This window comes from Algoriphagus alkaliphilus, assembly GCF_900103735.1.
In the GTDB taxonomy this organism is placed as follows: domain Bacteria; phylum Bacteroidota; class Bacteroidia; order Cytophagales; family Cyclobacteriaceae; genus Algoriphagus; species Algoriphagus alkaliphilus.
Window position 1 is genome coordinate 1 of the sequence record NZ_FMXE01000023.1, and the last position, 57,671, is coordinate 57,671.

General features: G+C 42.1%; 49 protein-coding genes (1 of these 49 running past the window's edge). 34 read left to right on the forward strand and 15 right to left on the reverse strand.

The features are described 5' to 3' along the window. The first annotated feature begins 58 nt into the window (after positions 1 to 58). The gene (locus tag BLQ81_RS14890; RefSeq protein WP_092728614.1) at positions 59 to 259 is read left to right on the forward strand and encodes a hypothetical protein; all 201 of its coding nucleotides are present in this window, start codon (positions 59 to 61) and stop codon (positions 257 to 259) included. An 83-nt stretch (positions 260 to 342) separates the two neighbouring features. On the opposite strand, the gene BLQ81_RS14895 is transcribed toward BLQ81_RS14890, so the two are convergent. Then, positions 343 to 1,557, reverse strand: coding sequence for a serine hydrolase domain-containing protein (locus BLQ81_RS14895; RefSeq protein WP_092731395.1), 1,215 nt, complete (start codon positions 1,555 to 1,557; stop codon positions 343 to 345). A gap of 188 nt (positions 1,558 to 1,745) precedes the next feature. Between BLQ81_RS14895 and BLQ81_RS14900 the strand changes: the two genes are divergently transcribed. Then, positions 1,746 to 2,993, forward strand: coding sequence for an NAD(P)/FAD-dependent oxidoreductase (locus BLQ81_RS14900; protein ID WP_092731397.1), 1,248 nt, complete (start codon positions 1,746 to 1,748; stop codon positions 2,991 to 2,993). 220 nt (positions 2,994 to 3,213) lie between these two features. On the opposite strand, the gene BLQ81_RS14905 is transcribed toward BLQ81_RS14900, so the two are convergent. Then, positions 3,214 to 4,137 carry a ThuA domain-containing protein gene (locus BLQ81_RS14905; protein ID WP_092731399.1) on the reverse strand — a complete coding sequence of 308 codons (924 nt, stop codon included), beginning with the start codon at positions 4,135 to 4,137 and terminating at the stop codon, positions 3,214 to 3,216. Positions 4,138 to 4,218: 81 nt separating this feature from the next. Between BLQ81_RS14905 and BLQ81_RS14910 the strand changes: the two genes are divergently transcribed. From BLQ81_RS14910 to BLQ81_RS14930, 5 genes are all read left to right on the forward strand, one after another. Beyond that, a complete protein-coding gene (locus BLQ81_RS14910) occupies positions 4,219 to 5,187 on the forward strand; it encodes a DUF6807 domain-containing protein (protein ID WP_092731401.1) in 969 nt (322 codons plus the stop codon). 149 nt (positions 5,188 to 5,336) lie between these two features. Next, positions 5,337 to 6,707, forward strand: coding sequence for a Gfo/Idh/MocA family protein (locus BLQ81_RS14915; protein ID WP_092731403.1), 1,371 nt, complete (start codon positions 5,337 to 5,339; stop codon positions 6,705 to 6,707). A gap of 233 nt (positions 6,708 to 6,940) precedes the next feature. After that, the gene (locus BLQ81_RS14920; protein ID WP_092731405.1) at positions 6,941 to 8,314 is read left to right on the forward strand and encodes a putative oxidoreductase C-terminal domain-containing protein; all 1,374 of its coding nucleotides are present in this window, start codon (positions 6,941 to 6,943) and stop codon (positions 8,312 to 8,314) included. 61 nt (positions 8,315 to 8,375) lie between these two features. Next, the gene (locus BLQ81_RS14925; protein WP_092731407.1) at positions 8,376 to 9,782 is read left to right on the forward strand and encodes an NAD-dependent epimerase/dehydratase family protein; all 1,407 of its coding nucleotides are present in this window, start codon (positions 8,376 to 8,378) and stop codon (positions 9,780 to 9,782) included. Positions 9,783 to 9,843: 61 nt separating this feature from the next. Then, the gene (locus tag BLQ81_RS14930) at positions 9,844 to 10,794 is read left to right on the forward strand and encodes an aldo/keto reductase (RefSeq protein WP_092731409.1); all 951 of its coding nucleotides are present in this window, start codon (positions 9,844 to 9,846) and stop codon (positions 10,792 to 10,794) included. A 37-nt stretch (positions 10,795 to 10,831) separates the two neighbouring features. Here BLQ81_RS14930 and trpF read toward each other — a convergent pair whose 3' ends face one another. After that, on the reverse strand, positions 10,832 to 11,452 hold the full coding sequence (gene trpF, locus BLQ81_RS14935) for a phosphoribosylanthranilate isomerase (RefSeq protein WP_092731411.1): 621 nt from the start codon (positions 11,450 to 11,452) through the stop codon (positions 10,832 to 10,834). Positions 11,453 to 11,801: 349 nt separating this feature from the next. Here trpF and BLQ81_RS14940 point away from each other — a divergent pair, with 349 nt between their 5' ends. The 10 genes from BLQ81_RS14940 (at position 11,802) to BLQ81_RS14985 (ending at position 26,052) form a co-directional block, all read left to right on the forward strand. Further along, positions 11,802 to 12,491 (forward strand): hypothetical protein, encoded by a 690-nt coding sequence (locus BLQ81_RS14940; RefSeq protein WP_092731413.1) that lies wholly within the window; start codon positions 11,802 to 11,804, stop codon positions 12,489 to 12,491. After that, entirely contained in the window at positions 12,478 to 14,142 is a 1,665-nt protein-coding gene (locus BLQ81_RS14945) for a S8 family serine peptidase (protein WP_092731415.1), read from the forward strand. The genes BLQ81_RS14940 and BLQ81_RS14945 overlap by 14 nt, the downstream gene beginning before the upstream one ends. A 47-nt stretch (positions 14,143 to 14,189) precedes the next feature. Next, a complete protein-coding gene (gene rpe / locus BLQ81_RS14950; RefSeq protein ID WP_092731417.1) occupies positions 14,190 to 14,840 on the forward strand; it encodes a ribulose-phosphate 3-epimerase in 651 nt (216 codons plus the stop codon). Between the two features lie 119 nt (positions 14,841 to 14,959). Beyond that, complete coding sequence (locus tag BLQ81_RS14955) at positions 14,960 to 15,445, forward strand: hypothetical protein (RefSeq protein ID WP_175454242.1); 486 nt, start codon at positions 14,960 to 14,962, stop codon at positions 15,443 to 15,445. 111 nt (positions 15,446 to 15,556) lie between these two features. Beyond that, a complete protein-coding gene (locus BLQ81_RS14960) occupies positions 15,557 to 16,576 on the forward strand; it encodes a hypothetical protein (RefSeq protein ID WP_092731421.1) in 1,020 nt (339 codons plus the stop codon). A 96-nt stretch (positions 16,577 to 16,672) separates the two neighbouring features. Beyond that, positions 16,673 to 19,195 carry a DNA gyrase subunit A gene (gene gyrA / locus BLQ81_RS14965; protein ID WP_092731423.1) on the forward strand — a complete coding sequence of 841 codons (2,523 nt, stop codon included), beginning with the start codon at positions 16,673 to 16,675 and terminating at the stop codon, positions 19,193 to 19,195. A gap of 25 nt (positions 19,196 to 19,220) precedes the next feature. Then, a complete protein-coding gene (locus BLQ81_RS14970; RefSeq protein ID WP_092731425.1) occupies positions 19,221 to 20,429 on the forward strand; it encodes a tetratricopeptide repeat protein in 1,209 nt (402 codons plus the stop codon). A 136-nt stretch (positions 20,430 to 20,565) separates the two neighbouring features. Beyond that, positions 20,566 to 21,684: an acyloxyacyl hydrolase gene (locus BLQ81_RS14975; protein WP_092731427.1), complete on the forward strand. Its 1,119-nt coding sequence runs from the start codon at positions 20,566 to 20,568 to the stop codon at positions 21,682 to 21,684. Positions 21,685 to 21,774: 90 nt separating this feature from the next. Further along, positions 21,775 to 24,237: a PIG-L family deacetylase gene (locus tag BLQ81_RS14980; RefSeq protein WP_092731429.1), complete on the forward strand. Its 2,463-nt coding sequence runs from the start codon at positions 21,775 to 21,777 to the stop codon at positions 24,235 to 24,237. Positions 24,238 to 24,339: 102 nt separating this feature from the next. Beyond that, positions 24,340 to 26,052, forward strand: a complete 1,713-nt coding sequence (locus BLQ81_RS14985) for a sodium:solute symporter (RefSeq protein WP_092731431.1) — start codon at positions 24,340 to 24,342, stop codon at positions 26,050 to 26,052. A gap of 125 nt (positions 26,053 to 26,177) precedes the next feature. Here BLQ81_RS14985 and BLQ81_RS14990 read toward each other — a convergent pair whose 3' ends face one another. Then, complete coding sequence (locus BLQ81_RS14990) at positions 26,178 to 27,026, reverse strand: DUF2911 domain-containing protein (protein ID WP_092731433.1); 849 nt, start codon at positions 27,024 to 27,026, stop codon at positions 26,178 to 26,180. A gap of 178 nt (positions 27,027 to 27,204) precedes the next feature. Between BLQ81_RS14990 and BLQ81_RS14995 the strand changes: the two genes are divergently transcribed. Both BLQ81_RS14995 and BLQ81_RS15000 read left to right on the forward strand, forming a co-directional pair. After that, positions 27,205 to 28,125 carry a 2-hydroxyacid dehydrogenase gene (locus tag BLQ81_RS14995; RefSeq protein WP_092731435.1) on the forward strand — a complete coding sequence of 307 codons (921 nt, stop codon included), beginning with the start codon at positions 27,205 to 27,207 and terminating at the stop codon, positions 28,123 to 28,125. A gap of 10 nt (positions 28,126 to 28,135) precedes the next feature. Beyond that, on the forward strand, positions 28,136 to 28,978 hold the full coding sequence (locus BLQ81_RS15000; protein WP_092731437.1) for a universal stress protein: 843 nt from the start codon (positions 28,136 to 28,138) through the stop codon (positions 28,976 to 28,978). Here the strand turns inward: BLQ81_RS15000 and BLQ81_RS15005 are convergent. Then, positions 28,975 to 29,688 carry a tetratricopeptide repeat protein gene (locus BLQ81_RS15005; RefSeq protein ID WP_092731545.1) on the reverse strand — a complete coding sequence of 238 codons (714 nt, stop codon included), beginning with the start codon at positions 29,686 to 29,688 and terminating at the stop codon, positions 28,975 to 28,977. The two genes, BLQ81_RS15000 and BLQ81_RS15005, sit on opposite strands and share 4 nt — an antisense overlap. A 123-nt stretch (positions 29,689 to 29,811) precedes the next feature. Here BLQ81_RS15005 and holA point away from each other — a divergent pair, with 123 nt between their 5' ends. From holA to trmB, 9 genes are all read left to right on the forward strand, one after another. Next, the gene (gene holA / locus BLQ81_RS15010) at positions 29,812 to 30,834 is read left to right on the forward strand and encodes a DNA polymerase III subunit delta (RefSeq protein WP_092731439.1); all 1,023 of its coding nucleotides are present in this window, start codon (positions 29,812 to 29,814) and stop codon (positions 30,832 to 30,834) included. Positions 30,835 to 30,851: 17 nt separating this feature from the next. Continuing rightward, positions 30,852 to 33,839, forward strand: a complete 2,988-nt coding sequence (locus BLQ81_RS15015; protein WP_092731441.1) for a tetratricopeptide repeat protein — start codon at positions 30,852 to 30,854, stop codon at positions 33,837 to 33,839. A 3-nt stretch (positions 33,840 to 33,842) separates the two neighbouring features. Further along, positions 33,843 to 35,534, forward strand: a complete 1,692-nt coding sequence (locus BLQ81_RS15020) for a TonB-dependent receptor (RefSeq protein WP_092731443.1) — start codon at positions 33,843 to 33,845, stop codon at positions 35,532 to 35,534. A 204-nt stretch (positions 35,535 to 35,738) separates the two neighbouring features. Beyond that, positions 35,739 to 36,479 (forward strand): hypothetical protein, encoded by a 741-nt coding sequence (locus BLQ81_RS15025; RefSeq protein ID WP_139183644.1) that lies wholly within the window; start codon positions 35,739 to 35,741, stop codon positions 36,477 to 36,479. A 1-nt stretch (position 36,480) separates the two neighbouring features. Beyond that, the gene (locus BLQ81_RS15030; RefSeq protein WP_092731447.1) at positions 36,481 to 37,167 is read left to right on the forward strand and encodes a MotA/TolQ/ExbB proton channel family protein; all 687 of its coding nucleotides are present in this window, start codon (positions 36,481 to 36,483) and stop codon (positions 37,165 to 37,167) included. Between the two features lie 2 nt (positions 37,168 to 37,169). Next, entirely contained in the window at positions 37,170 to 37,559 is a 390-nt protein-coding gene (locus tag BLQ81_RS15035; protein ID WP_092731449.1) for an ExbD/TolR family protein, read from the forward strand. Positions 37,560 to 37,561: 2 nt separating this feature from the next. Next, complete coding sequence (locus tag BLQ81_RS15040) at positions 37,562 to 38,521, forward strand: energy transducer TonB (RefSeq protein ID WP_092731451.1); 960 nt, start codon at positions 37,562 to 37,564, stop codon at positions 38,519 to 38,521. A 158-nt stretch (positions 38,522 to 38,679) separates the two neighbouring features. Then, positions 38,680 to 39,978, forward strand: coding sequence for a bifunctional folylpolyglutamate synthase/dihydrofolate synthase (locus tag BLQ81_RS15045; RefSeq protein ID WP_092731453.1), 1,299 nt, complete (start codon positions 38,680 to 38,682; stop codon positions 39,976 to 39,978). Continuing rightward, entirely contained in the window at positions 39,979 to 40,644 is a 666-nt protein-coding gene (gene trmB, locus BLQ81_RS15050; RefSeq protein ID WP_092731455.1) for a tRNA (guanosine(46)-N7)-methyltransferase TrmB, read from the forward strand. Here trmB and BLQ81_RS15055 read toward each other — a convergent pair. From BLQ81_RS15055 to BLQ81_RS15075, 5 genes are read right to left on the reverse strand one after another with little or no spacing between them, the layout of a single operon-like run. Then, entirely contained in the window at positions 40,631 to 43,018 is a 2,388-nt protein-coding gene (locus BLQ81_RS15055; RefSeq protein WP_245693276.1) for a hybrid sensor histidine kinase/response regulator, read from the reverse strand. The two genes, trmB and BLQ81_RS15055, sit on opposite strands and share 14 nt — an antisense overlap. A gap of 50 nt (positions 43,019 to 43,068) precedes the next feature. Further along, positions 43,069 to 43,947, reverse strand: coding sequence for a 3-hydroxyacyl-CoA dehydrogenase (locus tag BLQ81_RS15060; RefSeq protein WP_092731457.1), 879 nt, complete (start codon positions 43,945 to 43,947; stop codon positions 43,069 to 43,071). Positions 43,948 to 43,952: 5 nt separating this feature from the next. Further along, positions 43,953 to 44,981 carry a phosphotransferase family protein gene (locus BLQ81_RS15065; protein ID WP_092731460.1) on the reverse strand — a complete coding sequence of 343 codons (1,029 nt, stop codon included), beginning with the start codon at positions 44,979 to 44,981 and terminating at the stop codon, positions 43,953 to 43,955. After that, positions 44,974 to 46,185, reverse strand: coding sequence for an acyl-CoA dehydrogenase family protein (locus BLQ81_RS15070; protein ID WP_092731463.1), 1,212 nt, complete (start codon positions 46,183 to 46,185; stop codon positions 44,974 to 44,976). The genes BLQ81_RS15065 and BLQ81_RS15070 overlap by 8 nt, the downstream gene beginning before the upstream one ends. 9 nt (positions 46,186 to 46,194) lie before the next feature. Continuing rightward, positions 46,195 to 46,962, reverse strand: coding sequence for an SDR family NAD(P)-dependent oxidoreductase (locus BLQ81_RS15075; RefSeq protein ID WP_092731466.1), 768 nt, complete (start codon positions 46,960 to 46,962; stop codon positions 46,195 to 46,197). 109 nt (positions 46,963 to 47,071) lie between these two features. On the opposite strand from BLQ81_RS15075, the gene BLQ81_RS15080 reads away from it, so the two are divergent. Both BLQ81_RS15080 and BLQ81_RS15085 read left to right on the forward strand, forming a co-directional pair. Continuing rightward, the gene (locus BLQ81_RS15080) at positions 47,072 to 48,040 is read left to right on the forward strand and encodes a zinc-dependent alcohol dehydrogenase family protein (RefSeq protein WP_092731469.1); all 969 of its coding nucleotides are present in this window, start codon (positions 47,072 to 47,074) and stop codon (positions 48,038 to 48,040) included. Positions 48,041 to 48,111: 71 nt separating this feature from the next. Further along, complete coding sequence (locus BLQ81_RS15085; RefSeq protein ID WP_092731472.1) at positions 48,112 to 48,534, forward strand: hypothetical protein; 423 nt, start codon at positions 48,112 to 48,114, stop codon at positions 48,532 to 48,534. A 269-nt stretch (positions 48,535 to 48,803) separates the two neighbouring features. Here BLQ81_RS15085 and BLQ81_RS15090 read toward each other — a convergent pair whose 3' ends face one another. Then, positions 48,804 to 49,499 carry a TetR/AcrR family transcriptional regulator gene (locus BLQ81_RS15090; protein ID WP_092731474.1) on the reverse strand — a complete coding sequence of 232 codons (696 nt, stop codon included), beginning with the start codon at positions 49,497 to 49,499 and terminating at the stop codon, positions 48,804 to 48,806. Between the two features lie 137 nt (positions 49,500 to 49,636). Further along, positions 49,637 to 50,929, reverse strand: coding sequence for a tyrosine--tRNA ligase (gene tyrS, locus BLQ81_RS15095; RefSeq protein WP_092731477.1), 1,293 nt, complete (start codon positions 50,927 to 50,929; stop codon positions 49,637 to 49,639). 236 nt (positions 50,930 to 51,165) lie between these two features. Between tyrS and BLQ81_RS15100 the strand changes: the two genes are divergently transcribed. Then, on the forward strand, positions 51,166 to 54,393 hold the full coding sequence (locus BLQ81_RS15100) for a S41 family peptidase (protein ID WP_092731480.1): 3,228 nt from the start codon (positions 51,166 to 51,168) through the stop codon (positions 54,391 to 54,393). Between the two features lie 66 nt (positions 54,394 to 54,459). Here BLQ81_RS15100 and BLQ81_RS15105 read toward each other — a convergent pair whose 3' ends face one another. Further along, positions 54,460 to 54,789 carry a BlaI/MecI/CopY family transcriptional regulator gene (locus tag BLQ81_RS15105; RefSeq protein ID WP_092731483.1) on the reverse strand — a complete coding sequence of 110 codons (330 nt, stop codon included), beginning with the start codon at positions 54,787 to 54,789 and terminating at the stop codon, positions 54,460 to 54,462. A 172-nt stretch (positions 54,790 to 54,961) separates the two neighbouring features. Continuing rightward, a complete protein-coding gene (locus BLQ81_RS15110) occupies positions 54,962 to 55,711 on the reverse strand; it encodes an acyl-CoA desaturase (protein ID WP_092731486.1) in 750 nt (249 codons plus the stop codon). A 242-nt stretch (positions 55,712 to 55,953) separates the two neighbouring features. On the opposite strand from BLQ81_RS15110, the gene BLQ81_RS15115 reads away from it, so the two are divergent. Continuing rightward, positions 55,954 to 56,310: a phage holin family protein gene (locus BLQ81_RS15115; protein WP_092731489.1), complete on the forward strand. Its 357-nt coding sequence runs from the start codon at positions 55,954 to 55,956 to the stop codon at positions 56,308 to 56,310. Here the strand turns inward: BLQ81_RS15115 and BLQ81_RS15120 are convergent. Continuing rightward, positions 56,302 to 56,751: an AlbA family DNA-binding domain-containing protein gene (locus BLQ81_RS15120; protein ID WP_092731492.1), complete on the reverse strand. Its 450-nt coding sequence runs from the start codon at positions 56,749 to 56,751 to the stop codon at positions 56,302 to 56,304. The genes BLQ81_RS15115 and BLQ81_RS15120 overlap by 9 nt on opposite strands. An 87-nt stretch (positions 56,752 to 56,838) precedes the next feature. Between BLQ81_RS15120 and BLQ81_RS15125 the strand changes: the two genes are divergently transcribed. Further along, positions 56,839 to 57,396 carry a hypothetical protein gene (locus BLQ81_RS15125; protein ID WP_092731495.1) on the forward strand — a complete coding sequence of 186 codons (558 nt, stop codon included), beginning with the start codon at positions 56,839 to 56,841 and terminating at the stop codon, positions 57,394 to 57,396. A 61-nt stretch (positions 57,397 to 57,457) separates the two neighbouring features. Continuing rightward, a protein-coding gene (locus BLQ81_RS15130; protein ID WP_092731498.1) for a histone deacetylase family protein crosses the window boundary here: on the forward strand, positions 57,458 to 57,671 show its beginning. The gene runs 689 nt beyond the window's last position; 214 of the gene's 903 nt are visible here — the first part of the coding sequence; its start codon is at positions 57,458 to 57,460; its stop codon lies off the right edge, out of view.

The window sequence follows — 57,671 nt, forward strand, 5'->3', positions numbered from 1 at the left end:
AAGGTATTTTGTTTTACATTTATAACAGTAAATATACTATTATAAAATCATAAAAAATATGGGCTATAAAGTTAAAATTCAAAGAGTTGAAAGAGGAAAAACCAGTTCCTATTATATCAATTTTCCTGCGGCTCTGGCAGAGTCTTGTGATATAGAAAAAGCAGAAGAATTGGAATGGGAGATAGAGGACAGGAATACCTTTGTTTTGAAAAGGGTAATTAAAAAAGAATCATTTCTGAAGAAGAAGGCTAAAAAATAAGAGAGGAACTATCTCTCTAATAGGGGTATAAGCCTTAAGTTAACGCCAATGCCCGGAGGTGTCGAACTTTTTTAAGTTCCTGCTTACCTCTTCAGACTCTCCAAAACCAACCTCACCAATTCCGCTTTATCCCCATTTGGAATCCATCTCGCCACGATCACCAAGTCATTTTCCTGATCGACATAGATCATGTTGGTGCCGGCACCGATATGGAGGAATGCCGTTTTCGGTGCAGCAGGCACTTCCTTCAAATCATTGTTCAGAAAGTAATTCATAAATCCATACCCGGGTTGGGCAGGGGTAGGTGTGCGGGACTTCTCAATCCAAGAGGCTTGGATCAATTGCTTACCGTTCCAGTTGCCGTTTCTCAAAGTCAAATAACCAAACCTTGCCTGATCCCAAGCAGACAGCATCATACCGCCTCCCCAGTGTGAACCGCCGCTGACGGACTGCATGATTTGTCCGTCAATGATGACGAAGGAGTTTTCATAGCCTGTCCATCTCCAGGTATCTGATGCGCCAATCGGATCCATGATGCGCTCTTTGAGTATCACAGGAAGTGGCTTTCTCCAAATATTCATCAAAGCCAAAGCCAGAACATTCACCCTCGTGTCATTGTATTCATAGACCGAACCCGGTGTGTTTCTAGCGCGAGTCCTCCACTGATTGGCTTCCCCACTTGGTCGATCTGCCCAGTCCGGCTTGCCCCAAAGGCTACCTTCCCAATCTGAAGTTTGCCGAAGTAAGTCATCCCATCGGATTTTGCGGTTGTGCTCGGTGCCAAAAAGCTCAAAAACATCATCCTCATAGAGATGATCAGCCTTATTCATCATGGACCGCACCGGGTCAAAGGGATAGATCGGTGCCATGTATGGATAGACCAAGTCTTTTTCATCTTTGATTAATCCATCTGCCACTGCCAAACCTGCGGTGGTGGAAAGGAGGCTTTTCGCTACACTAAATGTCAAATCTACCCGCTCCGGTTCACCCCATTGCCCGACCACATAGCCTTTGTAAATAATTAAGCCCGAAGCTGGGCCTCGGGTTTTCATCGGGCCGATGGGATATCCTACAGGTTCGCGCCCAAAGGCACTTTCGTAGTGAGCGATTTTCAGGTTTTTGTTTTGGTCACTTTCATGAGCTACGGCAAATTCGATTGCCGCCGCAATTTTGGCCTGATCGAGACCGAGGTCTGCCGGCCTCTTGCTTTCCCAATTATTTTTTCCCGGAAAATAAGTTTGAGCAAAAAGCGATGTCGAACACAAAAAGAAAACCAGAAGTAAAGAGAAATTTTTCATGGTAGGGGATTTGTTGCGATTTTAAAGAAATTCTAATAGTGGTTTAAACCGCCTGTAAAACTTTCCAAAAGGAGTTCAGGATAAAAACTCTTTTCCATCCTAGCGGTTCATTAACTAAATGAAGCAAACTGTTTGTTTTATTTTGTCAGGCATCCGAGCCTTTTTATTTTAGCCCAATTGGGAAAATTATGGAAAAAGAAAAAATATACATCATCGGTGCAGGTTTGTCCGGTTTGATAGCAGCTCTGGAACTTGAAAAATCCGGTTTTTCACCTATTATACTGGAATCATCTGATCGGATCGGGGGCCGTATGAAAACCGATGAAGTAGACGGTTTTTTACTTGACCATGGTTTTCAGGTATTGAATACGGCATATCCCGAAGCAAAAAAATACCTGGATTTTCAGGCCTTGAATCTGAAGACTTTTGATCCAGGAGCAGTAATTTTTGAGGGGAAAGATTCCTACATCATCACCGATCCGATGCGAAATCCCCTAAAAATAGTTGGAATGGCTTTTTCGAAAGTGGGGACTTTTCTCGATAAAGTGAAAATGTTCACTTTGACACAGGAACTGAAAAAGAAAAGCAATGAGGCTATTTTCAAAGAACCCTCGCTTCCTACGCATCAATATTTAAAGGACTATGGGTTTTCGGATCAGATCATCAACAATTTTTTTAAACCCTTTTTCCGTGGCATATTTCTCGAAAAGCACCTGAATACCCCCTCAAGAATGTTTGAGTTTATTTTTAAGATGTTTGCCTTAGGACAGGCGGCAGTCCCTGAAAAAGGGATGGGAGAAATTCCAGCCATGATTCGTCGTCAATTGAGTACCACCCAGATTTACTTTAATTCGCCTGTGGAAAAGGTAGAAGGAAAAACCATTCATTTGAGGAATGGGGAAACCTTGGAAGCTGATCGGATCATCATTGCGGTACAGCCTGACAAAGTGATGAAGCAGCTTCAAGGGCAATTTGCACCGGCACACCAGGTGACCAACCTCTACTTTTCATTACATAAATCCTTCTTTGCCCGTCCGATGATCGGACTGCTTCCCGGAGATCAGCTGGTGAATAATATTGTCTTCATGGATGATGTTTCCAAAGCCTATTCAACTAATGGCAGAGCTTTGCTATCTGTTTCTGTTTTGGAGTCAGATATGGGTGAAAAGGATCTGATTAAGGCGGTGCAGGCAGAACTGGAAGCGATTTCGGGAATTAAAGGGGAGTATTTCAAATTTGTAAAAGCTTATACAATACCCTATGCCTTGCCAAGTTTGGAGGATTTGAGGTATTCTATTCCGATGACTGAGTGCAAGATCACGGATCATGTTTACCTGGCGGGAGATTATTTGCTGAATGGCTCGATCAATGCCGCAATGACTTCGGGCAGAACGGCAGCTGAGGCGGTGGTGCATAGCTATATGCCTACGTATTGATTTTTAACCGCGGAGGACGCGGAGGTTAATTAAGAGATCGCAAAGGGATTGATCTCAAAATCTCCCGCAGATTTCCGCAAAATAGGTTGCAGATTACCGCGGATTTTTGAGAAATAGCCAACCTTGATTTTATCCATTTCTAGCCCCTTTTAGCCTTCTTGCTTCATACTTCTGCCTTTCCACATCGGACATCGGTCACCCGACATCGGACATTTATCAATTACTTCTTGATAGGCGTCTCATCACATTCCACATCACCTGCCACATACTGCATTCCGTCTAGGTAAAACTGCAGCAAATCCGGGTTTTCGAAGCTTTGTGCATTGTGAGAAGGGGAGGCGTACATGACCTTTCCCTTGCCTTCGGCGCGAATCCAAGCAACATACGTTTTTCCTTCTGTCAGTTCCTGACCTTTGCGCTGACTTTTGATTTCTGCATTGTTGAAATAGAGTAAAGGCTTGAAATCCAGTTCTGCATAGGCATTCTTGTAGAAATAAGGTTCGTCGATATGGTTAAATCCCTCGGATGGAAATGCCTGGACAAGTGGATGATTTGGATCTTCCAATCTCACCTGAATCGCCTGCTGCACAGGATGGTAATCGAAGCTCGCCCCCAATAATCGGCTGAAATCCCATGAATTATTTTGAGTAGTCACTCCGCCGTGAAGGACCATCAGCCCTCCGCCATTTTCGACATAGCTCAATAAATTGCCCTCTAATTCTTGCGCTTTTTTCATTAAAGTCACGGAGTCTTTAGTGGTATCTTCTTTGAGTTTGTCCCAAAAAAGATTTCGATGGTCAGGCTTGGAGCAGGTGTTGTTTAAGATGACCGCATCGTATTTTTTTAGATTTTTGGCCTCAAATTCTGCGATGTCCTTGCTTCCAATTACAGTAAATGCCCCACTTGTTTCCCCGATGATTTTGATCATCTCTTCGGTATGGGGAATCACCCAATGGTTGAATCCGGTATGAAGGGAGAAGACTAATATGTTTTTCTTTTTGGCGGGAAAGGTGGCTTTTTCAGGAGCTAAAGCTTTGATTTTGGCCTTCCAAGCCTGATCAAGCGTGACTTCGGGTAGGCTTTGCCCGCAGGCAAAATTCAGCGAAAAGATGGAAACGATTGCGTAGAAAATAATCCGCTTCATGGGTTATTGGGTTCAATGGGTTGATGCTTTACTGCAGTTTTTTATAACTTGAATTTCGAACCCCAATAACCTGAATTTTCCATGTGTTTCAAAAGAATATTCCTTCCGATCCTTGTATTTCTGACTTTTTCTACGGGATCGTTTTCGCAAAAAGTAAACCTAAAAGAGACTCCGGTCGGCATCGATTTTTTAATTGATAATCAACGGGTTTTAACCTATCAAACTGCCACCACCGATGTGCCGGAGGGAGTGAAGCCGGAATTCAAAAAGTCAGGCTTTATTCATCCCATCACTTCGCCAAGCGGTCAGGTGCTCAGTAGGATCCAGCCTCCGGATCATTATCATCATTACGGAATTTGGGGTCCTTGGACTCGAGCTACAATAAGTGGTAGAGAAGTGGATTTTTGGAATTTGGGAGATGGAAAAGGCAGAGTGGATTTTGCCAAAGTGCTCTCCAAAAAAGTAGCCGGAGGAGCTGCCGAACTCAATGTCCGTCAGAATCATCTGGATCTCAAAGCTCCTGAAAGTGAGCGATTGGCAATTGAAGAAGACCTGAGGATTAAAGTCAAACCTGCTGACAAAGGTCGATACATGGTCGATTACACCACGACGATTTCCACCAAGATTCCGGGAGGAATTCTGCTGGATGATTACAGATATGGTGGTGGAATTGGCTTTCGCGCCACGGAGCTTTGGGGTGATGCCAATAGCTCAATCCTGACTTCGGAAGGTAAGGATCGAAAGGATGCAGATGGATCCAATGCCAAGTGGATCATTGTCAAAGGAAAGACCGCAGATGCCTCCGGCCAAAGCGGAATCCTTTTCTTAAGTCATAATACCAACAAATCGCATCCCGAACCACTTCGCGTTTGGCCACTTGGACAATACAAGGGAGAAGGAAATGTGTTCATAGAGTTTTGTCCGATTCGTCATGAGTCCTGGGAGATTCAGCCCAATGAGCGAAATACCCTGAAATACCGAATGATTGTCTTTGATGGAGATTTGACTGCCGAGGAGGCAGAAGCCTATTGGAGAGCCTTTGTAAAATGAGATAGGCCATAGACGATAGACGATAATCCATTGATCATAGTCCAAAGTTTTCAGAATCACGAACTAAGAATTTTAAACAAATTATTGTTGCCTGAGAATTTGGAGAATTTTAATTTCAGTCAACATTCAAACCCATTAAATCCCGAATTATGGAAAGAAGAGATTTTATGAAAAAATCCGCTTTGGCGACTGCCGCCTTTGGATTCCCCACGATTGTGCCTGCATCTGTTTTTGGAAAGAATGCACCAAGCAACAAGATCAACATTGGTCAAATTGGCTGTGGCAGAATTGCCCGTGAGCATGATCTCCCGGGTACTTGGAGGCATGACGTGGCTAGAATCGTGGCGGTGTCGGACGTGGATAGCAAGCGGATGGCTGATGGAAAAAAGCTGGTGGAAGACTACTACACCAAAAAACTCGGTGAGAAATACATGGACGTGAAGCAGTATGGGGACTACCGCGAGATGCTGCTGAATAAGGACATCGATGCAGTGATCATTTCCACTCCGGATCATTGGCATTCTCAACCTGCCATGGAAGCGGCATTGGCGGGGAAGCATATATATGTGCAAAAGCCAACTTCCCTGACCATCAAAGAAGGCCGTCAATTGGTTAACGTGGTCAATAAAACCGGCGTAGTTCTTCAGCTTGGTACCCAGCAGCGTTCCAGTGAACAGTTTCGAATTGCAGCTGAATTGGTAAGAAATGGGCGAATCGGAAAGCTACACACCGTTCGAATTGGATTGCCAGGAGATCCTGCAGGACCTGCCGCGCCTGCAATGCCGATTCCTTCCAACCTGAATTTTGACATGTGGTTGGGTTCAACACCTTTAGTTCCATATACTGAAATCGGAGTTCACCCACAAAATGACTACAGCCGTCCGGGATGGTTGAGACATGAAAATTACGGAGCAGGAATGATCACCGGCTGGGGACAGCATCACTTTGACTCTGCGGCTTGGGGGATGGATACGGAACTTACCGGCCCAAGATACATTGAGGCTGTGGCCGAATTTCCAAGAGCCGGGCTTTGGAATGTACACGGGGACTTCATGGTCAAAGCAGAATATGACAATGGAGTCATGATGTTTACTTCCGGTGGCTATCCAAATGGGATAAGGTATGAAGGTTCTGAAGGTTGGATTTGGGTTTCACGTGGTAATTACGTCGCTTCCGCATCGGATCCTGTTGCACAGGGAAATAGTGCCAAAGCACTGGATGCTTCAGACCCTAAAATTCTTCAGTCCGTGATTGGAGAAAACGAAATTCGCTTAATTCGTAGCAAGGAGCATCATGGAAATTGGTTGGATGCTATTCAAGGCAATGCAGAATTGCTCTCTCCTGTAGAAATTGGTCATCGGTCTTGCTCCGTTTGTTTGGTTAGCCACGTTGCAATGAAATTGGGAAGAAAACTGGCTTGGGATCCCGTAAAAGAAGAATTTATCAACGATGCGGAAGCTAATTCTCATTTGAGTCGACCTCAGCGCGCGCCTTGGGGAACTGACTTTGTGAAGGTTTAGTTTGACCGTTTTCGGGTGCCTGCATGCCGGCAAAGGCAGGTCCGACGACCGATGCTGGAGTATAAATTAGTAAGTAGTGAACAGTAAGAGGTAAGTTGTATCGTCCACAAAATCGAGGCTTTTAAACTCCGGGCTCTTAAAAGGCTCGCTGGAGACTTTCAGCTAAGAAGTACCGACGAAGTCAATACCTAAAAAACATATTTCTTTGTGAACTCTGCGGTAAAAAAAACAAAATGAAATCATCAAAAGTAATTAACGGGGCCGTCTTGGCCCTTTTTCTCGTTTCCTGTTCCAATTCAGAATTGAAAACCGAAACTTCTAAATCAGATTCAAAAGTGAGAATCATGACGCTTGATCCCGGACATTTTCATGCGGGATTGATTCACAAGTCCATGTACCCGGTGGTGGATTCCACAATTTATATTTTCGCTCCTGAGGGCCCTGAATTGAAAGATCATCTCAATCGAATCGCGAGTTACAACAATCGGGAAGAGAGTCCAACGGCTTGGAATCTTGAGGTGTACAGTGGGCCGGATTACCTGAAAAAGATGATTTCCCAGAAACCGGGGAATGTCATGATGGTGGCCGGAAAAAATGATCTAAAGATCGATTACATCCTCGCGGCAGTGGAAAATGGAATTCACGTCTATGCGGATAAACCTTTGGTGATTAATCCAGAAGGCTTTCAAAAGCTCAAAAAAGCATTTCAGATTGCAGCAGAGAAAAATTTGTTGCTCTACGACATCATGACGGAGCGATTCGAAATCACCACACTCCTTCAGCGGGAGCTATCAATGATTTCAGATGTTTTTGGGGAATTGGAAAACGGAACACCTGAAAATCCCGCAATCACCAAAGAGTCCATTCACCATTTCTTCAAGTACGTATCAGGAGTGCCTTTAATCCGTCCGGATTGGTTTTTTGATGTGGAAAAGGAGGGGGACGGGATAGTGGATGTCACTACGCATTTGGTGGATTTGATTCAATGGGGAGCTTTTCCGGAAGTGATTTTGGATACAACAGACATCCAGATGCTTTCAGCAAAAAGATGGGCAACGAAGATGACCTTGGAGGAGTTCCAAAAAGTGACCGGGAAGTTTGAGTTCTCTGATTTTCTTCAAAAGGATGTAAAAAACGGTAAACTCGAAGTTTATTCCAATGGTGAAATGAACTATACCCTCAAAGGGAAACATGCCAAAGTAAGTGTGATATGGAATTTTCAAGCACCTGAAGGAAGTGCGGATACGCACTACAGCATGATGCGGGGAACCAAAGCCAACTTGATTATCCGTCAGGGAAAAGAAGAAAACTATAGGCCTGCCTTGTATGTAAAGCTAACCGGATCGGATTTGGCTACTTTGGAAAAAGCGGTAAAAGAGACGCTTCAAGCTAACTATCCCGGAATTGACTTATTGAAAATGCCTTCCGGTGAATATCAAGTGATCGTCCCTGATTCCTATCACAATGGGCATGAAGCCCATTTTGCCCAAGTGACAGCGCGGTTTTTGGAATATTATAAAAGTGGAAAAATGCCCAATTGGGAGGTTCCCAATATGATCACAAAATATTACACTACGATTCTGGCAAGAGAGTTTGCGCTGAAATAAGCCAGTTTATTAAACAGAGTAGGGCCGATTGTGTTATATTTCCCAATCAGCCCTATTTTTTATGCCTGCCTCCAATCCCATTTCGAGTGATCCAAAACTTACAGTTGCAATTGCCGGCGCAGGAGGCTATATCGGTCGATGGCTAATCAAAGAATATCGGCATAAATATAATTTTGTCGCTCTGAGCAGACAGAAGGTAGATCAAAACCCCTATCCCGAAATAGCATGGAGGCAAGTGGAACTTTACTCGATCACTTCTACGGTAGAGGCATTGAAAGGAATAGACGTAGCCATCTATTTGGTGCATTCCATGAATGCCTCCACCAGACTCAATCAAGGAAGTTTTGAGGATACGGATTTACTTTTGGCAGATAATTTTAGTCGTGCAGCCGAAAAAAATGAAGTAAAACAAATCATTTATCTGGGAGGCTTGTTGCCAGATGAACCGGAAGAAACGCTTTCCAGACATCTCAAAAGCAGATTGGAGGTAGAGCAGACTTTGGGATCATGCAGTTCAAGATTGACAGCTTTGCGTGCTTCGATCATCGTGGGACCGGGAGGATCCAGTTTTGATATGATCAAAAATCTGATCAACAGACTTCCTGTCCTGATGTGTCCGAAGTGGACAGAGTCTTTGACGCAACCTATTTCCTTGAAGGACACACTTACGATCATTGACAGTTGCATTGGCAACCCAAATGTCTTTGGCAAAGCGATCGAAATTGGAAGCCCCGAAGTGATGTCCTATCGAAATATGATGGAACGCACGGCAAAAGCAATGGGGAAAAAACGACTTATTTTCTCCGTCCCTTTTTTTTCGCTGGGTCTCTCCAAACTTTGGGTGGGCGTTTTTGGAGACAGCCCACCACAATTGGTTTCGCCTTTGGTCGAAAGTTTGAGACACACCTTAACGGTATCTCCGGAATTGGCTTTTAAAGAAAATGAAATTGATTATCAAACTTTTGACGAAGCCTGTGAAGTAGCACTTACTGCGAAGGATTATCCAAAAATGCCTTCTTTTTTCAAATCTAACAGTGTCAGAAATACTGTGCGGTCTATTCAGCGAATGCCGAATAAAAACAGACAATCGGCGCTTTGGGTAGCAAATCGATATAACCTCTGGCTTCCAACTTTCTTTAGATTTCTGATCAACGGAAAAATCTCAAAAAACGGGGATCTTGCATTTTATTTGCTGTTAAGCAAAAAGCCGATGCTTCAATTAACTATGATTCCAGACCGAAGTGATCACCAAAGGCAACTGTTTTACATTACAGGAGGATGGCTGGTGAAGCGCTTCGATTATGGTTGGTTGGAGTTCAGAGAAGTTCTCGACAGTAAATACATCATATCTGCCATTCATGAATTCGTCCCAAGATTACCTTGGCTCGTATATGTAAATACTCAGGCGAAGTTGCACCTTTGGGTAATGAATCGTTTCAAAAAATATTTGGAGAAAAAAACGTATTAACCGAGGGTAGATTCATGAGTAGGCAAAGACACCCAAAAAAAACAACGAAATTTAGAGAAGTATGAAAAATTTAATTTTTAAGAACGGAGACAAAATGCCGATTCTTGGTTTAGGAACTTGGAAAAGTAAGCCTGGCGAGGTACGAAAGGCGGTTTACTGGGCAATTGAAGCGGGTTATAGACATATTGATTGTGCCGCGATCTACCAAAACGAACGGGAAGTAGGTCAGGGAATTGCCGATGCCATGGCAGATGGACTGGTGAAGCGAAAAGACTTGTTTATCACTTCCAAACTATGGAATGACAGTCACCGTCATGAAGACGTAAAACCTGCCTTGGAAAAATCATTAAGTGATTTGAGGCTTGATAGTCTTGATCTATATCTTGTTCATTGGCCAATTGCCTTCAAACCTGGGATAGGCTTTGCTACACATCGCGAAGAATTCTATACCTATCAGGATGTCCCGTTGACTCAAACCTGGGAAGCAATACAAGAACAAAAATCTTCTGGATTGACTAAGCACATCGGGGTTTCTAACTTTAATCAAGGTAAACTGAAAGAAATTTTGGGCATGGAAGGTGAAAAACCTGAAATGAATCAGGTGGAGATGCATCCGTTTTTACCACAGAAAAATTTGGTGAATTTTTGCGCGGAAAACGGAATTCTACTGACAGCCTATTCACCACTTGGTTCACCGGATTCGAGAGCTGACCGGCATAAAAATGACCCAAAACTTCTCGAAAATGCTGTAGTGGCAGAAATAGCCCGAAAGCATAATGCAAGTGTAGGTCAGGTTTTGATTGCCTGGTCCATTTCAAGAGATATTGCTGTAATTCCAAAATCAGTCAACAAAGATCGGATCATTGAAAATCTTAAAGCTGCAGAATTGGACTTGGATCAACAGGATTTGGATCACTTTGCCAATATTGAAGTAAATCATCGTTTTGTCGACGGTAGCTTCTTCACAGGACCTCAAAGTCCCTATAAGCTGACAGATCTCTGGGATAGCTAAAAAAACAAGCCCCGGCCAAAAAGGTCGGGGTTTGTCTTTACTCCTCTATTTCTAGTTGTTCGAGAATCTCTGCGAGCTCGTCCATGTCCTTTAATCCGGGCTTTATTTCATCACTTCCACTGAGTGATATCCCATAAATACCAGTATTATCCAGCAAGGTTCTCACACTTTGAACATTGATGCCGGTTCCCAAAATCACTTTACACTTCTCAGCCAGGTTTTTGAGAACTTTCAAATCATCCTCCGATAGCGTGTCTTGCTTCGAAACCACATGAAAAATAATTCCTGACTGTCCGAGTGATTTGGCTACCTGAGGTTCAATTTTCCGAACCTCTTCCAGGTCCATTCTATAGATTAGCGAGTAGCCTTTTCCGACCAGAGCTTTCAGTTCCTCGATTCGGTCATATTCTATCCAGGTGATGGTTGGGTATTCCTTAAGGATTTCTAATAACCCGTGTATGGATTCATGGGTAAATTCTCCCACAAAGTCTACTCCTGACAACCACCCACTGATTTCCTTAAAAACGGAGTGACTGATATATTTATCCGAATTTGAATCCAAATTGAACCCCAAAAGGTTGACATTCATGCCGGCCCCGTACCTGGCATCGGTGAGGTTGGTAATGCTGTTTATTTTTACAAAAGTGCTTAGTGCCATAGTTGATTAAATTGACCGCTAAGTTAAGCAGGTCATTTTACACAGAAAAGTAAATGAGCTGACACTAAAAAATCCTCATGTTTGGTTCATACCCAATAAATGAATGTAATTTTATAGGATGATGTGTTTTATGCCAATTTGTTAATTTACTTCCGAAATCGGGATGCTGGCCCTACAATAGACGTGGTAGAAGGATGCTGGGCCCGCATTGAAGGTATCAGTACACAAAAATCCGTACAGCCGAGGGGAGAAATCTGGGATGCTGAGTTCTTCGGATTTGTCTGTTAGCCTTTTTGCTCTATTGGTAAAGTAGCGAAAACACACTTTATTTTGAATTTAAAATTCCGATATGCTGAAACGTTTTACGCTTTATTTATTCATTTTTTTACTGTTTGGAGTAGCCTGTGAGGAAAACATTGAAACCCCAAACTTGGACCTGGAGCTGGAATATCAACCGCTCGAGATTGGTAAATTTTGGATTTATGGGGTGGATGAGACCATTTTTTTTGGTGAAAATGACTCCGAAACCGAGCAGTATTTTTATCGGGATAGAATAAGGTCAAGATATCTGAATGAACAGAATGAATTCAACTATATCGTAGAGCGGTCCAAATCACAAAATCGGTCCAATTGGGTTTTTGAGTTGGAGTATACCATGATTCACAGAAACAAAGTCCTTCTAAGAACTATCAATAATCAACCCCTTGTTGCACTGGTTTTTCCACCGATTTTAGGGAAAAATTGGAATGGCAAAATATATCAGGCCGAAGGAAAGGATGAATTTGAAATAGTGGATGCTGGGGTTGGAAACCTACCGGGTTTTGAGGGTGTTCCCTTGGTGAGGGTCAACCAAGAAAATCTGGATGATAAAATTACAATTCGAGATGTACGCTATGAGATTTTCGGCAAGGAGATAGGTCTATTGGAAAAATATGATGAAGTGTTAACTTATTGCTCAAGAAATGATTGTTTAGGCAAGCAATTAATTGATAGTGGAAAAAAAACTCATTTGAAATTATTGGAGTATGGGAAGAATTAAATTCTGTGTTGGTTTTTTGAGTTTTATGATTTTTGCTTTCGCTGCCGAGGCTCAGGATCGATACGCTGTTTACTTTAAACATAAACCTCAGACAAGTCTTTCACTGGCAAATCCCCAGGCATTTTTAACTCAAAAAGCAATTCAACGAAGGACAAGGGAAGGTATTCAAGCGGATAGCTTAGACCTACCTGTCGCGTCAAAATATCTGGATGAAGTCGCCAAAACCGCCAATTTTATACTCTATACCAGTAAGTGGATGAACGCAGCAGTGTTGGTAACTGATGCCCAAGGTGCTACAACGTTAAAATCACTGCCTTTTGTGGATAAGGTTGAATTGGCAGGCGTGGGTTTTTTACCTAAGCCAAATGCCCGTATTCAATACAAAGTTTATGCTTCTGTCACTTTGGAAACCGACTGTAGTGAACCCAAATTGAATACCCGTGAACTGGCGGTAGCAAATAATACTTATGATTTTCAAAATCAGCTGATCGGCATTGATAAAATGCATCAGGAAGGCTACACCGGAAAAGGGGTAACTGTGGCTGTATTTGATGCGGGATTTCCGGGTACTAATACAGGCTCTCCATTTGCCCATTTGTTTTCAAAAAATCAGATTGTTGGGCAGCGGGATTTTGTCCGACCTTGGAATTCAGGTGTTTTTATTGACAATCAGCATGGCACTAATGTGCTTTCACTTATAGCAGCCAATGAGCCGGGGAAATTAGTTTCCGGAGCATATGATGCAAACTATATATTAGTCATCACTGAGGAGGTAGCGACGGAATACAGAGTTGAGGAGTTCAACTGGGTAAGGGGTGCAGAATATGCTGATAGTCTTGGAGTGGATATTATTAATAGTTCTGTTGGTTATTGGGATTTTGATGATCCAAAAATGGATTATACCATTGCTGATTTGGATGGGAAAACGGCAATTATTACCAAAGGGGCAACAATTGCAGCACAGAAAGGAATCTTGATTGTCAATAGTGTAGGCAACTATGGCTCAAGAGGAGTATCAAGCTTAGTTGCACCGGCTGATGCAAAGGGTATTTTATCCGTCGGCTCGGTAAATACCGACCTTTCCAGGTCAGGTTTTAGTTCTCGAGGGCCTACAGGCGACGGCAGATTAAAACCTGAATTGGCAGCTTTTGGAGCTTCTCCGGTATTGATTCGCTCTAATGGGACCGTGGGTGCTTCCGGTGGAACATCCTTTTCGGCTCCGCAAATCACAGCTTTGGCAGCAGGACTATGGCAGGCGAAACCTGAATGGACAAAGGATAAACTAATTGAAAATTTGCTTAGAAGTGCCACTCAATATAAAACCCCCGATAATCTATTGGGCTATGGAATTCCAAAATTCTATGAGGCTTTGTATGGGGAAATTCTTTCGGTAGAAGAAGAAGACATCGAATGGAAGGTTTATCCAAATCCACTGGCCACGGACGAGATCTCCATTTATTTTGGAACAGGACTTAGCAGTAACTTTGAATTGATAGACATGACAGGTAAAACTCTGATCCAAGCACCGTTGACCCGAGCTAATCCCAAATCACCTTACCGGGTGCAGTTAAATGGAGTCAAGCCGGGGATGTACCTGATTCAAATGAGAGATGGCTCTTACATCAAGCAAAGCAAGCTGGTAAGACAGTAAGGGATCTCTATCCGATAAAAATTTAACTAGAAAATTAAAAAGTATTTATGTCCATCTTGATTGCCCCTTCAATTCTTGCTGCCGATTTTGCCAATCTCCAAAAAGAGGTTGAAATGCTGAATAAATCTCAAGCGGATTATATTCATGTGGATATTATGGACGGCGTATTTGTCCCGAATATTTCATTTGGAATCCCCGTTACGGAGGCGATTCACAAGCATGCAAAAAAACCATTGGATGTACACTTGATGATCGTCAATCCGGATAGTTATTTGGAGGCATTTAGGAATGCCGGAGCGGAAATCATTTCTGTGCACTATGAAGCTTGTTCACACCTGCATCGATCCATACAGGCGATTCATAATTTGGGAGCCAAAGCAGGAGTCGCGATCAATCCACATACCGCTATCGATCTGCTTGGTGAAATCATTGCCGACATTGATCTAGTCTGCGTGATGTCTGTTAACCCTGGCTTTGGGGGACAAAAATTCATTGAAAACACCTATTCAAAAGTTTCCAAGCTTAAGGACCTAATTTTAAAAAAGGGATCCTCAGCTAAAATCGAAATAGATGGAGGTGTTAATCTGGACAATGCTCCAAAATTAATTCAGGCAGGTGCAGACCTATTGGTAGCCGGTAGTTTTGTTTTTAATTCAGATGATCCACAGGCCACAATCGCTAGTCTCAAGCAATTTTAATCTAATAAATTAGGTGTCCTGCCGTTCATCATAAAATATCCTAAAAGACATTTTTTAACTTGCATCCTTAATCTTAGGATTATTAATTGCAAGTTGTTGAATACATAACCACAATAATTATGAAAAAAAATTGGATGTTTTTGCTCCTTTTTGGAGGATTGAGTTTGTCAGGATTTTCGCAGGAAACTGCACCTAAAGAGGCTGTAACTGATGAAGAATTGAAGAAGTTTGCCACAGTTGAGGTTATGACTTCTGAATATGTTGATAAAAAAACCTTGGAGTTGAGAGAGATGATTCTTAATAATGAGGTCATCGAGGGAGGAGCCAGATACAATGAAATCAAGGCAGCTTGGGGTGACGCAGCGAAAGAGGCGGAAATCAAACTTACAGCTGAAGAAAAAATCGCCTATCAGGCGATCAAGGATTTTCAAGATTCACTTCAACAGTCTGTCATAGATTTCAAAACAGACCTTATTAAGGATGATGCTGTCCTTGGAGTGTCTACCTATAACAAGGTAAATGGTGCCATTAAGGGGGACCCTGCGCTGAAAGAAAAGTTGGATCAGCTAGTGGCAGAAATGAAAGTTAAAAAAGACGGAGTTTAAAAAGTCATCAATAAAAAAAATTGATTGGCAATAGATTTGAAGAAGTCTCTTTAAAAAGAGGCTTCTTTTTTTATTTTCACACCATCCAAAGCAATATATCGTTACCAAGGCATGATAATCAGAAAATTTTATTTCTTCGCAGTAGTTTTTTTTATTGCTAATTCTGCTGCTTGGGGTCAGGAGGATGATATTTTTGGAATCAGTTCAAAAGCAAAGAATCCTAAAAGTAACTCCGGATCAGGAAACCTTTTCAGGAATGCCATTGAGATGTTTTCTTTGGAAGTATCCACAGGGGCAGCTTACCATCAGCTGGGCACAGATTTTTTTTCGAAAAGCCCATCCCTTTATCCGATTTCTCAATTCCAAAATTTTGAAGGATCATCCTTTCAGCTTTCAGATACGCTTTCTTTATCAAGTAACGAATGGGCATTCCCGCTAGTCAATGCCGGAGTAAGGATCAACTTGTTTAATTTATTGACTATAGGAGGCGGAATCGGTAGAGAGTGGGGCAATCTTGCTCCGATGAGAGGCAATGACCATGAGTTCCAATTTGAAGGAGCTTCGTATCAATTGAGTAAAACTTATGGTACAGTGGGATTGGTGCTCTATGATGCCAAGCGACGCCAGGGGTTTTTGAAATGGAAATATCGCAGATACAGTAGCAACAACATTTACATGCAGTCGGAACTAAAACAAAGAGCCAGACAAAATTATCCATGGAGGTTTATTTTGGAGGGGGAATTTGGTAAAATGAAATTGACAAAAGCCTATGATCCTTCCTTGGATGCAGGTTCTATTCCTTACGTTCCAAGACTTGCTGTCTCTGCGGATCCTTATTATGGAGTAGCAATGCGTGTGGAATATGATTTTTCAGAATACGCAAAGCTGTTTTTGAAAGGCGGAGCTGAATTCAGAAAATTCACTTATGCGGCTTCGGGTTTTTCTGAATTCCAAAATATTAATCAAAATGTCTATGCAGTACAAGCAGGCATGGCAATAAAAATCCCAGGGACTAAAAGATGTAAAATTCAGGGTTGCGGAGTCGTCATGAAGCACCTTCACAATGGGGTAGAATATCGGGGAAGTTCTATTTTAAATATGCAAAACCGAAGAGTCGGACAGTGGTATTAAGGAAAAAATTGCTGTAACAAGGTTTGAAACTGTGCTTTCGAAACCTTACAGTTTTTACTATCTTGCAGGCTTAATCGACCCCCGAATTAGCATTATATGGCTCAAGGAGAAAACGAGAACATTATCCCAATTAATATTGAAGAGGAAATGCGTGGTGCCTACATCGATTATTCGATGTCGGTCATTGTTTCAAGAGCACTTCCGGATGTCCGAGACGGACTAAAGCCAGTTCACAGACGTATTCTTTATGGAATGCAGGAACTTGGTGTATTACATAATAAACCTCATAAAAAGTCAGCCAGAATTGTAGGTGAGGTTTTGGGTAAATATCACCCGCATGGTGATTCCGCAGTATACGAGACCATGGTGCGAATGGCCCAAGATTGGTCTTTACGATACACTTTGGTGGATGGTCAGGGTAACTTTGGATCCATTGACGGGGACAACCCCGCGGCGATGCGATATACTGAGGCTAGACTCAAAAGGATCGCTGAAGAATTGTTGGTCGATATCAACAAGGAAACAGTTGACTTTCAATTCAATTTTGATGATTCCCTCAAAGAGCCAACGGTTCTTCCTGGCAAAATCCCTGCACTGCTTCTCAACGGGGCATCCGGTATAGCAGTTGGTATGGCGACAAATATGGCTCCCCACAATTTGGGAGAAGTCATAGACGGAATCGTTGCCTACATCGAGAACAAAGAGATTACAGTAGCTGAATTGATGAAACACATCATTGCCCCGGATTTTCCTACTGGAGGTATCATCTATGGGTATAATGGTGTCAAAGCAGCCTTCGAAACCGGAAGAGGACGAATAGTAGTGAGAGGAAAAGCCAATGTGGAGATCAAAGATGGTGGCAATCGGGAGATGATTGTCATTACTGAGATACCATACATGGTCAATAAGGCAAACATGGTTGAAAAAACTGCCGCCTTAATAAATGAGAAAAAAATAGAGGGCATTTCTGCCATTCGCGATGAGTCGGATCGATCAGGGATGCGAGTCGTATATGAGCTGAAGCGTGATGCAATATCCAGCGTGGTATTGAATAACCTTTACAAGCATACCGCATTACAGACTTCATTCTCGGTAAACAACGTCGCCTTGGTGAAGGGTCGACCTTATACCCTGAACCTCAAAGATCTGATTGTCCACTATGTAGCTCACAGACACGAGGTGGTGGTTAGAAGAACCGAGTTTGAGCTTAGAGAAGCTGAAAAAAGGGCACATATCCTCCAGGGCTATCTGATTGCACTTGATCACCTTGACGAGGTCATATCCTTGATCAGGAATTCCCCGGATCCTGAGACAGCTCGAAATGGCCTGATGGAACGGTTTGAATTGAGTGAAATCCAAGCGCGTGCGATTCTCGATATGAGATTGCAACGTCTTACCGGCATGGAGCGCGATAAGATCATTCAAGAATACAAAGAGATCATGGCCTTGATCGATGAATTGAAAGAAATCCTTGGCAGCGAAGAAAAGCGGATGGAGATCATCAAGACTGAACTTAAGGAGGTGAGAGACAGGTATTCCGATGACCGACGTACCGAAATTGAGCACAATGCAGAAGATTTCAGCTACGAGGACATGATCCCGAATGAAGAGGTGGTAATCACCGTATCGCATCAGGGGTATGTGAAGCGTACTGCTTTGACAGAATACCGAACTCAGGGTAGAGGCGGAGTTGGTTCTAAAGGCGTGAGTACCAAAGAAGATGATTTTACAGAGTATTTGTTTACAGCATCCACGCACAATTACCTTTTGATTTTCACTGATAAAGGGAAATTGTTCTGGTTGAAAACTTATGCGATTCCGGAAGGGTCTAAGACTTCCAAAGGCCGTCCAATTCAAAACCTGATCAACATTGAATCTGATGACAAAATCAGATCCATCATACAGGTGGAGAGTTTGGCAGACCAGGATTACCTGAATAATCACTTCTTGGTCATGATTACCAAAAAGGGGATTATCAAAAAAACTACCTTGGAGCAATACAGTCGCCCTCGTATCAATGGTATCATCGCTTTGAATATCAGAGAGGATGATCAGTTGGTAAATGTCAGCATGACCAATGGAAGACAGCACATCGTGATAGCCGCTAAATCCGGCCGTGCAATACATTTCCCCGAGTCGGCAGTTCGTCCGATGGGCAGGACTGCGACAGGCGTGAAAGCGATAACGTTAAATCAAGATAAAGATTATGTCATTGGCATGGTTTGTGCCTCAGAGGAAACTGCAACACTGCTGGTAGTGTCCGAAAAAGGTTACGGAAAACGTTCCGAACTGGAGGAGTACAGAATTACCAACCGTGGTGGAAAAGGAGTAAAAGCAATGAATGTAACTGAGAAAACCGGAGCCTTAGTTGCGATCAAGCAAGTGACTGATTCAGACGATCTTATGATTATCAATAAGTCTGGAATCACCATCAGAATTTCAATGGATCAGTTAAGAGTAATGGGTAGAGCTACCCAAGGCGTGAAACTGATAAGAGTAGGAGAGGGTGACGAAATTTCCTCTGTTGAGAAAATCTCAAAAGAAGAAGAAATTGAAATCATCGATTCTCCTGACTTGGAAAGCGAAACGCCTGAAACGCCCGAAGAAACAACTGAATAACCAAACAATTAAGACAAATACGCTAATGAAAAAGCTGATTCTCTCAATGGTCCTGATTGGTGCTGCCACCCTAGCCTTTGGACAAAAAAAAGTAATTAAAGAAGCAGAAAAAGGATTCAAATCAGGAAACCTTGAGTCTGCCATGGCTGCTATAAACGCAGCATCCACAAATCCTGAAACAAGCGGCGACCCTGCTACTTTCTTGTTGAAAGCACAAATTGAGACTAAAATATTTGGTGCTGATTCTTCCAATACAGCAGAGACAGTCCAAAAAGGATTCACTGCCTTGGAAACTTTCAAAAAGACGTTTGAAATGGCAGGTAGCAATAAAAATGTTGGTGTCGGTAAATTAGTTTATGAAGATGAGTTGGTAGGCGTTCCTCTTAACCTGAGACCCTTTTCAATTATCACGTTGAAAAATGTAGCCTATGATAAAGCGATCGAGCGATACACAGATGACGACTTTGAATTAGCCTATGAGTTTTTCAACATGGCTGGCGAAATTGATTATACTGATACTTTAAGTCACTATAATGCCGGATTCCTTGCCAATGAGCTAGGGAGGTTTGAGGATGCAAAAAGACACTTTGGGTATTTATTAGAGGTACCGGAGTATAATAAGATCAATGCTTATTATACCATGGTTCAGATTCTCAGCACAGAGGAGAAAAATCCAGAAGCTGCCTACGAATTGATAACAAAAGCAAAAAAAGAGTATCCCACAGATAAAATACTGGCTGAGTATGAAATCCAATTGCTTCTTCAGTTAAATAAAATGGACGAAGCAATGGCTCAGATCAATGAAGCATTGGCAAATGACCCTAGCAATACCGGTCTTCTTTTGAGATCAGGTTATCTGAAAGAGCAGGCTGGTGACCTGGAAGGTGCTTTGGTAGACTATAAAAAGTCTGTTGAAGTAGATCCAAAATTCTTTGAAGGAAACTATTACACGGGTGCATTGCTTTTGGAGCAAGCTACCAAAATGTTGAGTACATTAAATGACCTTTCTGATGCCGAGTGGGAAAAACAGTCTCCAATCATCGGTAAGAAAGCTGACGAAAATTATCGTGAATCTGTCAAGTATTTCAGTAAGGCTGTAGAAATCAGACCTGACAACACCGATATTATGATCATCTTGTTTCAGGTTCACAGCAGATTGAAAAACACTGCTGAGGCAGATGCTTTGAACAAAAAGATATCTGCCATACTTGGAGCAAACTGGCAAGACAATTAATCTCAAATGTAGGAAAGAAGGTCGGCATTTTGTCGGCCTTTTTTTTTGAGATTTTGAATAAGTTGAAACAGCCCTTTGGTGGTCCTTTCCCATTTTTTGATAGTTTTACCAATTAAGGTCACGAAAAAATAAAGTAATGACTATCCAGCTAAGACTAGTTTCTTTAGTTATAACGACTTTTTGCCTGAGCAATTTGTCGGCACAAGAAGTCAGGTTTCAAAAATCGTTAAGCGTTTCTTATGAGACGGGTCCGCTGCTGAGCAACGGTACTTATTGGGGAAACGAAATTAAAGATGCCGTTGATTTCAGAGCAATAGATTTTAAAATCGGCTGGCGAAAAATCTCAAATACCACTTTCAATTATATTTATAGATATCCTACTTTTGGTTTAGGTTTTAATTCGGCTTTAAAAAACTATCCGGAAATCGGAATGCCTCAGTCGATCTATGGATTTATGGAAATTCCTTTTTCGATCAAGGGATTAGACCGGAAAGTTCACTTTGGATACTTCACACAACTTGGTGTAGGATTTAATCTCAGGCCCTACGATTCCATCGCAAATCCCGCCAATCGTTACATCGGATCACGAGTGAATGGTTACATTAATTTAGGGTTGTTTTCATCGGTTAGGATTTCAAAGCGAACAGACTTTCAGGTTAGCTTTGGACTGAAGCATTTTTCAAATGGTGCAGCCAAAAAACCCAATGCAGGGATCAATCTTTTTCCGCTTAATCTTTCAATGAGAATGAAGCTGGGCGAAATAAATCCCACACCCTCTCATGTCCCCGTTCTTCCTGACAAGCATCTTAAGACCTTTTGGAACTTTGCTGTTTATACCGGAGTGAGAAATTATGAGATCGGTGATCCTGCCTATTTTAGAGGGGGGTTGGGAGTCAATTACCTGTTGGAGCCTGCTTATAAATATAGACTCGGCTTAGGTCTTGATTTATTTTGGGCTCAGGGTATGAATTTGAGATTTCCTGAAGGAAACTTCTCATTTAAAGACCGCACTTCACTTGCCGTTGTTGGTGCCTGGGAATGGCAGCTTACAGAGCGCTTGTTTGTACCGATTGGTTTGGGTGCATATTTATATCGAAATACCCTAAATCAGGAGATTACTTGGTTTTATCAGCGTGTAGGGGCTAGGTATCGCTTTTCTGATTCGATGTCGGTAGGTATGCAAATTAAGGCACATAAAGCCAAAGCGGATTTTTTTGAATTTACGATCGGTTATACTGTTCCGGGAAAAATGTGATTCAAAGTCTTGAAAACTTCTCCATTGATCACAAAATATTTTTATTTACCTGCGGATTCCGATAGCTTCCCATGTCAATTAAAACCCATTATGTTTAAACCCAAAGTACTTCTGGTATTTGTATTCTGTCTTCTTGGATTTTTAGGTCAATATTCTCAGGCTCAGTCTATACCATCTTCTCAAATTTATCATCAGCTTCTTCAGATTAAAGAGACTAAACGTGTCCTTTACATAGCGGCCCATCCTGATGATGAGAATACCCGATTGATTGCATATTTGGTAAACGGAGTGCATGCAGAAGTTGCCTACTTGAGCCTAACCCGTGGTGATGGGGGTCAAAATCTTATAGGAAAGGAATTGGGAATCGAACTGGGTCAAATCCGTACTCAGGAGCTGATCAAAGCGCGGGAAACTGATGGAGGAAGGCAATTCTTCACTAGAGCCATTGACTTTGGTTATAGTAAAAACCCGACCGAAACGCTTCAAAATTGGGAGAAAGAAAAGGTATTGGCAGACGTGGTTTGGGTCATCCGTAAGTTCCAGCCAGACATTATCATTACCCGATTCAATACTATTCCAGGTGTTACCCACGGACAGCATACCACTTCTGCGATTTTAGCAGAGGAAGCATTTCAACTTGCCGGAAAACCGGAGGTATTTCCAGACCAACTGCAATGGGTGAAGCCTTGGCAGCCTAAGCGGATTTTCTTTAATGCCTATAATTTTCGAGGAGATTTTGAGCCGGAAGAGGGTAAAAAATACCACGCGTTTGAAGTCGGAGGATACAATCCATTGCTGGGAAAAACCTATAACCAAATTGCTGCGGACAGCCGGACGATGCATAAATCTCAAGGGTTTGGAGCCACAGCAGGGATTGGCCTATCCAGAGATTTTATTGAGCAGGTCGATGGGGAAGATTATGTCAATGGGCCTTTCGATGGAGTAAATGACCGTTGGGAAAGTGTTTCAGGAGGTAAAGAAATCAGCACCAAATTGGATCGATTGATTTCTGAATTTGACTTTCTCGAGCCTGAAAAAAATATAACGGGACTTTTGGAGTTGAGAGCCGCTTTACTTGGACTTAACAGTCAAGAGATGTGGTTAAAGGAGAAAGTTGAAAAACTCGATCGAGCTATTTTTTATGGATTGGGTTTAGAATTTGAGTTTAATGTCAGAAAAGAAATTGGATTTCCCGGAGAGAAAATCAATGCAGAGTTCGTTATTAATAATCCTTCGGCAGTAGCAATTACTAATATCAACTTCAAGGTAGATAAACTTGATTTTCCCGGAAAGGCTGAGGAACTGAAAGATAATAGAACCCAGATTCTTCCTATTTCATTTACTATCCCGGCTGATGCGTCGTATTCTCAGCCTTATTGGTTGGAAAACTCCATTGAAGGGGCTTTATATGATGTGAAGGATCAAAGGAAGATTGGAATGCCTTTCAATGAGACAACGACTTCAGGAAACTTGCACTTTGAGATTGGAACGCAGAAGTTTTTCGCTGCAGTTCCTTTGAAATATAAGTTTAATGATCAGGTAGACGGGGAAGTAAAACAGCCTTTTACAATTGTGCCCGAGGTAGATCTGACAGTTTCAAAAGAAAACGTTTTTCTTGTTTCGGGTGCTGATCCGACTGTGACAGTGACTGTTAATTTTAGGGATCAATACCTAGAGGGAGAGCTTGATTTTGAAGGCATAGACACCACTCAATTCAGGATTCTGAGTATTGAGGATATGACACTTCAAAAACGCAGGGTATACAAAGTTGGATTTTTACCGAATGGAATTGGAAAAAAAACGATAATTGCCCGATTTACTACTCCAAATGGAAAAAGCTTTAACCAGCTTACCAAGTCGATTTCATACAAGCATATTCCCAACTTGACGTATTTTAGTCCAGCATCATTCAATCTGATCCAGGCTGACTGGAAATTGTCAGGTGACAAAATCGGATACATTCCAGGTGCTGGCGATGATGTCCCCGGAGTTTTGTCGGCCTTGGGTTTCAAGGTTACAATGATTGGACCCGAAGATTATTCAGTGGATTACCTGAGCCAGTTTAAAGCAATCATTGTAGGTATCAGGGCATTTAACACCAATCAAATCTTGGCTGCAAACCAGCAGAATATGATGGGTTATGTCAGATCAGGAGGCAATCTGATCGTGCAATACAATACCAGCTCGCCGCTTTTAACGAGCCAAATTGGACCCTATCCTTTTACTGTAGGAAGAGATCGGGTAGCTGTTCAGAACTCCCCCGTATTGGCAGATTGGAAAAGCCCGGTATTAGCTACACCGAATCAACTTAATGAAGAAGATTTTACCGGCTGGGTGCAGGAGCGTGGTCTTTATTTTGCAACTGCGATCGATCCAGCTTATCAAACACCACTTACGATGCAAGATCCCGATGAGCCTGCCAGTAATGGCTCTTTGATTGTGGCCAACTATGGAAATGGTACATTTGTCTACACTGGAATTTCGTTTTTCAGGCAATTGCCGGCTGGTGTACCCGGAGCTATCAAGTTATTCATCAACCTAATCGAGCAATAAAATGGGGGAAAAGCCGATTCGTTGGAAAACCATTTACCTTGGCCTGATGGTCAGTTTGATAGTGATGATCGCATTGTTTTACTGGTTAACAGTGGCCTACGCATGAGTACACTTGATTGGATAGTCCTGTTTGTTACTTTGCTTTCAATTGCTTCATATGGGGTCTATAAAACCCGGGGAAAGAAAAATCTAGACTCATACCTTCGAGGAAAAAATTCAAACTGGTGGGCTATAGGTCTCTCCATTATGGCCACACAGGCTTCCGCTATCACTTTCTTGAGTACTCCCGGCCAAGCTTACGAAGACGGAATGCGCTTTATCCAGTTTTATTTCGGATTGCCATTGGCGATGATCATTATCTCGGTCAGCTTTATCCCGATTTATTACAAGCTGAAAGTCTATACGGCCTATGAGTATCTCGAAAACCGCTTTGATCTTAAGACCAGAACGCTGACTGCTTTACTTTTTATCATTCAGCGAGGTTTGGCAGCAGGGATTACCATTTATGCTCCGGCGATAATCCTGTCAACTTTATTAGGCTGGAATTTGACTTTTACCAACATCTTTATTGGATGTCTGGTGATCGTGTACACGGTATCAGGTGGAACTGAGGCAGTCTCGATTACTCAAAAACAGCAAATGGCAGTGATGATGGGGGGGATGCTTCTTGCCGGAATTATCGTGATTCAGCTACTCCCGATTTCATTTCAGGAGGCACTGCAGGTAGCGGGTAAGATGGATAAACTCAATGTGGTGAGTTTTGAATTTGATTTTGCTGACCGATACAATATCTGGTCAGGCATGACAGCTGCGGTATTTCTCTTTTTGAGTTATTTCGGTACAGATCAAAGTCAGGTTCAGCGGTATTTGACCGGGCAGACCCTGACACAAAGCCGCATGGGACTGATCATGAATGGTTTTCTGAAGATTCCGATGCAGTTTGTGATACTTTTTATCGGAGTGATGGTTTTTGTTTTTTACCAGTTTATCCAGCCTCCCGTAATTTTCAACAAGGTTCAGACCGAGAAATTGAAGCAAAGCGATCTGGCACCTCAATTTGAAGAATTGGAAGGAAAATACTCAGCAAACTTCGAATCGGGGAAGTTAGCTTATCAGGAAATGCTTGGTGCCATTGATTCGGAAGACCAGAATAAAATTGACTTGATACAAAGTCAGATCAAAGAACTCAAAAGTGAGCAAAATGGAATCCGGGATGAAGTGAAATCCCTCATTGTGAAAAATGATCCATCTGCCGAAACACGGGATACGGATTACGTCTTCATGCGTTTTGTGATGGATTACCTTCCCAAGGGAATTGTGGGTTTACTATTTGCCGTCATTTTTTCCGCGGCGATGTCTTCGTCCTCCTCAGAGCTCAATGCGCTTGGGTCAACGAGCACGATAGATTTGTACAAAAGATCAGTTAAAAAAGATGCGAGTGATGAACATTACGTTATTTCATCCAAGGTTTTTACAGCATTTTGGGGATTGGGTGCGATTCTCTTTGCTACATATGCCTCACTCTTTGAAAATCTAATTCAGGCTGTGAACCTCTTGGGATCGCTTTTCTATGGCACTATTCTGGGGATTTTTATAGTAGGCTTTTTTGTGAAGTGGGTGAAGGGGAGAGCCGTTTTTATTGCAGCCTTACTTTCGCAGGCTTTGATTTTGCTGATTCACTTCAGAAACGGAACAGGTATTTTAGGCATTCATTGGGATATCGGATTTTTGTGGTACAATGCTGTTGGTTGCTTGGCAGTGATGTTGTTTGGATTGATTTTGCAGCCGATTGTCAGTAAAAAAGTCAGAATTTGATGGATTAGACCAAAGTCCCATATCACTAGAGCGTTGGGCATATTCATTTTGATCCCAGAATTTCTGACAACAAAAAAAGGTCTTCAAAATTTATTTGAAGACCTTTTTTTAAATGAATCAGATCATTACTTAATCGACTTTATCAGTCTTTGATTCAGGGCGATATAGTCCGGATTTTTAGCTTCTTCTGCCATTGCTCTGGATTTGTTTGCAGACTGTAGGGCTTCAGTTTTCATTCCCAAAGCAACTTCAATTTTCGCTCTCAGGTGTACTGTCCAATATTTTGGATCCATGTCTGTAGAAGTTTTGACCCAAGCATATGCCTGATTCAGGTCTTTTGAATTGGTGAAATAATAACTGCCCGCTTGAAATAAAAGGCCGGGATCAGTAGTTTGAGTATCGATCACCAGTTTTTGAATATCAGCCATGACAATCGGATCCACATCAGTTTGAATCTTAAAATCTACTCTGGCATACTCCCACTTCATGGATACCACCGCACTGTTGTCTGTGAAGTTGTTGAATGCGATTTCAAATGTTTCGTACTTCTTGCTGGTTTTCGAAGGTTCTACGTTGAATCGCAGTTGGTCCTCTGCGGGCTTGTACCCAATCGCTCCCCAAAGTTTTGTGTTTTTGCTGAAGATGATTGTCCAGTCATTTTTTCCCGGAATAGCGTATAGCGCATAAGACCCTGCGGGCACAAGCTGGCCACCGATAGTCACATCGGTTGAAAATGAGAAAACTGTAGCTGCATTGGCACCCGTTCTCCATACTTCACCATAGGGTACAAGTTCTCCAAATATTTTCCGGCCTTTGGTACTTGGTCTGCTGTAGTCAACAGTCACATCCGTCAATCCAACCCTTTGAATGATTTTTGCACTTGGACTGGCCTGAGGCATTTGAATTTGCTGGCCAAAGCTGAGGAAGCTTACCATTGACAAAATCAAAAAGCCAACATTAAATTTCTTGTTCATGTTCTTAGATTTTTTTGTTTGGACACGCAATCACTACTCTTTTCAGAAGGTTCAAATCAAGTTGCAATTTCATGGTATTTTTTTCTTTTGCGAAAATCGGGCTAGCTTTTTTGATTAGTGGACTTTGAACCGCATCTGAACTTGGTATTTTTGTGTCTGCAACCCAAAAGCACCTAAAATGAGTTTAGCCATTATCAGCCCGGGACGAGATCCGAAAGTATGGATTGACGCCCTCAAATTTCATCAGCCTGAAATCGACATTCAGGTCTTTCCGGATATCCAACGACCGGAGGCTGTAGAAATGGCTTTACTGTGGCAGCATCCTCCGGGATACCTCAGCATACTTCCTAATTTGAAACTAATCAGCTCCCTTGGGGCTGGAGTAGATCATATTCTAAGCGACCCTGCTGTGCCTGAGTCGATGCCTATCGTGAGGATTGTAGACGAAAAATTGACTTGGTCGATGACAAACTATGTGATCATGGGAGTCCTCAATTTTCACCGTCAACTAGTTCGATATCAAGCCGATCAAAAGCGTAAAGTTTGGGACATGAGCAATCCTGAAATTCCTGTGAAAGTGGGGGTTATGGGGGTAGGAGCCCTGGGAGGCGATGTTTTGGACAAATTGAATTATTTGGGATTTTCGGTTTCTGGATTTGGTTTTTCGGAGAAAGAGGAGTTTCCTTATCCTTATTTTTCCAAAGAAAAACTTGAAGATTTTCTAAATGAAATAAATGTATTGGTGTGTCTGCTTCCTTTGACTCCGGATACTGAAAGTATTCTGAACTTGGATTTTTTTAAAAAATGCAAACCCGGCACATACCTCATCAATGTAGCAAGGGGAAAGCACTTAGTTGAGGAGGACTTAATTCCTGCTTTGGAAAAAGGATTCCTTTCTGGCGCACTTTTGGATGTCTATCGAACTGAACCTCTTCCTGTTAATCATCCCTTCTGGGAAGATGGTCGTATTCAAATTACCCCGCATATTGCAAGTGTCACCAACCCTCAGGCAGCCAGTCCTCAGATTATTGAGAATTTTAAAAGATTGAAGATGAACCAGCCATTACATAATCTCGTAAACCGCGACAGAGGATATTAATTTTTAGACCATGGAAAAAAAATTTAAAATTCTTTGCCCTACAGACTTTTCGGAATGCTCTCTGAATGCCATTGAATATGCAGCACGTCTTGGCGAAAAATTCAACGCAATCTTGGTGCTTTTTCATGTTCTCAACAGAGAAGACTACCAAAAACTCTCGCCCATGGATACGGATGGGAAGTACCAACTGGAGTTTATTCAGGAAAAACTTAAAAACCTCCAAAAGGCAGTAATGGAGGAGAGTCTCATGAATGGTTTGAAAGACTGTGAGATTGCAATTCGGGAAGGTAAAATTGTAAACGGAGCATTGGATTTTGCAAAAGAGATCAATGCTGATTTGATAGTAGCCGGTACCGAGGGAATGAATGAGCTTAGGACTAATATTATCGGGAGCCGGGCGAGTCGAATGGTCGAACAGTCAGATCGTGATATCATCATCGTCCCCAGAAAGGTGTTCTTCAAAATACCGAGGAAGTTTGTCTATGCCTCAGACTACCTCGAAGAAGATAAATTGGCCATCCAAAAAGTGGTCGAAATGGCAAGTTTTTTCGATTCGGAAATTGACTTGGTCCACATATCTTCCAGCCAAAAGGCCATTGATAAATCCCTCCACATGACGATGGTTGATGAAATTCGGCCCTTTGTCCGATATGAAAAAATAAATTATGTACTTAAAGCCTACCGGGATGATCTTGGTTTGGGTTTGGAGAATTACCTGCAAGTAGCAAAGGGCGACATGCTGGTGACTTTGAGCAAGAAAAAGAGCTTTTTCGATCAGATTTTCACAAAAAATCTATCGAAAAAAATGTCCTATTTTCTGAATAAACCGCTTTGGGTGATTAAATCTTTCTAAAGTTTTTTTCCGGAGAAAAATCGTTTTATAAATAACCCAAACTCTTTTCGGGTTTCATAATCCCCGAAAACTCCCTTTAGTGTTTTCCAGAAATGCTTAGAACTCACCTCACTTGTGGAATTGGTCTGACTGAAATCCGGCATTTTAGGACTAGGCCTCTTAGATTCAGCTTTCCCGACGGGAGGTAAAGAATTGGTTGCCTGCGACTTGCATCCAATCAAGTCATCTGCTTTTTCAAAGCTTTTCTTGGCGCGGGCAATGCTTCCCATCTTTTCTTCGATCAGCCCTCTGTTATTGTAGGCGATGGCATCCTCAGGATCAAGTTCGATGGCCTTGCCGTAATCTTCAATTGCTCCGTTAAAATCACCCAATCGATCTTTCAAAAATGCTCTGCTACTGTAGCGATAGGGGTTTTTTGGGTCAAGATTGGCAGCACGATCCAGTTCATTTAGCGCTTCTTCATTTCGTCCCAATAAATGAAGTACAACTCCACGGTCACTGATGTAATCGGTATTGTACGGTTCATTGGATACCAGCAAGTCAAAATCCGCCAGTGCCAAATCTCCTTTACCCATTCGGGTTAAAATTCGCCCTCGGTATAGGTGAAGCTCAGCCTGACCGGTTTGAACTGAAATCAATTCATCAAAGCATAGTAATGCTTCCTCAAATTTTCCCTCTTTGTATAATGCCAATCCCTTTTCGAAGCTCATTTTTTTTTCTTTACATAGAAATACAAAGTTAAGTCCCGAATAGTTTACAGAAGAATATTTTCCTTGGATTTGCCAGCCTTTACTTTCGCATGTTATCTTTAAAGCCTCTAGTTTTTCCAATCCATGGCCCATTCACCCGACGCAGTACTTAAAGATCTGAAAGCTAAAAAGTTTGCTCCAATTTACTTCTTAGAAGGAGATGAACCCTATTTTATCGACCTGATTACGGATTACATTGAAAAGCATGCAATTGCTGAGCACGAAAAAGGGTTCAATCAATTGGTGATGTACGGGAAGGATTCTCAAGTCAATGTGATTCTGAGCAATGCCCGGAAATTTCCGATGATGGCAGATCGTCAAGTGGTAATCGTGAAGGAGGCGCAGAGTATTCCGGATTTGGGAAAAGAGGATGCCCAAAAGCTTCTCTTAAGCTATATCAATAATCCTTTGCCAAGTACCATTCTGGTTTTTGCACATAAGCATAAAAAGCTGGACGGACGGGGATCGTTGAAAAAGGAGTTGGATAAAAAAACTGTTTTCGTCAATTCCGAGAAAGTCAAAGACTGGAAATTGACAGAATGGGTGGAAAATTATATCAAAGAACTGGGGTATCAGATTGATGTTAAAGCAGCCCAACTTTTAGCCGATTCAATTGGCAATAATTTGGAGGTAATATCCAATGAGGTAGGGAAAATGCTGATCAATTTTTCGGAGCCCACCAAATTGACCACCGAACACATTTCCAAATACATCGGTATCAATAAAGATTACAATAATTTTGAATTGTCGAAAGCCATCGGGTATCGGGATGTGATCAAGGCAAATCAGATCATTCATTATTTCATTCAAAACCCTAAAGCTCACCCTGTAATTCCGATTTTTTCGCTACTCTACAATTACTTCAGTAAAATCGCCCTGGTTCATCGCGCCGGGCCGATGCCCGAGAATCAGCTGGCAGGACTGATCGGTGTACATCCCTATGGGGTGAAAGAATACTTAGCAGTATCCAGAAACTATAAATTGGGCAAGGTAATTGAGGTGTTCGGATTCATCAAAGAGGCAGATCTTCGTTTCAAAGGAGTAGACTCCGGAAGCATGGACGAGGGTGAAATCCTTCGCGAATTGGTATACAAGATTTTGCACTGAAATACCCTCAACCATCTATGAAAAACTACCTGGTGCTGCTTGCAGGACTACTGATAAGTGCGGATGCTTTTTCACAGTCTACCCTCTATCAGACGAGCTCCCAACAAGCCTTGGATTATCATTTGGAACTATTTGATAAGCAGCTTTTTTCTGCCTCCCTATACGACAACAGTCGGCTGCTAAATCAAAACCTTAACGGAGAACAACAAAAATCAGCAGAGCTTCACCGTGCCATGTCGGCCCTCGAAATCGAAAGTCCCGACGGCCCCGGATTGATGAAATCCTACATCCTGGATAATGGAAATCATCCCAGTGTCACAACCGCTGGATTGTATCTTGGCGATCATTTTTTCTACAAAAAGAATTACAGGGAAGCGATAGAGGGGTATAATTTGGTGAATGCAAATAGCCTGAATGAGGCCAACAAAGCTGACGTGCTATTTAAACAGGGATACTCTTATTTTCAATTAAAAAATTATGGTGCTGCTGCCCCGTTTTTTGATCAGGCAAAAGTACTCAATAAGCCGATCAGTGCAGATGCTTATTACTATAGCGGCTTCATTGCAGTAGAAAATGGAAACAATGCCAAAGCTATAGCAGATCTCGAGGCAGCGGGCAAATCGTCCTTCTATGCGACTAAAGTCCCTTATTTATTGACTGCACTTTATTACCGGCAAGGCAATTACGATCAGGCGATCCGTTATGCCGAACCCTTATTAGCTTCTGGTCAAAATCTCGATCGAAAGGAGACCATCAATCTCTATTTGGCCGAAGCCTATTATGCAAAACGGGATTTTGCCAATGCTTCCAAGAATTACGATGCCTTTATCAATGCTAAAAAAGGGGTTCTTTCCCGTGAAGAAATTTATAAAGCCGGGATTTCTTTTTTTGAAATCAAAAATTATCAGCGGGCGACTGATTATCTGAAAGTATCCGCTTCGTCCACAGATGAAATCGGCCAATCTTCAAGCTATTACCTCGGTCATGCATACCTGAAATTGGGCAACTACCAATTCGCAACCACAAGCTTTCAGGCCGCCTCCAAATCCAGCTTCAACAAGCAGATTCAGGAAGAGTCGCTTTTCAACTTTGCGAAAACAAACCTACAAAGAGGCACATTTTCAACGGCGATTTCCGCTTTGGATGAATATCTGGAAACTTACCCTTCGGGAAAGAACAGGGCTGAAGCCGAAACTTTGCTTTCTGAGGCCTTGATCAATTCCAGCGATTACCTGCGGGCAATCGAGCAAATGGATCGTATCCAGAATAAATCCCCAAGAATCCAATCTGCTTACCAAAAAGTGGCCTATTATCAGGCGATGGTCTATTACAGAGATCAGAAGTATAAGCAAGCCTTGGCATTGTTGGATAAGTCTCAGTCTTTCCCTGTAGACCGGGATTTGCTTTTAGAGACCCATTTCTGGAAAGGCGAAATCAATGCTGCGGATGGAAATCTTCCTCAAGCCATTCGTTCTTATGAAGCGCTGAGAGCAAGCAATCCAGCGTCGGCTCATCCTTATTTGATCAAGACTCACTATGGATTGGGCTATGCCTATTTCAATTCCCAAAACTATCCAAAAGCTGAGGAGCAGTTTAGAATATATACTGAAAAGCTAAGAGGAAACTCGGATAAACAGTACTACGATGATGCGCTGCTTAGATTAGGTGATAGCTATTATGTGCAGAAAAAGTTTGCTGATGCTTCAGCTACTTTTCAGCGTGCAATCACGGAATCCAATTCAGGAATGGATTATGCGTATTACCGACTTGCAGTAGTACAGAATTTTCAGTCTCAAAACAATCAGGCTCTTTCCAATTTGGATCGACTTATCTCCGGTTTTTCGAGCAGTTTGTACATAGAAGATGCCCTGTTTCTTAGAGGGCAGATTTATCTCGAAGAGGTCAGATACAGTGAGGCTTCACGGGCGTTTACGGAACTGATCACAGGTCGCCCGAATTCCCCTTTCATTCCTTACGCATTGGAAAGTAGGGCAGTAGCCAACTTTTCCACTCAGAATTATGATCAGACCATCGCAGATTACAAGGCAATTTTAGATAATCATCCCAATGCCGCGAATGCAGAAAATGCACTGAAAGGCTTGCAGGAAACTTTGGCTTTACAGGGAAGGTCTGCAGAGTTTGGAGATTATCTGGCGCGCTACAAAGGCACCAATCCGGGAACCGGAAATGTGCAGTCTCTTGAATTTGAAGCAGCCAAAAGTCTTTATTTCGACAAGAATTATACGCAGGCCGCAAGAGCATTTGAGAATTACCTGAAAAGTTATCCCAAGTCAGGGCAGCGTGCCGATGCACTTTATTTTGCAGGAGACTCCTACATGCAGGCAGGTGATCAGGAAAGAGGACTGGGCTTTTTTAGGCAATTGGAAAAGGAACCATCCTCCCCGCAGCGTGTGCGGGCGATGCAAAAAATAGGGGTAATCGAACTGGAAAGGGGGAATTACGCCGCGGCTATTCCTTACCTGGAAACAGCCGCCCAAAATGCCCGAAGCAAAGTCGAAGAGGCTGAGGCTGTGCAGGGGTTAATGATCGCCAACTTTGCCACCCGAAAATATCAGCAGTCGATTACCTACGCTGAAAGGTTGATGTCCCTGGATGGAATCATCCCGGAATCAACACCGAAAGCCTTGCTGACTAAAGCAAAAGCGCAGCGTGAAATGAATCAGAAAGCGCAAGCAGAAGTGACTTTGCAAAATTTGGTAAACAATCATAAGACCATTCAGGGTGCTGAAGGACTGTATTTACTTGCCCTTTCATTTCAGGAACGCTCTGATTTTGTCAAATCGAATGACAGCATTTTTGACTTCTCCAGTCCGTTTGCGGATTACGATTATTGGTATGGAAAAATGTTCCTTTTGCTCGCAGACAATTATCAAAAAACAGGAGAGGACTTTCAGGCTAAGGCTACCCTGGAATCCATCGTGCAGCGATCGACCAATGCTGAAATCAAAGCTGAAGCCCAAGCTAAACTTAGAAGCCTGAACTAAACCATGAAAAAACTACCTGTAATTCTATTCTTTGCCGGTGCAATTTCCTTGGGGAATTCAATGGCTCTAGCCCAAAATAAAAAAGGTGGTGCTGTGCAGGATCAGGAATTCGTTATCCGTAAGGATCGGGTCTTGACGGTACCAACTCAACCAAGATCCTTTGAGCGTCTTCCTGTATTGCCTCAACCAAAAGGTATCGCGGAGTTTAATTATACGGTGACTCCATTCTTTCTGAACTTGCCGGCTTTGAATCTGCAGCCTACTGCCTTGGAAAAAAATTTTCGTCTGCCAAATCGGGAATTATATAACGGATTCATCCGTGCCGGTTACGGTAATTTTGCATCTCCGCTGTTGGAAGGCAGGTATATGTCGACTACTGCTGACCCTTTTAATTATGCGATAAAATTCAAGCATCAGAGCTTCGGCAAGGGGCCTGTCGCTGCTGAACAAAGTTCGGAATCCCATACGGTTTTTGGAGCCGATGGAAGTTACTTCATGGATGCGGTAGAAGTCTTTGGCGGTTTGAATTGGGGACAGGATAAGTATTCCTTTTATGGAGTGAATCCCATTCTTTTTGAAAATCCCGATATTCCTTTTGAAACAAACAATAATGTTCTGAACAATTTTCAGTTTAGGGCTGGAATCCGTGATATCGAAAAAACGGGGACAATTTCGTATGAAGGCCAACTGAGCTTCAGAAACTTCAAAGACAGCTACGCTGCCAAAGAAAATGAACTTGGATTGCAGGCGGGCATCAAATTCAGAACAGATTCTGATTGGTCCGGGAAAGTGGATTTGAATTATTTCCATACCAATCCCAATGATGTTAACTATCAGGAGAAGCGGAACTATTTTTCCATCCGACCACGGATTTCTTACAATTACGAGGCTTTTCAATTCACAGCAGGTCTGAATTTGGTTTCTGAAAATGACCCGATGCCTGAAAAATCAAGTGATTTTAGAATATTCCCGGTGCTCAAGGCCAGTTATCAATTCGCAGATGAATTTGGTTTCTATGGGGAATTCTCCGGTGATGTACAGCGGAATACCTATTTCAGCTTTGTCAATGAAAACCCTTTCTTGGGGCCAAGCGAGCAGTTGCTGAATACGATTAACAATTATAAGGTTGAAGGTGGGATAGAAGGGCAATTTCAAGAGGCATTTCACTATCGCGCCGGCATAAATGTAAGCAGATTTAACAACCTTCATTTCTTCACCAATTCTTTTGCAGATTCTTCACGATTTGAGATTGTGTACGACGACAAGTCTACCGTCTTCAATATCAATGCGGAATTGGGATTCAAGATTTCCGAAGTTTATTCGCTTGGTAGCCGATTGGATGTGTATCAGTATGATTTGAATACCCAGCCCGCAGCTTGGCATAGACCATTATGGGAAGTACGAGTGAATAATCAATTTACTCCCTTTGACAAATTACTTGTTCAGGCCAATGTGAACTTTATGGGAGGACTAAAAGCAAGGGGTAATACTGTTATAGAAACCAACCCGCCAAGGGTCGAAGTAGTAAACCTTAAAACCATCGCAGATTTGCAGCTCAAAGCAGATTTCAAGATCTCAAATCGCCTCTCGATTTTTGCCGAAGGCAACAATATCCTGAACGGTAAAAACACCCGTTGGCTGAATTATCCGGTTCGGGGTATTCAACTGATTGGTGGCGCAAGTTTCAAATTCTGATTTACTTTGGCTATCGGTTGGGCTTTCGCCTCATTTGGTTTAGTTTCGTAGCCTCCCTCCAAGATTATGGCAGCAAAAGATTCAGAAACAAAACAGTGGACCGATCCCAAGGATTATGGGCTTCCATTTGTGGAAATCAGCCCGATACAGGCTAAGTCAATTCTGGTAGAAAAGGAAATTATACCACCTGATCCTGTTCAGGAAGTGATTCAATCTGTAGAGCCGGTGGCTTTAGTTACTTCTGATGAAGAAACCATTCCTAAGCCTGTTGAGCTTATTCAAAAAGCAGAAACTCCACAGGAGCCAGATCAGGCCTTACCAAAAGAAGCGAAAAAGCCTTCAATTTCCATCCAAACTGCTAGTACCAACAAACCTAAAGAGGAAAATAAATCTTCAGCTTGGAATTGGGCAGTAGTCTTCATCGGCGTTGGAATTATAGCTGTGATCGTTTGGCAACTATTAGCTCAAATGAATCCGGGGGCAACAGAAACTAAATCAACTGACACGGCAAATTCTATTGTAGAAAAATCATCCGAACCCCAATCTATTGCTCCCGAATCTACCGTAGCAGAACAAAATCAATCAGCTGTAAATCAAGATTCTATAGCGAATCCAACTAATTCAAATCCTAATATTTCTAAACCAGCAGAATCTGGTACAACTATTGCCAATATAGCATCAGGGAATTTGATCCGAATCGATTCCAAAGCCGAACGTCCACAGTATTTCATCATTGTGGGTAGCTTGCCAAATGAGAAGCTAGCCGTCCAAGAAGCGAGTCAATATTTTGGAAGAACTTCTGAAATTTATTTGATAAGCCCTTATGATGGTGGCAGTAATTATCGCCTGGGTCTTTCCAGATTTGGAAGCTTTAGGACAGCAGCTGAAGAACTGGAACGGGTCAAATCTCAATACACCGAAGAATTGTGGATTTTGAAATATTAATATGTTGCTCCAAACCCTCTCTACAGACAGTTTATCCAATTTAAATGAATTGGTACCAGGTACCACTAAACAAAGCATCGGTCTCCTTGATCTTTTGATCAAAGGGGGATACATGATGATTCCCTTGTACATACTACTTGTACTTGCAATCTTCATTTTCTTCGAGAAACTCATCACTCTAAAGAAAGCCTCCAAAACTTCCAACCATCTGATGGACCAGGTAAAGATCTTGGTACAAAGTGGTCAGACCGAAAAAGCAAGAATGCTTTGTTCCGGTGAAAACACTCCCGTTGCAAATATGATCGCAAAGGGGATTGAACGGATCGGCTCACCTTTGAAAAATATCGAAGTTTCCATCGAGAACGTTGGTAAAATAGAGATTTACAAGTTGGAGAAAAACCTGGGTCTTTTGGCTACAGTTTCCGGTGCAGCCCCAATGATCGGTTTTTTGGGAACGGTAACGGGGATGATTCAAGCCTTTATTGCAATTGCCCAAGAAGAAGGAATGGTTTCACCCAAACTTCTTTCGATGGGAATCTACGAGGCAATGATTACCACTGCTGCAGGATTGGTAGTGGGGATTGTGGCTTACCTAGGTTACAACTACTTGGTGACACAGGTTTCCAAGTTGGTTCATAACATGGAATACACCTCAGTCGAATTTATTGACCTCCTTCAGGATAAATAACTATGGGACTCCAGTCAAAAAATAAGGTAGATCCGGCATTCAGCATGTCATCCATGACAGATATTATATTTCTGTTATTGATTTTCTTCATGTTGACTTCCTCGTTTATTACTCCGTCGGGACTTCCTGTGAATTTACCTTCCAGTGAGACCTCGGATATCGTCTTGCAGGAAGTATCGGTGACGATCACCAAAGACTTCAAATATTCCGTGAATGACCGGATTGTAGCCCGTGATCAGATCAAATCTGAACTGACTTCCTTGCTTCAGGGAAAAAAAGGTCAAGTTGTTTTGCACATTGATAAGGAAGTGCCCGTTGAATACTTAGTGGAGATTGGCGGAATAGCTGCTGGCTTGGAAGCCAACGTCTCTATCGCTACTAAACCGTACTAATCATGCAAACTTGGAACACAGACGATGTCGAAAAAGACAGTAAGCGGAAATCAGCAATCATTACGATTGTCTTGAATATCCTTTTACTTCTGGCGTTCTATTTCATTGTGGTATGGAAACAACCTATTCCACCGCTTCCTAAATTTGGCTTGGAGTTGAATCTGGGCTTCACTGAGACGGGTTCCGGAGACAGAAACAGTCCAAATGCACCTTCTGAAGTGCAAACAAAAGTGACAGAGGCCGCTGCACCCGGCGAAATCGCACCAGCTGTAACCAAACCGGCCACTCCTGCACCAAGTCCAAAAACAGAAACAGCTAAACCAAAAGCAGCTGCAAAACCAGCTGCCAATCAAGCTGTGACAACTAAGCCCTCACCCATAAAAGGAGTGGAAAAGGCTGCCGTAGAAACCAAAAAGCCGGAACCAACCAAAGCGGAGCCTACCAAGACAGTCACTGCACCTGCCAAATCCGAGGCGGAAGCTACCACCCAAAAAGCTCCGGAACAGCCAAAAATTGATCAAAGAGCAGTAATGGGTGCCGGCGGAACATCCGGCAAAGGCACCCAACCTGCATCCGGTGGAGCACAGGGAACCTCTAACGCCAAAGGGGATGAAGGCAAGCCTACAGGGACTGTCGATGGTCGAGCTGTGATGGGTGAAGGATCAGGAAAAGGCGCAAATTCCGGTGCGGGATATAGTTTGGATCTTGCCGGATGGGATTTTGCATCCAAGCCAAATATCAATGATCGGGTTTCGACTCGAAATGGAAGGATTGTGTTTAAAATCACAATTGACGATTCAGGTCGTGTAGTTCAGGCAGTTCCTTTGGAATACAACGTCTCCAATGATGTGCTTGCTTATTACCGTCAGGTGGTCAATCAGATTAATTTCAGAAAATCCGGAGGTACTTCCACAGCGGATTTTTCCACCGGTAAAATCACCTTCATCATCAAGGTAGATTAAGATTTTTTTTTGCACGCTGCTAAAAGTTGACTATTCTCATCTGAAAGGTTTGGAAGACCGATGCCGGAAGACCGAAGATTTTCAGCAATTTCCGTAAGTAGTTTTTTCCAAAGATCAGCTTAATTTGTTGGTAAAATACCTGATATTCGAAGTATAAAATGACTTACCCGGAGACGCTGGACTATCTATTTAATTCCTTGCCCATGTTTCAGCGAGTGGGCGCTTCCGCATATAAAAGTGATCTTAACAATACCCTCGCACTTTGCAAGTTTTTGGGAAATCCGGAGCGAAAATTCAACTCCATCCATATTGCTGGGACCAATGGGAAAGGAAGCACCTCACATACGCTGGCTGCTATACTTCAAGCTGCCGGATATAAAACAGGACTTTATACTTCCCCACACCTAAAATCCTTTACCGAACGAATCCGACTCAACGGAGATGAAATCGCTCAGGATGCCGTGGTTCAGTTTGTAACCGAGAACAGGGATTTTCTCGATGATTTAAAACCCAGTTTCTTTGAGATGACTGTGGGAATGGCTTTTTGGTATTTTGCGCAGCAAAAAGTGGATATCGCCGTGATCGAAGTAGGAATGGGAGGGAGACTGGACAGCACCAATGTGATTATTCCCGAGCTCAGCATCATCACCAATATTGGCTATGACCATATGCAGTTTTTGGGAAATACCCTTCCTGAGATAGCAGGCGAAAAGGCCGGAATCATCAAGCCTCAAATACCTGTGATTATCAGTCAAACGCAAGCCGATACCACTTCTGTTTTCCTCGATAAAGCGAGGCAAATGAATACTCCCATTGTTTTTGCAGATGAAAAGTTTGCAATAAAGAGCCTAAGGGAAAAGAGATCACAAGATCAAATTTTGGCTGAATTTGAAGTTTCCAGTAAAGGGAAATCGGAAATCCTTGAGTTTGGACTTTTGGGTAATTATCAGAAATATAACTTACCCGGAATACTCGAAGCCGTTGATGAACTTCGAAATCAAGGCTGGAAAATATCGGAAGAAGCGGTTAAAATAGGCTTGGCAGAAGTTGTAGTATTGACCGGACTGAAGGGGCGCTGGCAGATATTGGGAGAGAATCCGACGGTCATCGCTGACACGGGTCATAATGAACCGGGAATCCGGGAGATTTTAGCGCAGTTGAAAAATCATACCTTCACTAGGCTTTGGATGGTCATCGGGATGGTGCAGGATAAGGATATTTCCAACATCCTCAACCTACTGCCAAAAGAGGCGAACTATGTCTTTTGCAATGCCCAAATTCCGAGAGCTATGCCGGCAGACCAACTGGCGGAGATGGCTTTTTCTTTGGGACTCAAAGGAGAAATCATTCCAAATGTAAACGATGCTTTAAACTTTGCCCGAAAAAATGCCGGCTCAGATGACCTGATATTTGTTGGAGGGAGTACTTTTGTGGTCGCAGAAATCGACGAGCTTTAAATGAGTAGAAAAAAGATGGTGCGCTTCGCTGAAAACGAAGTGAATCCCAATGTAATACAGGCCGGAAAGGCAATTTTTGAAGAAATCAAAGGCCACTGGAACGACACCCAATTCCAAAACGAAAACCCGATTGTGGTTGAATTGGCCTGCGGAAGAGGAGAATTTACAGTGGGTTTAGGTCGGGAATACCGTGATCAAAATTTCATCGGAGTAGATATCAAAGGAAGCCGAATCTGGAAAGGAAGCTCCGTCGCAACTGCTGAGGGTATTACCAATGTGGCTTTTCTCAGAACTCAAATTCAGAACTTAGATCAGTTTTTTGCCCAAGGCGAGATTTCAGAACTTTGGATCACTTTTCCAGATCCTTTCCCGAGGGATGGAGATGAAAAGCGTCGATTAACATCTCCGAGATTTCTTGACATGTACAAGCCAATGATCAAATCCGGCGGAATCGTTCATTTCAAGACCGACAATACCGGGCTTTTTGAGTATTCACTCGAATTGGTCAAATCCAGAGAAGATATCGAAGTCCTTGCTTTCACTTCTGATTTTTATCAAAGTGAAATGAAAGACGACCACCATGGAATCAAAACCAAGTACGAGAAATTGTTTTCGGATAAAGGTGAAAAGATCAAATACCTGAAGTTCCGGTTTAAGACTGAATAGTGTCAATCTCTATTTTCTCCAAATAAAAGGCTTTCAGGATCTTTTCAAATAATAATTCGGAATCTACAGGTTTGGTTATGTAGTCATCCATGCCAACATTATTTGCGTGAATTTTGCTTTTTTCAGTGGTATCCGCTGTGACGGCGATGATTGGTACATTCGTGTGCCTCAGTCCACCTCGCCCGCCTCGGATGGCCTCTGTGGCTTCGTATCCGTCCATTTCCGGCATTTGGAGATCCATCAGGATTAGGGCGAAGGATTTGGAGTTTAACTTGTCCAGGGCCTCCAATCCATGTCCTGCAAAATCAAAGGTAATCCCTTCCCACTTTCTGAGGATAGATTTGATTACTAACTGGTTGACAGGATTGTCTTCCACGACCAATATCGATTTTCCTTTCAAAAGAGCTTTTGAGTTTTTTTTGATTAATTCTAAGGGTTCCTGCGGTGCTTTTTGGAAGGTAAGCCTGACCTCGACAGTGGTACCTAACCCGACTTTACTTTCAATTGACACACTTCCCTGATACAAATTCACCAAGGCTTTGACGATGCAAAGTCCCAAGCCAAATCCCCCGAATTTCCGCTTGTCATCGATTTGTTCCTGAATGAAGGATTCAAATATCCGATCCAGTTTTTCGGGCCTTATTCCAATGCCCGTATCAGAGACATTGAAGGTTAAGATTTGATTTTCTCCGTTTTCCTCAAGTTGTGTGATTTGTAATTTCACTTTTCCCGAAGGTGTAAATTTGATTGCATTATTGAGAACATTATTCAGAATCTGACGAAACCGGACAGCATCGCCGACGATTCGTTTTGGGAGTTCGACATTTTCTTCATAGATAAAAGTCAGTCCTTTGTCGCGTGCCTGCTGATAGCCGAGGGATTTGATTTCTGTCATGGACTTTTGAAGATCAAAAGGTTTCCGCTCTAAGCTAATCTCTCCTTTTTCGATTTTGGAAAAATCCAAAATATCATCAATCGAGGTCAAAAGTGAAACTGAAGAGTACTTGATCACCTCTAGATTTTCTTTGATTTTTTCGTCAGAAATTTCAGACATGATTGACTGAGAAAGTCCCAAAATCGCATTGAGCGGGGTGCGCAGTTCATGGCTCATATTGGAAAGAAAATAGGACTTGATCTCGTTGCTTTCTTCAGATCGCTGAAGGGCTAGGGTTTGCGCTTTTTCCTTTTCATTTCGCAAAAGTCGAATCCTGTTTGCCATCGACAGGGACAGAAATAGAATCTCAAGCCCGGTACCCAATTTGGCGGAATTTTCTGTGATGAAAGAGTTTGGAATTAGGTTGAAATTATTGAGAATAAATACGATAAAACCCAGAGTAAATGAGGCAATACCCAATGCAAAGAAAATATCAACAGGTTGTTTTCTGATGATACTTAATGTCACACCTATAGTACAGAGTATGATTAGTGTAAAGCCAAGTCCATTGACCAGTGGATAATACAACGGACGTCCGGGATCGTATATTAATATGCCCAATATCAGGATCAGGATTGAGATATTGACACTGTTGAAAGCAGTATTCAGTGGTTTTGAGAAGTTTTTGACTCGACTATATACCTGCGTGTACCTTCCGAATAGAACTCCCGATATCGCAGCAAAAAGCAACAGACTTCTGTCAGCAAACCAGCCGGAATCTTTAAGGAAATATTGAAAAAAATACCCATCCAATGAGGAATGAAGCAAAGCCACTGAAACCACATAAAAGACGTAGAGCATGAAACTTTTTTCCCTGATCCCAAAATAGAAAAACAAATAGGTGGTTGCAGCTAAAGCAAGCAATCCGTAAAAGATCCCAAAAACAAGTTGATCAAAATAGGTTGACTTAATCAATGAAAAATCATTATGAATGGTCAGCGGAAGACTGATAACCTCTCCATCACTGTGCAGATGCAAAAAGAATTCTGCGGAGGAGTTAGCTTCCAGTTGGATAGGAAAAAGTAACTTTCGGTGTTCTACCGGTCGATTGGCAAATGGAATCATATCTCCATTTTTGACCAGACTAATTTTTTCATCTGCATCTATGCGATAAAGATCAGCCACATCAGTAATGGGGCGGGCAGTTTCAAGAAACCACTTCTTATCCTCATTGGAGGAATTTGTCAATTTGAATCTGACCCAATAGTGATGGTTGGTAAATCCCAGGTTGGTGGTAGGGTTTGCCAAAGGTGTGAAAATGAAATTTGACTTGTTACCAAGAACTTCCTCAAGGGACACAAAATCCTCACCCAAGTCTAGTATTTCAGACTGATGATGAATTGAAAAAGGATATTTTTCAACAGAATTCACATGTTTCCCATCAGCAAGAACCACTATGGAAAGACATGCCATTGTAAGGGTGAAGTACAATTTTAGCATGTTCTGAAGGTCGGGTTTTGCTATTTACGGTGAAAGGCCCGTTTTTGGATTTACTTTACAAAATCCTGCGCTTTGTATCTGGGATTGGGATATTGGTAAAATCCCTCTCCTGATTTCTCTCCAAGTTTGCCTTGGTCAATGTAGGTTTTGAGCAAAGCAGCAAAAGCGACAGAAGCCCGATCGGGCATTTTGTGTGTCACATGCCAAGCCGTATCCAAACCTATGGAGTCTAAAATCCCAAAAGGCCCCATCGGCATGTGGAAATTAACCATCCAGGATTTGTCAATATCCTCAATAGAAGCTACTTCGCCTGTCAATAGCTTGCCTGCAGCACCGATCAAAGCCATTAGCATGGTATTGAAAATGTACCCCGGATTTTCTTTTTTCAAAATGACTGGTACCTGATTCAGCTTTCTTCCCAAATCTTCCAAAATTGGAATCAAAGCGGGATCTGTTGTCGGATGAGGCATGATGTCAACCACCCGCGAATAAAACACATCGTGAAAATGGAAGGCACAAAATCGCTCAGGTCTACCGGAATCTTCGGCAAACATGGATGCCAGCATATACGAAGTGTTGGTAGTAAAAATGGTCTTCTCAGGAGCGATTTCTCCAAACTGTTTCCAGACCTTTTTTTTGATATCGACATCTTCGGTGACGCTTTCGTTAATGAAATCCGCATCTTCTACAGCTTCTAAAGGATCAAGGGTGAATTTTATGCGGCTTAAAATATCCAAATCTTGCCCTTTGCTGATTTGACCTGATTTGTGAAGTTGATGCAATATTTTTTGCATGGTATTCAGTGAAAAATCCAGGGATTTTTGTTGAACATCATACACCCTGACATGAAAACCTGAGATTGAAGACTGCAAAGCCACCCGAGAACCGAGTGTTCCCGCGCCGAGAATGCAACTATTTTTGATACTCATTTTGCTTATATTTTTTCGGTAAGAATACTTTTTTCAGCCATTTTTCCGGCGGCCTTGACTACATGAATTAAACCTGCAAATCTTGGGTCATTGGCAAAACCCTGAGTATATCGCTTGTAGATCTGCTGTGCAATCACTCCGACTTTGAATAGCCCAAACACATAATAAAAGAGGATATTAGTGAGATCAAACGATGTACGGCTTCCGTAATACGCGATCACCTCAGCCCTTGTCATATTTCCCGACAGGTGAGTCATGTTAAACATTTTGAGAATATTCGGATCATCAGCCTGTGCCCAATAGGCCAAGGACGTCCCAAGGTCCATCAGCGGATCACCCACTGTCGCCATTTCCCAGTCCAGCACTGCTTTGATTTCAGTTTTCTGCTCAAAATCAAGCATTAGGTTGTCGTATTTATAGTCATTGTGAAGGAAGCCGATATTTTTCGTTTGTGGGATGTTAAGCTTCAGCCATTCAGCGACTTTTTCCATTTCAGGAAGTTCATTGGTTTTGGCCTTGAAGTAGCGTTCAGACCATCCCAAGACTTGTCTTTCTACATAGCCTTCAGGTTTTCCAAGATCCGATAATCCAGATTCTTTAAGTTCTAAAAGGTGAAGCTCAACGAGGCTGTCAATGGTGTTTTCAGAAAGCCTTCTGAATTCAATTTCATTTAAAGTGAAATCAGGATTTGGTTTGTTTCTTAGAATAACTCCTTCGACAAATTCCATGACCAAAAGAGGAGCTTGATCGAAGTTCTCACCCCGATAAAGTGCAAGGGGCTTTGGTGCCTTTTGGTAACCGGCTTTTTGAAGCGCTTCGAGTACATGGCATTCCCGTACCATATCATGTGCCTTGCTGATTTTATTTCCAAATGGAGCCCTTCTCATGGCAAATTTCCCTTCAGGAGTCTGGATCAGAAAAGTGAGGTTAGAAAAACCTCCGGAGATTTGAGTGATCTCCATGGCATTCGAGTCCAGTGATAGCGTTTTCAGGAGATAGGTCTTCAGTCCTGAAAAGTCGAGTGATTTATCCATCGTTTCGATAACTTTTCAGAATACTTCGTGCTAATGCAGATTTATGCACTTCATCCGGTCCGTCGTAGATTCGCGCTCCACGTTCGTGCCGATACCAAAAGGAAAGAAGTGTATCATCAGTAATGCCCAAGGCGCCATGAATCTGGATGGCGCGATCAATTACTTTCATCAGGACATCAGCTACAAAAAACTTAATAGTCGATATGTCTTCGCGGACTGCTTTGGCACCAAGCTCCTGCATTTTTTCTGCGGTATCCAAGACCATCAATCGGCTTGCTTTGATTTCTGCACGGCTTTCCGCAATCCAGTTTTGAATCGTCTGTTTTTCGGCCAATGGTTTTCCCAAATCCAATTCTCTGGAAATGGCTCGTCGGCACATTAGGTCAAATACCCGCTCGCAAATCCCAATCCAACGCATGCAATGGTGGATTCGACCCGGTCCCAGTCGTTCCTGAGCCAATGCAAATCCCGCTCCCTCACTTCCAATGAGATTAGCAGCAGGCACGATGCAGTCCTCAAATTTGATCTCGGCATGAGACATGTAATCTTCCCCGGCTTCGCCCATGATGGGGATATTCCGAATGAATCGGTATCCGGGGTTATCCAAGGGGACAATGACCATGCTGGCACGTTGGTAGGGAGAATCGGCATCCGGATTGGTCACAGCCATCACTATCGTGAAGCTTGCACCGTCTGCAGCTGTGGTAAACCATTTGTGTCCGTTGATCCGGTAATAATCACCCTCCCGTGTAGCTGTGGTACTCATATTTATCGGATTGCTGCCGGCATGCTCTGGCTCCGTCATCGCAAAGCAGCTTCGGATTTTACCTTCTTGAAGTGGCTTTAACCAGGTGTTTTTTTGAGCTTCAGTGCCAAAAAGGTGCAGCAATTCCATGTTTCCGATATCGGGTGCATTACAATTAAACACATAATGTCCAATTGGGCTTTGTCCCAGAATTTCCGATACCTGAGCAAATTGAACTAAGTTTAAGCCAAGTCCTCCTTCTTCTTTTGGGAGGTGAGGGGCAAAAAGCCCGAGATTTTTCGCCTCTTTTCTTAGCGCCTGAAGTTGGGGTAAATAAGATCGGAAAGGACCTATGACCACACTCAAATCGAGGGGGAAAAGTTCTTTTTTCACAAAAGCGCGGTAGCGCTCAAGAAGCACATTTAGCGTTTCCTGTGGGGGATTTTGGCTAGGGTTCATGGGTGGATCTTAAATAGTGAAACCTCCGTCAGCTGTGAAAACACCACCTGTGGTGTAGGAAGAAGCAGATGAGGCCAGGAAAAGTGCCATTGTTCCAATTTCATCAGGAGTTCCGGCTCTTTTGATCACTAATTGCTTGATGATCATGTTCATTATTTTTTCATTGGACCATAGCGCTTCCGAAAATTTGGTTTGGATCAAGCCAGGGCAAATTACATTTACCCTAATCTTGGCTTCACCCCATTCCTTTGCAAAGACTTTAGTCAATGAAATCAATGCCGCTTTGGAAACCGAATAAATCCCCAATCCATGCTCAGGAGAAAGGCCTCCGATTGAACTAATATTGATGACAGAGGCCCCCGATGACTTTCTTAAATAAGGGAAGCAAAGTCTACAAAGCTCAAATGCGGCTTTGACATTAACATTCATAATTTTGTCAAATGTTTCCAGACTTGTTTCATGGACGGGTCCAAAGACAGGGTTGACCGCCGCATTATTTACCAAGATGTCAATTGTCCCATATTTTTCGACAGTTTTTTCTACCAAAAGAGGAAGTTCTTCCATGTTTCCAACGTTACAGGCAATTCCGGTAGCTTCATATCCTTTGGTTTTGAGCTTATTAGCCATTTGGTCGAGCACATCTTGTTTGCGACTGCTGATGACGACCTTTGCGCCTGCAGCAGCAAAAATTTCGGCAATACAAAAGCCAATTCCTTTACTCGCACCTGTGATTAAGGCGACTTTTCCATTCAGAGAAAAAACAGTGGACAAATCCATACATTTTGGTTTATATTGACTCTTAAGATATGAAAATTTACCTGAGAGAAAGCTTTCTTTAGGCTTTCTCCTTTATTAATCTGATATAAATCATTTTTCTAATTCTCAAATGAAAGAACTAATATTTGAACAAACCGGCCAACCTCTAGAAGTACTTCAACTTAAGGAAAGTCCGATTCCAACTCCAAAGTCCTATGAAGTTTTGATTCGGGTAACCGCCAGAAATATCAATCCCTCGGATATCATGTTTGTCCGCGGAATGTACGGCATCACGCCAAAGCTGCCAAGCAGTGCTGGTTTTGAAGCGAGTGGTGTGGTGGAAAAGGGAGATGAAGCAGGTAAAGTGAAAACCGGATCTCGTGTGATGTTTACGGCAATTGGTACTTGGAGAGAGTATTTGTGCTTGCCAGCCGCGATGGTTATTCCGGTACCGGATGCTATGCCTGATGAGGTAGCCTGTCAAGCTTTTGTGAATCCAATGACTGCTTTTGCCATGGTGGAAAAGTCTGGATTAAAAGAAGGAGATTGGCTTCTGATTACTGCCGGAGCTTCAGCTTTTGGGAAGTTTGCAATTCAACTCGCAAAAGCTAGGGGAATTAAAGTTGCCGCTACTGTACGCCATGATTCTCAAAGGGAAGTACTTGATAAGCTTGGTGTAGACCTTGTCATCAACACTGAAACTGAAAAAATCCAGAAGTTGGTAACTGAAAAAACGGATGGAGGTGTTCATGTGATTTTTGATGCAGTAGGAGGGATGCTGGGAGCAAAAGCTTTGTCTTGTCTCCGCCCGAAAGGTAGAATGATGGTCTTTGGAGCTTTGGCACTGGATAATATGCCAATCAACAGTGGGCTACTGATATTTAAAGATTTGAAAATTGAAGGTTTTTGGCTTTCGAGCTGGATGGAAGAACAAAACGAAGGTGAGCGGGCTAAAGCTATTAGATCGGTATTTGGATTTTTGATGGATGACAATTCTCAAATTGACATAGCCGGAAAATTTAAGTTGGAGGATTTCCGGGATGCCCTGAAGGCATATACCGAGCCTGGGCGAAATGGAAAAATCCTGCTCATCAGTTAATTTTTCCGAGAATCTTCGGGTAAAAAAGAAGTATTGGTCATCTTTGCACTTTAAATTAAAAAGATTAGTTCATGAATTGGGAACAGCTGGACAAGCAACTCACAGAAATCGTAAGTAAAAGAAATCAACTCAGTCAGATGGATTACGCTGATGAAAGCTATGATGACTTGGAGGAGGAATTGCATGATTTGGAGGATGACTTCAATGAAGCCTATGAGGAAGTGCTTGAACCTCAATTGGAAAAGATTTATTCAAAGCTCAAATCAGACACAGATATTTTGCTGCCATCAGCATATTTGGCCAATGCCTACAAGGAAATGCTTCCTGATGCAAATGGAGTTGTGACCTATGAAGTAGCCGGAAAAGTAGGGGTTCCGATTGAGTCCGACCAATTTGATAAACTTGACGTTCGGATCGTTTTGATTCCAAACCCAACGAGATTTGTGCTTGTTATGAACGGAAAGCAGATGAAAGATCTGTGGAAAAGCAGATGATTTTAAGTATCTAGTATCAAGATGTTAGTATCAAGACTGTAGAGAAGGGATTAGAACCAAGAGCCATGAAGCAAGAGCTAAGAAATTGAAAAAATCAGTGTCTTGGCTCTTGATTTTTATTTCTTTGTAAGGCGTAAGCGGTAAAAAAAGTGAGTTGTTTGCGGCTCTAACCACTAACCACTAACGTCTTATTTTTTACTGCAATTTGCCTCTTGCTTCTTGTGTTTAAAGTCTTCCTTCTTGATACTTAAATCTAATATCCTGATACTTCAAAAAAGGCTTGTCTGAACAATCGCCGGCCGGCTGGCTTGGATTGTCCCCCTAAGCATGTCCTGCATCAATTTGATAAATCCAAGTTGCCAGGCCTCCGTGCTGATTTTGGTGTCTTTGCCTTCAAATCCGATAGGGCCACTCATTTTTTCAAACCCGATAATCATGCTCCAGATTGTGTAAAAAGCAACTTCCGGTTGCAATTCGGGTCTGATGCTTCCATCTTTGATTCCCTGGGAAACCATCTGAATTCCAAGTTTGATCGGTTCGTGATGAATTTCCAAAAGTTTGTGAAAATGGATGGAGTCTAAAATCATCGGATCGATTTCCTTTCGCAGACTCTGATCGTTGTATTTTTTCAATACATCCAGAAAATTCAAAATAGCATGGTAAAAAACCGGATGCTCTTTGGAAAAATTGATAACCTTTCCAACCAAATCTGTCAACATTTCCATCCCATTTTTACCTTTGGATCGGAGCACCTCGCGAAATTCCTCCTTAAACTGATCAAAGGCTTTTTTGGTCAATGCCATAAAAAGATCCTCTTTGTTTTTATAATAAAAATAGGTGAGACCCTTGCTGATTCCCACGCGCTTTGAAATGTCTTCCATTCGAGTGGCCTGATATCCTTTGCTTGTGAAAAGTGCTACCGCTGAATCCAGAATGAGTTTTTCTTTGTTTTTTTCGCCTGCCATAGTTGGATTTTCAAGATTTAAAAGTGCAGTACAAAGATATTAAATCAGGGTCAAATTGGAGGGTGATTTCCAGGTAATGTCAATAAAAAAGGCCTCAAAACTTTATTCTGAGGCCTTTAAGATTGGTGGTCAGGGACTTATTTTACCTCCAGTATATAGTAATTTTTCTTTCCTTTCTGAATCAGTAGGTATTTGTTTTGAAGCAGATTGAAAGTAAGTGGAGCATTTGGATCCCCAAGTTTTTCTTTGTTGATGCTTACTCCACCGCCCTGGATCATTTTGCGTGCTTCTCCTTTAGAAGGAAAGATTTGAGCCTGAGTCTTTTCTCCGAATAGATCCAGCACATTTTCCATTTCTACATATTCTGCCTTGCTAAGCTGTACCTGTGGAACCCCCTCGAAAACAGCCAAAAATGTACGCTCATCCAGGGAAGCCAAATCTTCTGTGGATGACTTTCCGAATAGGATTTCAGAGGCTTTCACTGCCATTTCATAATCTTCCCCGGAATGAACCATGGTTGTGACTTGTTTGGCGATTTCCTTTTGGAGTGTCCTCAAATGGGGTGCTTGCGCATGCTCAATTTCCAGATTATTAATGGTCTCCTGATCCAATACCGTGAAAATACGGATGTATTTGGAAGCGTCTTCGTCAGATACATTCATCCAGAATTGGTAAAAGGCATAAGGGGAAGTTTTCTCAGGATCTAACCAAACGGACCCACCTTCGGTTTTACCAAACTTGGTTCCGTCTGCTTTGGTGACCAACGGTACAGTTAAGGCATAAGCGCTTCCTCCGCCCATTCTTCGGATGAGTTCTGTCCCTGTGACGATATTGCCCCATTGATCCGAACCTCCAAGCTGAATCGAACAATTGTTATGTTTCCAAAGGTGATAGAAATCGTACCCCTGTATCAGTTGATAGGTGAATTCGGTGAAGGAAAGTCCATTTCCGTCCTCCAGACGACGCTTTACACTGTCTTTGGACATCATGTAATTGACCGTGATGTGCTTCCCAACGTCGCGGATAAACTCCAAAAATGAAAATTGGGACATCCAGTCAAAGTTGTTTACGAGCTCGGCTTTATTTGCACTTGCTCCCGAAAAGTCTAAAAACTTGGAAAGTTGGCTTTGGATGCAAGCCACATTGTGATCCAAAGTTGGCTTATCCAGGAGGTTTCTTTCGGCAGATTTGAAGGATGGATCACCGATCATTCCGGTAGCTCCACCGACCAAAGCAAAAGGCTTGTGTCCTGCCCGCTGAAAATGGAGCAAAGTCATCACGCCTACCAGGTGTCCAATATGTAGGGAATCAGCTGTAGGATCGAAGCCCAGATAGGCCGAAGTCATGCCTTTTTTCAGGTGATCTTCGATCTCCGGAGTCATGTCTTGCAACATTCCTCTCCACTTCAGCTCTTCTATAAATGAATTCATTGAAAAAGGGTCTTTAAATAAGCGTGCAAATATAGGTTCTAGGGGGGTAGTATGAAAACCAAGGAAAAGTTTCCTATGATTATAATTTGTTTTGTAAAGCACAAGCCTTTCTGCCACAAGCAGGCTTGATGTTCATCTCAAAATAAATTATGCAATCATGTTGCATTAGTATTCCATTAGTGGCGAATAGTGGCGCATATTTTTTCATTACTTTCGACCAAATCTTTTCACACCCTATGAAAAAACGACTATTCACTCTAATCCTGAGCTTTGGACTGACAGTAAGTTCCTTTGTTTTGGCCCAAACAGCACCTAACTGGCTTCGCTATCCTGCCATTTCTCGGGATGGAAGCCAAATAGCTTTTACATATATGGGAGACCTTTACCTCGTGTCAAGTGAGGGAGGTAAAGCCATCCAACTTACTTTTCATGAAGCGCATGACTTCAAGCCTGTTTGGAGTTCAGATGGAAAACAAGTCGCTTTTGCTTCTGATCGTTACGGTAATTTTGATGTGTTTATCATGAATTCCGCCGGTGGAGAGGCCACACGTCTTACTTATCACTCTACGGATGAGCTGCCATTTGACTTCAGTTCTGATGATCAAAAGGTGATTTTCGGAGCGGCACGAATGGATATTGCCTCGCATCGTCAATATCCTACTGGCTCACAGCCTGAATTATACCAAGTTTCGAAATCAGGTGGTCGGATCGATCAGATTTGGACGATTCCTGCGGAGTATGTGCAAACGAGCAAGGACGGATCAAAAATGATTTACCATGACAAAAAGGGGGGTGAAAACGAATGGAGAAAGCATCACCAATCCGGAATTGCGCGTGATATCTGGATCTATGATGCTGCCAAGAACCAACACACCATGCTTACCAAATTTTATGGTGAAGACCGGAATCCGGTATTTTCTCCGGATGAGTCCGAGATATTCTATTTAAGTGAAGCTAATGGAAGTTTTAATGTTCACAGCATGTCTCTGGCGAATCCTTCACAAGCTAAAGCCTTGACAAGCTTCTCCGGTTTTCCTGTACGATTTCTTTCGATTTCTGACAAAGGATTGATGAGTTTCAGTTATGATGGGGAGCTTTACACCTTAAGAGCAGGAGAGCAGCCCAAAAAACTGGAAGTGTCAATTGCAACTCAATCGATCTCCAATCCTGATAATTACATTGCCATCAACGGTGGAGTACGGGAAATGGCCATTTCTCCTGACGGAAAAGAAATTGCATTTATCGCGCGTGGAGAGGTGTTTGTGACTTCTGTGGATGGCGCGTTGACCAAGAGAATTACCAATACACCGGAACAGGAGCGTTTTGTTGAGTTTGCACCGGATGGTAAATCAGTCATTTATTCCTCGGAGCGAAACGGGAAGTGGCAGATTTTTCAAAGCTCTAAAGTGCGAACAGAAGAGCCTTTCTTTTTTGCAGCTACCCTGCTTAAAGAAGAGCCCCTAGTCAGTGTTGAGCAGGATGCTTATTTGCCGAAATTCTCTCCTGACGGTAAAAAGCTTGCCTTTATCGAAGGTCGTCGTAGTCTGAAGATATTGGATATTTCGAGCAAAACTTCCGTGACCCTGATGGGGCCTGATTTGCTGTTTCACATGAGCGATGGGGATCAATATTTCACTTGGAGTCCGGATAGCAAGTGGCTTCTGGCCAGCTATAGACCCACTATGACCAATTCTGAAGTGGTACTTTTGGATGCTTCCGGAAAAGAGAAAATGCGAATGTTGACCCAGAGTGGCTATTCGGATAATAATGCAAAATGGATCAATGATGGAAAGCAGATGATATGGTTTTCCAATCGAGATGGGCTGAGAAGCTATGCTACCAGTGGCCGGAATGAAAATGACGTTTATACGCTGTTTTTTGAGCAAGCGGCTTGGGATAAATTCCGATTGAATAAAGATGAGTTTGAGCTTTTGAAGGAAATCGAAAAAACTAAAAAACCAGCTGAATCAGATGACAAATCGAATAAAGCGGAGGATAAAACCGTAAAACCAATTGTTTTCAACTGGGATGGGTTTGAAGAGCGAAAGGCGAGACTGACAATTCACTCCTCTAGTATGGGCGATGCCTTGCTGTCCAAGGATGGAGAGAAGCTTTTCTATCTCGCGCGTTTTGAAAAAGGAATGAATCTCTGGAGTACAAATCTGCGGACGAAGGAAACCAAGCAGGAGATTTCGCTAGATGCCAGTTCTGGTAAATTGGAATGGGATAAGGACCAGAAAAGCTTATTCCTTTTATCGGATGGAAGCATTTCGAAAATCAACCCGGAGACAATGAAGCGAGAAACCATCAAAATTGCCGGAGAGATGACTTTCGACAAAAAAGCTGAGACTGCCCATCTTTTTGAACATGTTTGGCTTCGAACCAAGGGGATATTCTACACACCCGATATGCATGGAATCGATTGGACGGCGATCAAACCTGAATACCAAAAGTACCTTCCGCATATTGGAAACAGTTATGAATTTGCGGAGATGATCTCAGAAATGATCGGCGAATTAAATGTTTCTCATGCCGGTGCGAGGTATTCGCGCAGCGTACCGATGGAAGATGCCACGAGTGCCTTGGGTATTTTCTTTGATTATTCTCATATTGGCAACGGGGTCAAAATTACAGAAGTAATCAAAGGTGGCCCTTTGGATAAAGCTGACATACAAGTAAAAGCTGGGATGATCATTGAAAGGATCGACGGGGAACTGATCGCTGCGGATCTGGATATTGCGAAGCTGCTGAATAGAAAAGCTGATAAATTCACTTTGGTGGAAGTACTGGATCCTGCAAATAACAGTCGAAAACAATACACGGTGAAGCCAATATCGCTAGGTGCTGAAAATCAATTGCTCTACAAGCGATGGGTGAAGAAGAATCAGGAGGAAGTGGAAAAACTCAGCGGCGGGAAACTTGGCTATGTACATATTCCGGGAATGAGTGACGGTTCGTATCGAAATGTCTATGAAGACATGATGGGCAAATACTTCGAAAAAGAGGGGGTAGTAGTCGATACCCGATTCAATGGAGGAGGTGACTTAGTCGCTGATTTGGCGATGTTCTTCACGGGAGAACCATTTTTGACTTACGCTACTGCTGACAAAGTAGTGGGGGGTGAACCAACTGCAAGATGGACAAAACCCACATTGGCAATGTTCAATGAAGCGAATTACTCTGACGGGCATTGTTTTGCCTGTGGTTACACGGATTTGAAGATTGGAAAAACTGTAGGTATGCCTACACCGGGAACCTGCTCGTTTGCAGGATGGGAAAGTCTGCCTGACGGAACGCGATGGGGTGCAGTTCCTATTTCAGCCAAAAATAAAGCAGGCGAATGGCTTGAAAATAATGAAACCAAACCTGAGTTTGAAGTGAAGAATATGCCTGGAAAAATTGATAGCGGTATTGATCAGCAACTCGAAAAAGCTGTTGAGGTACTTCTTAAGGATATTCGATAGGAGAAATCAAATAAAAAAAACCGATCATTTGATCGGTTTTTTTATACCTAGTTTACGCAAAACAGTTTATTGATACTGTTTGATGTTCAGTGATTCATCGTTTTTGAAAAACTGAGAAAGCTTTGCAAATGAGCTTTCAAAATAGCCTTCCAACATTCTCTTGATGATGAATGTTCTGTATTCATCTTTGGATACAATTGGGAAATATTCGTGGCTTTTTCCGTAAGATTTGTGACTTACGAATCCTTTTCGCTCAAGAATTCTCACGATGGTGGAAACTGTGTTGTAGGCCGGCTTTTGCTCGGGCATAGGGGTTAGGATATCTTTCACGAAGCCTCGCTCAATATCCCAGAGGATTTGCATGATTTCCTCTTCTGCTCTGGTTAATGGTTTCATAAGATGTTAAGTTTTAAATCGATAGAAAATTATTCGTTTAGTTTCTTAAATCCAAAGAAATACATAAAATATTTTTACTATTTAGTTGGTGAAAGTGTTAAAAAACTGAATTATAATGAGATAGGAATAAAAAAAAGACCACAATTTGAGGTCTTTTTTTTTGAATGTAAAATTAGACAGCTTTCAACCGTATGATTCCGGTTGCGTGTAGCAATTTAACAATTGGATAAGTGGGGTCAAACTCATACCATTTGACAGCAAAATTTGGTCGATTAGGAAGTTTGTGGTGATTGTTTTGAAAAAGCTCACCTAGCATCAAGACATCCAACAAAAGCGAGTTTTTTGATTTATCGTTGTTGTCAAAATTTGCATAACCATATTTGTGTCCACTCCAGTTTACAATTGCACCATGGACCGGACCCATTAGAAAATGAATGGGTAGAAGGAAATACATCCACCAATGAGTTCCGGCTAACTCAAATACAGAAATACTAAGTACATAGATTAATACATACAACAGGAGCCATCCCACTCTTACAGCCATGTTATCGGCAAATCTGTCAAACTTATTCCAGTCGGGAATATCTTTTGAAAACCGATCTTCTGGCTTGAGTTTGAAGCTAAAATAGTCGTTGTAAATATTTTTTGTTTTCCACATCATTGTGAACAGATTCTCTGTATGATGGGGACTATGAGGATCCTTGGGGGTATCAGAGTAAGCATGATGCATTCTGTGGAGGATTGCATAGGCCCTTGGAGACAGGTATGAACTTCCTTGCCACAACCAAGTGAAGAAGTAGAAGAATTTTTCCCAGTACTTGTTCATTACAAACATTTGATGGGCGGCATACCGATGCAGGAAGAAACTCTGGCAAAACAGTGAGAAATACCAGTGAAGGAGGAAGAAGATTATTAAAATCACTTAGGTAATAATTAAAGTACTTTTGCAAATATAAGACTAGATTGAGAACTTAGATTTCAAATGAAAGGTTTGTCTTTCTTTTTATCGATGATAAAAGTCAGTTTTTACCTCATTGTAAATGAAATCCAGTCGGCATGTCTGAGGCAGGAAGTATGATCCCCAGATTACTGGATCATAATCTGGATTATTGCGCATCTACCTTCCTGTAAGCTTTATGGCTTTTTAAAACAAATAACAATCTTATGAATTCAAGAAATCTAGCTGGACAAATACTTACGAAGATTCTGTTGGGTGGGATCTCTATTTTGATTGCAGACTATTTGCTGCCAGGGGTTAGCATTGATACTTGGACTACAGGCTTTATTTTGGCAGCGGTTATTATTTTGATCAATTTGACGCTTAAGCCAATTATGATATTCCTTACTTTCCCAATTACGCTGATCACCTTGGGGCTTTTTTTACTGGTCATTAATGCCTGTGTGATTCTATTGGCGGCTTACTTTATACCAGGATTTGTTGTGGAGAGCTTTTGGTGGGCATTAGGTTTTTCTCTGGTAGTCAGTTTGATTAATGGCGTTTTCGGGAATAGTCTAGATTGACATTGCCACCGTTCGATCATTGATACGCTTATAAGCTTTCATTTCACCGATTTTATTTTTGAAAAAAATTACCGCCGAAGGAGATTTTTTGACTTCAACAATTAGCATTGATGTTTCGCTTCCTAGTTCTGCAGACGGAAATTTTTCTTGGAAGACTTTTATTTCGTCAATTATCAATGAAGCACTTGGTGTACAAAATTCCTCATTTGAGGCTTCGATCATGTAGCGCTCTTCTTCTGGATCAATGCCGACTATTTTTTTTTGGTCGGACATTCCGACCACAATAAACCCTCCCTGTGAATTGCTAAGGGCTGAGAGAGTTTTAGCTATTTTTTCTTTTGAAGTAATTTTCAGCTTAAAATCTAGTTTTTCTCCTTCTTTTTGTTTTAACAGGTTTTTGATAAATTCTTCATCAAATTTTGCCGATTTCATTTTATTCATTTACTTTCTTATCTGATTTTAGATTCGGTTTTCGAATCAACTTCATTGCCCTATATAAACCAAATTAACTACTTGAATTTTTGAGCTATGTCAGTTGCCAATCCGGGGTTTGACCCCAAAAACATTGAAAATTTAAAATCTGATTTAAAGAAGTCTGGAAAGAACTTTAAGATTATTCCAGATGAGGAGAATTCAGATGAATTTGTAAATTTTTATTTTCTAGGAATGCATGAAGGTAAAGAAGCGATTTATGACGCGGCGCTTTATACACTTCGACTTCATCATGCCAGTGAAGTGTACGAACTGGCAGAGCATGAGGCTGCCAAGAAATTTTCCAATTTCAAGGGAATCAACTACGAAGAAGATGAGAATGGGAATATGAAACCCCTTTCAAGTGAAGAAGAAGAAATTGGTTGGTTTATTACTGAGATGATTATGGAAATGGAAGAAGAAGAAACTGTTAAAGTACAGGAGTTTATTGATATTGATACCAACCATGATTATGGAGTGGGTCTTGATGCTGCACTTAACTTGGAAGAAATTAACGAAGATGCAATTTCAAAATTCGTGAAGGAATTTAATGACGACACGATCGTCTTGGATGATACCTTGTATTCGTTTCAAACTGAAGACGATGAAGTTTGAAATGAATTAAAATTCTGAACAAACCCTTAAAGCGCTGGTTATCCATTCAGCGTTTTTTTTTATGCTTAAAGTTGCCTTTTCCCCATCTTATGCTCATTCTTTGCCTCTAGGACATCGGTTTCCGATGGAAAAGTATAGCCTACTACCAGAACAGTTGCTATATGAAGGAACATTAGCCAAAGAAAATTTTTTTCCCCCCGATTTTTTAGAAGAAAAATGGATTTTAAATACGCATGATAAGGATTATTACAATCGTCTCAAAAATCTTGCTTTAA

Bases quoted from the DNA above. Each gene is read 5' to 3' on its own strand.
- BLQ81_RS14890 (WP_092728614.1), top strand. From the start codon at position 59: ATGGGCTATAAAGTTAAAATTCAAAGAGTTGAAAGAGGAAAAACCAGT.
- BLQ81_RS14895 (WP_092731395.1), bottom strand. From the start codon at position 1,557: ATGAAAAATTTCTCTTTACTTCTGGTTTTCTTTTTGTGTTCGACATCG.
- BLQ81_RS14900 (WP_092731397.1), top strand. From the start codon at position 1,746: ATGGAAAAAGAAAAAATATACATCATCGGTGCAGGTTTGTCCGGTTTG.
- BLQ81_RS14905 (WP_092731399.1), bottom strand. From the start codon at position 4,137: ATGAAGCGGATTATTTTCTACGCAATCGTTTCCATCTTTTCGCTGAAT.
- BLQ81_RS14910 (WP_092731401.1), top strand. From the start codon at position 4,219: ATGTGTTTCAAAAGAATATTCCTTCCGATCCTTGTATTTCTGACTTTT.
- BLQ81_RS14915 (WP_092731403.1), top strand. From the start codon at position 5,337: ATGGAAAGAAGAGATTTTATGAAAAAATCCGCTTTGGCGACTGCCGCC.
- BLQ81_RS14920 (WP_092731405.1), top strand. From the start codon at position 6,941: ATGAAATCATCAAAAGTAATTAACGGGGCCGTCTTGGCCCTTTTTCTC.
- BLQ81_RS14925 (WP_092731407.1), top strand. From the start codon at position 8,376: ATGCCTGCCTCCAATCCCATTTCGAGTGATCCAAAACTTACAGTTGCA.
- BLQ81_RS14930 (WP_092731409.1), top strand. From the start codon at position 9,844: ATGAAAAATTTAATTTTTAAGAACGGAGACAAAATGCCGATTCTTGGT.
- trpF (WP_092731411.1), bottom strand. From the start codon at position 11,452: ATGGCACTAAGCACTTTTGTAAAAATAAACAGCATTACCAACCTCACC.
- BLQ81_RS14940 (WP_092731413.1), top strand. From the start codon at position 11,802: ATGCTGAAACGTTTTACGCTTTATTTATTCATTTTTTTACTGTTTGGA.
- BLQ81_RS14945 (WP_092731415.1), top strand. From the start codon at position 12,478: ATGGGAAGAATTAAATTCTGTGTTGGTTTTTTGAGTTTTATGATTTTT.
- rpe (WP_092731417.1), top strand. From the start codon at position 14,190: ATGTCCATCTTGATTGCCCCTTCAATTCTTGCTGCCGATTTTGCCAAT.
- BLQ81_RS14955 (WP_175454242.1), top strand. From the start codon at position 14,960: ATGAAAAAAAATTGGATGTTTTTGCTCCTTTTTGGAGGATTGAGTTTG.
- BLQ81_RS14960 (WP_092731421.1), top strand. From the start codon at position 15,557: ATGATAATCAGAAAATTTTATTTCTTCGCAGTAGTTTTTTTTATTGCT.
- gyrA (WP_092731423.1), top strand. From the start codon at position 16,673: ATGGCTCAAGGAGAAAACGAGAACATTATCCCAATTAATATTGAAGAG.
- BLQ81_RS14970 (WP_092731425.1), top strand. From the start codon at position 19,221: ATGAAAAAGCTGATTCTCTCAATGGTCCTGATTGGTGCTGCCACCCTA.
- BLQ81_RS14975 (WP_092731427.1), top strand. From the start codon at position 20,566: ATGACTATCCAGCTAAGACTAGTTTCTTTAGTTATAACGACTTTTTGC.
- BLQ81_RS14980 (WP_092731429.1), top strand. From the start codon at position 21,775: ATGTTTAAACCCAAAGTACTTCTGGTATTTGTATTCTGTCTTCTTGGA.
- BLQ81_RS14985 (WP_092731431.1), top strand. From the start codon at position 24,340: ATGAGTACACTTGATTGGATAGTCCTGTTTGTTACTTTGCTTTCAATT.
- BLQ81_RS14990 (WP_092731433.1), bottom strand. From the start codon at position 27,026: ATGAACAAGAAATTTAATGTTGGCTTTTTGATTTTGTCAATGGTAAGC.
- BLQ81_RS14995 (WP_092731435.1), top strand. From the start codon at position 27,205: ATGAGTTTAGCCATTATCAGCCCGGGACGAGATCCGAAAGTATGGATT.
- BLQ81_RS15000 (WP_092731437.1), top strand. From the start codon at position 28,136: ATGGAAAAAAAATTTAAAATTCTTTGCCCTACAGACTTTTCGGAATGC.
- BLQ81_RS15005 (WP_092731545.1), bottom strand. From the start codon at position 29,688: ATGAGCTTCGAAAAGGGATTGGCATTATACAAAGAGGGAAAATTTGAG.
- holA (WP_092731439.1), top strand. From the start codon at position 29,812: ATGGCCCATTCACCCGACGCAGTACTTAAAGATCTGAAAGCTAAAAAG.
- BLQ81_RS15015 (WP_092731441.1), top strand. From the start codon at position 30,852: ATGAAAAACTACCTGGTGCTGCTTGCAGGACTACTGATAAGTGCGGAT.
- BLQ81_RS15020 (WP_092731443.1), top strand. From the start codon at position 33,843: ATGAAAAAACTACCTGTAATTCTATTCTTTGCCGGTGCAATTTCCTTG.
- BLQ81_RS15030 (WP_092731447.1), top strand. From the start codon at position 36,481: ATGTTGCTCCAAACCCTCTCTACAGACAGTTTATCCAATTTAAATGAA.
- BLQ81_RS15035 (WP_092731449.1), top strand. From the start codon at position 37,170: ATGGGACTCCAGTCAAAAAATAAGGTAGATCCGGCATTCAGCATGTCA.
- BLQ81_RS15040 (WP_092731451.1), top strand. From the start codon at position 37,562: ATGCAAACTTGGAACACAGACGATGTCGAAAAAGACAGTAAGCGGAAA.
- BLQ81_RS15045 (WP_092731453.1), top strand. From the start codon at position 38,680: ATGACTTACCCGGAGACGCTGGACTATCTATTTAATTCCTTGCCCATG.
- trmB (WP_092731455.1), top strand. From the start codon at position 39,979: ATGAGTAGAAAAAAGATGGTGCGCTTCGCTGAAAACGAAGTGAATCCC.
- BLQ81_RS15055 (WP_245693276.1), bottom strand. From the start codon at position 43,018: ATGCTAAAATTGTACTTCACCCTTACAATGGCATGTCTTTCCATAGTG.
- BLQ81_RS15060 (WP_092731457.1), bottom strand. From the start codon at position 43,947: ATGAGTATCAAAAATAGTTGCATTCTCGGCGCGGGAACACTCGGTTCT.
- BLQ81_RS15065 (WP_092731460.1), bottom strand. From the start codon at position 44,981: ATGGATAAATCACTCGACTTTTCAGGACTGAAGACCTATCTCCTGAAA.
- BLQ81_RS15070 (WP_092731463.1), bottom strand. From the start codon at position 46,185: ATGAACCCTAGCCAAAATCCCCCACAGGAAACGCTAAATGTGCTTCTT.
- BLQ81_RS15075 (WP_092731466.1), bottom strand. From the start codon at position 46,962: ATGGATTTGTCCACTGTTTTTTCTCTGAATGGAAAAGTCGCCTTAATC.
- BLQ81_RS15080 (WP_092731469.1), top strand. From the start codon at position 47,072: ATGAAAGAACTAATATTTGAACAAACCGGCCAACCTCTAGAAGTACTT.
- BLQ81_RS15085 (WP_092731472.1), top strand. From the start codon at position 48,112: ATGAATTGGGAACAGCTGGACAAGCAACTCACAGAAATCGTAAGTAAA.
- BLQ81_RS15090 (WP_092731474.1), bottom strand. From the start codon at position 49,499: ATGGCAGGCGAAAAAAACAAAGAAAAACTCATTCTGGATTCAGCGGTA.
- tyrS (WP_092731477.1), bottom strand. From the start codon at position 50,929: ATGAATTCATTTATAGAAGAGCTGAAGTGGAGAGGAATGTTGCAAGAC.
- BLQ81_RS15100 (WP_092731480.1), top strand. From the start codon at position 51,166: ATGAAAAAACGACTATTCACTCTAATCCTGAGCTTTGGACTGACAGTA.
- BLQ81_RS15105 (WP_092731483.1), bottom strand. From the start codon at position 54,789: ATGAAACCATTAACCAGAGCAGAAGAGGAAATCATGCAAATCCTCTGG.
- BLQ81_RS15115 (WP_092731489.1), top strand. From the start codon at position 55,954: ATGAATTCAAGAAATCTAGCTGGACAAATACTTACGAAGATTCTGTTG.
- BLQ81_RS15120 (WP_092731492.1), bottom strand. From the start codon at position 56,751: ATGAATAAAATGAAATCGGCAAAATTTGATGAAGAATTTATCAAAAAC.
- BLQ81_RS15125 (WP_092731495.1), top strand. From the start codon at position 56,839: ATGTCAGTTGCCAATCCGGGGTTTGACCCCAAAAACATTGAAAATTTA.